General features: G+C 63.4%; 57 protein-coding genes and 3 tRNA genes (2 of these 60 cut by a window edge). 35 read left to right on the top strand and 25 right to left on the bottom strand.

Going from position 1 to position 56,493, the window contains the following annotated elements; genetic code table 11:
- Positions 1–438, top strand: the 3' portion of a protein-coding gene (locus FCF25_RS09270; protein ID WP_117592855.1) for a RimK family alpha-L-glutamate ligase. The gene continues 423 nt to the left of window position 1, outside the view; the window shows 438 of its 861 coding nt (coding positions 424–861); the start codon falls outside the window, past its left edge; its stop codon occupies positions 436–438.
- Positions 439–523: 85 nt separating this feature from the next.
- Here the strand turns inward: FCF25_RS09270 and FCF25_RS09265 are convergent, their stop codons facing one another.
- Positions 524–895 (bottom strand): Hsp20/alpha crystallin family protein, encoded by a 372-nt coding sequence (locus FCF25_RS09265; protein ID WP_117592858.1) that lies wholly within the window; start codon positions 893–895, stop codon positions 524–526.
- A gap of 144 nt (positions 896–1,039) precedes the next feature.
- Here FCF25_RS09265 and gap point away from each other — a divergent pair, with 144 nt between their 5' ends.
- Positions 1,040–2,089, top strand: coding sequence for a type I glyceraldehyde-3-phosphate dehydrogenase (gap, locus tag FCF25_RS09260; RefSeq protein ID WP_117592860.1), 1,050 nt, complete (start codon positions 1,040–1,042; stop codon positions 2,087–2,089).
- 110 nt (positions 2,090–2,199) lie between these two features.
- On the opposite strand, the gene FCF25_RS09255 is transcribed toward gap, so the two are convergent.
- Positions 2,200–2,421, bottom strand: a complete 222-nt coding sequence (locus FCF25_RS09255) for a hypothetical protein (protein WP_137048353.1) — start codon at positions 2,419–2,421, stop codon at positions 2,200–2,202.
- Positions 2,422–2,632: 211 nt separating this feature from the next.
- Here FCF25_RS09255 and FCF25_RS09250 point away from each other — a divergent pair, with 211 nt between their 5' ends.
- Entirely contained in the window at positions 2,633–3,853 is a 1,221-nt protein-coding gene (locus FCF25_RS09250) for a phosphoglycerate kinase (protein WP_137048351.1), read from the top strand.
- Between the two features lie 8 nt (positions 3,854–3,861).
- On the opposite strand, the gene FCF25_RS09245 is transcribed toward FCF25_RS09250, so the two are convergent.
- Positions 3,862–4,095: a hypothetical protein gene (locus FCF25_RS09245; RefSeq protein ID WP_117592866.1), complete on the bottom strand. Its 234-nt coding sequence runs from the start codon at positions 4,093–4,095 to the stop codon at positions 3,862–3,864.
- A 105-nt stretch (positions 4,096–4,200) separates the two neighbouring features.
- On the opposite strand from FCF25_RS09245, the gene FCF25_RS09240 reads away from it, so the two are divergent.
- Positions 4,201–4,692, top strand: a complete 492-nt coding sequence (locus FCF25_RS09240; protein WP_137048350.1) for a metallophosphoesterase — start codon at positions 4,201–4,203, stop codon at positions 4,690–4,692.
- A 38-nt stretch (positions 4,693–4,730) separates the two neighbouring features.
- Here FCF25_RS09240 and FCF25_RS09235 read toward each other — a convergent pair whose 3' ends face one another.
- On the bottom strand, positions 4,731–5,792 hold the full coding sequence (locus FCF25_RS09235; RefSeq protein ID WP_117592872.1) for a type II glyceraldehyde-3-phosphate dehydrogenase: 1,062 nt from the start codon (positions 5,790–5,792) through the stop codon (positions 4,731–4,733).
- A gap of 192 nt (positions 5,793–5,984) precedes the next feature.
- On the opposite strand from FCF25_RS09235, the gene FCF25_RS09230 reads away from it, so the two are divergent.
- Entirely contained in the window at positions 5,985–6,956 is a 972-nt protein-coding gene (locus FCF25_RS09230) for an aminopeptidase (RefSeq protein WP_137048347.1), read from the top strand.
- A 94-nt stretch (positions 6,957–7,050) separates the two neighbouring features.
- On the opposite strand, the gene FCF25_RS09225 is transcribed toward FCF25_RS09230, so the two are convergent.
- Positions 7,051–7,482 (bottom strand): hypothetical protein, encoded by a 432-nt coding sequence (locus FCF25_RS09225; RefSeq protein WP_117592878.1) that lies wholly within the window; start codon positions 7,480–7,482, stop codon positions 7,051–7,053.
- Between the two features lie 263 nt (positions 7,483–7,745).
- Here FCF25_RS09225 and FCF25_RS09220 point away from each other — a divergent pair, with 263 nt between their 5' ends.
- From FCF25_RS09220 to FCF25_RS09205, 4 genes are all read left to right on the top strand, one after another.
- Positions 7,746–8,393: an HVO_0476 family zinc finger protein gene (locus FCF25_RS09220; protein WP_117592880.1), complete on the top strand. Its 648-nt coding sequence runs from the start codon at positions 7,746–7,748 to the stop codon at positions 8,391–8,393.
- Between the two features lie 57 nt (positions 8,394–8,450).
- Positions 8,451–9,128: a protein-L-isoaspartate(D-aspartate) O-methyltransferase gene (locus tag FCF25_RS09215; RefSeq protein WP_137048346.1), complete on the top strand. Its 678-nt coding sequence runs from the start codon at positions 8,451–8,453 to the stop codon at positions 9,126–9,128.
- A gap of 75 nt (positions 9,129–9,203) precedes the next feature.
- Positions 9,204–10,145, top strand: a complete 942-nt coding sequence (locus FCF25_RS09210; RefSeq protein ID WP_137048344.1) for a methyltransferase domain-containing protein — start codon at positions 9,204–9,206, stop codon at positions 10,143–10,145.
- A gap of 21 nt (positions 10,146–10,166) precedes the next feature.
- Positions 10,167–10,919: a protein-L-isoaspartate O-methyltransferase gene (locus FCF25_RS09205; protein WP_137048342.1), complete on the top strand. Its 753-nt coding sequence runs from the start codon at positions 10,167–10,169 to the stop codon at positions 10,917–10,919.
- 50 nt (positions 10,920–10,969) lie between these two features.
- Here FCF25_RS09205 and FCF25_RS09200 read toward each other — a convergent pair whose 3' ends face one another.
- The gene (locus FCF25_RS09200) at positions 10,970–11,437 is read right to left on the bottom strand and encodes a carboxypeptidase regulatory-like domain-containing protein (RefSeq protein ID WP_137048341.1); all 468 of its coding nucleotides are present in this window, start codon (positions 11,435–11,437) and stop codon (positions 10,970–10,972) included.
- Positions 11,438–11,513: 76 nt separating this feature from the next.
- On the opposite strand from FCF25_RS09200, the gene FCF25_RS09195 reads away from it, so the two are divergent.
- Together FCF25_RS09195 and FCF25_RS15600 are read left to right on the top strand one after the other, a co-directional pair.
- On the top strand, positions 11,514–12,650 hold the full coding sequence (locus tag FCF25_RS09195) for an ATP-binding protein (RefSeq protein WP_137048339.1): 1,137 nt from the start codon (positions 11,514–11,516) through the stop codon (positions 12,648–12,650).
- A 123-nt stretch (positions 12,651–12,773) separates the two neighbouring features.
- A complete protein-coding gene (locus tag FCF25_RS15600; RefSeq protein WP_157972672.1) occupies positions 12,774–12,920 on the top strand; it encodes a hypothetical protein in 147 nt (48 codons plus the stop codon).
- A gap of 200 nt (positions 12,921–13,120) precedes the next feature.
- On the opposite strand, the gene FCF25_RS09190 is transcribed toward FCF25_RS15600, so the two are convergent.
- The 3 genes from FCF25_RS09190 to FCF25_RS09180 all read right to left on the bottom strand — a co-directional run bounded on the left by FCF25_RS09190 (position 13,121) and on the right by FCF25_RS09180 (position 13,989).
- A tRNA-Asp gene (locus tag FCF25_RS09190) sits at positions 13,121–13,193 on the bottom strand.
- A gap of 92 nt (positions 13,194–13,285) precedes the next feature.
- On the bottom strand, positions 13,286–13,705 hold the full coding sequence (locus FCF25_RS09185) for a group I intron-associated PD-(D/E)XK endonuclease (RefSeq protein ID WP_137048337.1): 420 nt from the start codon (positions 13,703–13,705) through the stop codon (positions 13,286–13,288).
- A 211-nt stretch (positions 13,706–13,916) separates the two neighbouring features.
- Positions 13,917–13,989, bottom strand: a tRNA-Asp gene (locus FCF25_RS09180).
- A 254-nt stretch (positions 13,990–14,243) separates the two neighbouring features.
- Between FCF25_RS09180 and FCF25_RS09175 the strand changes: the two genes are divergently transcribed.
- The 10 genes from FCF25_RS09175 to FCF25_RS09130 all read left to right on the top strand — a co-directional run bounded on the left by FCF25_RS09175 (position 14,244) and on the right by FCF25_RS09130 (position 25,188).
- Positions 14,244–14,471 (top strand): DNA-directed RNA polymerase subunit H, encoded by a 228-nt coding sequence (locus tag FCF25_RS09175; protein ID WP_117592896.1) that lies wholly within the window; start codon positions 14,244–14,246, stop codon positions 14,469–14,471.
- Positions 14,468–16,033 carry a DNA-directed RNA polymerase subunit B'' gene (locus tag FCF25_RS09170; RefSeq protein WP_117592898.1) on the top strand — a complete coding sequence of 522 codons (1,566 nt, stop codon included), beginning with the start codon at positions 14,468–14,470 and terminating at the stop codon, positions 16,031–16,033. Before FCF25_RS09175 ends, FCF25_RS09170 begins: the two co-directional genes overlap by 4 nt.
- Positions 16,034–16,036: 3 nt before the next feature.
- Positions 16,037–17,863, top strand: a complete 1,827-nt coding sequence (gene rpoB, locus FCF25_RS09165) for a DNA-directed RNA polymerase subunit B (protein ID WP_117592900.1) — start codon at positions 16,037–16,039, stop codon at positions 17,861–17,863.
- Between the two features lie 6 nt (positions 17,864–17,869).
- On the top strand, positions 17,870–20,794 hold the full coding sequence (locus FCF25_RS09160) for a DNA-directed RNA polymerase subunit A' (protein WP_117592902.1): 2,925 nt from the start codon (positions 17,870–17,872) through the stop codon (positions 20,792–20,794).
- Positions 20,787–21,995: a DNA-directed RNA polymerase subunit A'' gene (gene rpoA2, locus FCF25_RS09155; protein WP_137048335.1), complete on the top strand. Its 1,209-nt coding sequence runs from the start codon at positions 20,787–20,789 to the stop codon at positions 21,993–21,995. The genes FCF25_RS09160 and rpoA2 overlap by 8 nt, the downstream gene beginning before the upstream one ends.
- Before the next feature lie 5 nt (positions 21,996–22,000).
- Positions 22,001–22,420 (top strand): NusA-like transcription termination signal-binding factor, encoded by a 420-nt coding sequence (locus tag FCF25_RS09150; protein WP_117592907.1) that lies wholly within the window; start codon positions 22,001–22,003, stop codon positions 22,418–22,420.
- 121 nt (positions 22,421–22,541) lie between these two features.
- Positions 22,542–22,925, top strand: coding sequence for a hypothetical protein (locus FCF25_RS09145; RefSeq protein ID WP_137048333.1), 384 nt, complete (start codon positions 22,542–22,544; stop codon positions 22,923–22,925).
- An 87-nt stretch (positions 22,926–23,012) separates the two neighbouring features.
- A complete protein-coding gene (locus tag FCF25_RS09140) occupies positions 23,013–23,882 on the top strand; it encodes a mechanosensitive ion channel family protein (protein WP_137048331.1) in 870 nt (289 codons plus the stop codon).
- A 255-nt stretch (positions 23,883–24,137) separates the two neighbouring features.
- Positions 24,138–24,566, top strand: a complete 429-nt coding sequence (locus tag FCF25_RS09135; RefSeq protein WP_058580647.1) for a 30S ribosomal protein S12 — start codon at positions 24,138–24,140, stop codon at positions 24,564–24,566.
- Between the two features lies 1 nt (position 24,567).
- On the top strand, positions 24,568–25,188 hold the full coding sequence (locus FCF25_RS09130) for a 30S ribosomal protein S7 (protein ID WP_117592913.1): 621 nt from the start codon (positions 24,568–24,570) through the stop codon (positions 25,186–25,188).
- Between the two features lie 67 nt (positions 25,189–25,255).
- On the opposite strand, the gene FCF25_RS09125 is transcribed toward FCF25_RS09130, so the two are convergent.
- Complete coding sequence (locus FCF25_RS09125; protein ID WP_137048329.1) at positions 25,256–26,032, bottom strand: DUF5781 family protein; 777 nt, start codon at positions 26,030–26,032, stop codon at positions 25,256–25,258.
- Between the two features lie 238 nt (positions 26,033–26,270).
- Between FCF25_RS09125 and FCF25_RS09120 the strand changes: the two genes are divergently transcribed.
- From FCF25_RS09120 to FCF25_RS09065, 12 genes are all read left to right on the top strand, one after another.
- Positions 26,271–28,451 (top strand): elongation factor EF-2, encoded by a 2,181-nt coding sequence (locus FCF25_RS09120; protein WP_117592917.1) that lies wholly within the window; start codon positions 26,271–26,273, stop codon positions 28,449–28,451.
- Between the two features lie 257 nt (positions 28,452–28,708).
- Positions 28,709–29,236, top strand: coding sequence for an amino acid-binding protein (locus tag FCF25_RS09115; RefSeq protein WP_137048327.1), 528 nt, complete (start codon positions 28,709–28,711; stop codon positions 29,234–29,236).
- Positions 29,233–30,174, top strand: a complete 942-nt coding sequence (locus FCF25_RS09110; RefSeq protein ID WP_117592920.1) for a homoserine dehydrogenase — start codon at positions 29,233–29,235, stop codon at positions 30,172–30,174. Before FCF25_RS09115 ends, FCF25_RS09110 begins: the two co-directional genes overlap by 4 nt.
- 140 nt (positions 30,175–30,314) lie before the next feature.
- The gene (gene tuf, locus FCF25_RS09105; RefSeq protein WP_117592922.1) at positions 30,315–31,583 is read left to right on the top strand and encodes a translation elongation factor EF-1 subunit alpha; all 1,269 of its coding nucleotides are present in this window, start codon (positions 30,315–30,317) and stop codon (positions 31,581–31,583) included.
- Entirely contained in the window at positions 31,584–31,892 is a 309-nt protein-coding gene (gene rpsJ / locus FCF25_RS09100) for a 30S ribosomal protein S10 (protein ID WP_058580640.1), read from the top strand.
- Positions 31,893–32,002: 110 nt separating this feature from the next.
- On the top strand, positions 32,003–32,578 hold the full coding sequence (locus FCF25_RS09095; RefSeq protein ID WP_137048326.1) for a rhomboid family intramembrane serine protease: 576 nt from the start codon (positions 32,003–32,005) through the stop codon (positions 32,576–32,578).
- Between the two features lie 69 nt (positions 32,579–32,647).
- A tRNA-Ala gene (locus tag FCF25_RS09090) sits at positions 32,648–32,719 on the top strand.
- 176 nt (positions 32,720–32,895) lie between these two features.
- Positions 32,896–33,117, top strand: a complete 222-nt coding sequence (locus FCF25_RS16060; RefSeq protein WP_137048324.1) for a hypothetical protein — start codon at positions 32,896–32,898, stop codon at positions 33,115–33,117.
- A gap of 274 nt (positions 33,118–33,391) precedes the next feature.
- Positions 33,392–33,931: a hypothetical protein gene (locus FCF25_RS09080; RefSeq protein WP_137048322.1), complete on the top strand. Its 540-nt coding sequence runs from the start codon at positions 33,392–33,394 to the stop codon at positions 33,929–33,931.
- On the top strand, positions 33,928–34,416 hold the full coding sequence (locus tag FCF25_RS09075; protein ID WP_137048320.1) for a hypothetical protein: 489 nt from the start codon (positions 33,928–33,930) through the stop codon (positions 34,414–34,416). The genes FCF25_RS09080 and FCF25_RS09075 overlap by 4 nt, the downstream gene beginning before the upstream one ends.
- Positions 34,413–34,667, top strand: coding sequence for a hypothetical protein (locus FCF25_RS09070; RefSeq protein WP_137048318.1), 255 nt, complete (start codon positions 34,413–34,415; stop codon positions 34,665–34,667). The genes FCF25_RS09075 and FCF25_RS09070 overlap by 4 nt, the downstream gene beginning before the upstream one ends.
- Positions 34,667–36,286: a hypothetical protein gene (locus FCF25_RS09065; protein WP_137048317.1), complete on the top strand. Its 1,620-nt coding sequence runs from the start codon at positions 34,667–34,669 to the stop codon at positions 36,284–36,286. Before FCF25_RS09070 ends, FCF25_RS09065 begins: the two co-directional genes overlap by 1 nt.
- A gap of 331 nt (positions 36,287–36,617) precedes the next feature.
- Here the strand turns inward: FCF25_RS09065 and FCF25_RS09060 are convergent, their stop codons facing one another.
- The gene (locus FCF25_RS09060) at positions 36,618–37,100 is read right to left on the bottom strand and encodes a hypothetical protein (RefSeq protein ID WP_137048315.1); all 483 of its coding nucleotides are present in this window, start codon (positions 37,098–37,100) and stop codon (positions 36,618–36,620) included.
- Between the two features lie 1,527 nt (positions 37,101–38,627).
- Between FCF25_RS09060 and FCF25_RS09055 the strand changes: the two genes are divergently transcribed.
- Positions 38,628–40,271 (top strand): HNH endonuclease family protein, encoded by a 1,644-nt coding sequence (locus FCF25_RS09055; RefSeq protein WP_254425853.1) that lies wholly within the window; start codon positions 38,628–38,630, stop codon positions 40,269–40,271.
- Between the two features lie 520 nt (positions 40,272–40,791).
- On the opposite strand, the gene FCF25_RS09050 is transcribed toward FCF25_RS09055, so the two are convergent.
- The 13 genes from FCF25_RS09050 to FCF25_RS08990 form a co-directional block, all read right to left on the bottom strand.
- Positions 40,792–41,103 (bottom strand): hypothetical protein, encoded by a 312-nt coding sequence (locus FCF25_RS09050; RefSeq protein WP_137048312.1) that lies wholly within the window; start codon positions 41,101–41,103, stop codon positions 40,792–40,794.
- Positions 41,104–44,565 (bottom strand): hypothetical protein, encoded by a 3,462-nt coding sequence (locus FCF25_RS09045; protein ID WP_137048310.1) that lies wholly within the window; start codon positions 44,563–44,565, stop codon positions 41,104–41,106.
- Positions 44,566–44,706: 141 nt separating this feature from the next.
- A complete protein-coding gene (locus FCF25_RS09040; protein ID WP_137048309.1) occupies positions 44,707–46,047 on the bottom strand; it encodes a hypothetical protein in 1,341 nt (446 codons plus the stop codon).
- On the bottom strand, positions 46,044–46,961 hold the full coding sequence (locus FCF25_RS09035; RefSeq protein ID WP_217353067.1) for a hypothetical protein: 918 nt from the start codon (positions 46,959–46,961) through the stop codon (positions 46,044–46,046). The genes FCF25_RS09040 and FCF25_RS09035 overlap by 4 nt, the downstream gene beginning before the upstream one ends.
- Positions 46,954–48,708 carry a hypothetical protein gene (locus FCF25_RS09030; RefSeq protein ID WP_137048307.1) on the bottom strand — a complete coding sequence of 585 codons (1,755 nt, stop codon included), beginning with the start codon at positions 48,706–48,708 and terminating at the stop codon, positions 46,954–46,956. Before FCF25_RS09030 ends, FCF25_RS09035 begins: the two co-directional genes overlap by 8 nt.
- Complete coding sequence (locus tag FCF25_RS09025; RefSeq protein ID WP_137048305.1) at positions 48,709–48,969, bottom strand: hypothetical protein; 261 nt, start codon at positions 48,967–48,969, stop codon at positions 48,709–48,711.
- A complete protein-coding gene (locus tag FCF25_RS09020; RefSeq protein WP_137048303.1) occupies positions 48,948–49,130 on the bottom strand; it encodes a hypothetical protein in 183 nt (60 codons plus the stop codon). The genes FCF25_RS09025 and FCF25_RS09020 overlap by 22 nt, the downstream gene beginning before the upstream one ends.
- 72 nt (positions 49,131–49,202) lie before the next feature.
- Positions 49,203–49,460, bottom strand: a complete 258-nt coding sequence (locus FCF25_RS09015; protein WP_137048301.1) for a hypothetical protein — start codon at positions 49,458–49,460, stop codon at positions 49,203–49,205.
- Positions 49,460–49,936 (bottom strand): hypothetical protein, encoded by a 477-nt coding sequence (locus FCF25_RS09010; RefSeq protein ID WP_137048300.1) that lies wholly within the window; start codon positions 49,934–49,936, stop codon positions 49,460–49,462. The genes FCF25_RS09015 and FCF25_RS09010 overlap by 1 nt, the downstream gene beginning before the upstream one ends.
- A complete protein-coding gene (locus FCF25_RS09005; protein WP_137048298.1) occupies positions 49,933–50,307 on the bottom strand; it encodes a hypothetical protein in 375 nt (124 codons plus the stop codon). The genes FCF25_RS09010 and FCF25_RS09005 overlap by 4 nt, the downstream gene beginning before the upstream one ends.
- Before the next feature lie 64 nt (positions 50,308–50,371).
- Complete coding sequence (locus tag FCF25_RS09000; RefSeq protein ID WP_137048296.1) at positions 50,372–50,824, bottom strand: hypothetical protein; 453 nt, start codon at positions 50,822–50,824, stop codon at positions 50,372–50,374.
- A 2-nt stretch (positions 50,825–50,826) separates the two neighbouring features.
- On the bottom strand, positions 50,827–52,338 hold the full coding sequence (locus FCF25_RS08995) for a hypothetical protein (protein ID WP_137048295.1): 1,512 nt from the start codon (positions 52,336–52,338) through the stop codon (positions 50,827–50,829).
- Positions 52,339–52,471: 133 nt separating this feature from the next.
- Positions 52,472–52,735 carry a hypothetical protein gene (locus FCF25_RS08990; RefSeq protein WP_137048293.1) on the bottom strand — a complete coding sequence of 88 codons (264 nt, stop codon included), beginning with the start codon at positions 52,733–52,735 and terminating at the stop codon, positions 52,472–52,474.
- A 190-nt stretch (positions 52,736–52,925) separates the two neighbouring features.
- Between FCF25_RS08990 and FCF25_RS08985 the strand changes: the two genes are divergently transcribed.
- Complete coding sequence (locus FCF25_RS08985; protein ID WP_217353066.1) at positions 52,926–53,279, top strand: hypothetical protein; 354 nt, start codon at positions 52,926–52,928, stop codon at positions 53,277–53,279.
- Positions 53,280–53,460: 181 nt separating this feature from the next.
- Here FCF25_RS08985 and FCF25_RS08980 read toward each other — a convergent pair whose 3' ends face one another.
- Positions 53,461–56,493, bottom strand: the 3' portion of a protein-coding gene (locus FCF25_RS08980) for an Eco57I restriction-modification methylase domain-containing protein (protein ID WP_137048291.1). Its footprint extends 831 nt past the window's final position; 3,033 of the gene's 3,864 nt are visible here — the last part of the coding sequence; its start codon lies off the right edge, out of view — the gene reads right to left on this strand; the stop codon is at positions 53,461–53,463.

Raw genomic sequence — 56,493 nt, 5'->3', positions numbered from 1 at the left:
GACCCCGACTCGCTGTCGGGTGTAGCGGACTATCTCCGGCTCGTCCACGACTACAACGCGACGGGCGACAAGTCGTATCTCCTGCAGGAGTTTCTGCCCGGCGCGCGAGACTACCGGGCGATGGTCGTCGACGGTCAGTGCGTCGGCGGCGTCGAACGTCGGTTACCGACGGAGGCGCGGGAGGCGGGGCGGTGGAAGCACAACGTCCACCGCGGCGCGGAAGCGACGGGCGTCGAACTGGCCGAGAGACACCGACGCCTCGCCGAAGACGTCGCCGAGGCGCTGGAGGTTCCGTACCTCGGCGTCGACCTCCTCGAAACCGAAAATCGGCTCGTCGTCGGCGAGACGAACGCACGGCCGACCATCGACGACGACGCGAAGTACGACGCCGGCTTTTACGACCGGTTGGCGGCGCTGGTGAAGCGGCAGGTCGAGTAGCCAGAACCCCGAGTCGTCGCTCACTGTCGCTCTCGGTGTGCGGTACGAAACGTTGGAGGGAGTGACGACGGTGTCGGCGGCAGCGCTACTCGACGTCGATTTCGGCGGAGTCCTCGATGCGATCGAGCGTCACCTGGAGGACGCCGTTTTTGAACGTCGCGCTCGCGGAGTGTTCGTCGACGCGCGCGGGCAGTTGGATGCGCTCGTCGTACTCGCGGCGGTCGCTGGCGGCGCTGATAGTGAGCCGTTCGCCGTCGCACTTCAGGTCGATGTCGTCCTTGTCGACGCCGGGGAGGTCGGCGACGACGCGAATCTGGTCACCTTCGTCGACGACGTCGACGTGCGTCTCGCTCGCAAAGCCCGTGCGGTCGTCGAAGCCGCCGGTCATCTCGTTCATCATGCGTTCGATCTCGCCGAAAATGTCGCCGAAGGGGTCGTCACGGTCGTCTCGCTTCATGCGGCACGCTATGTCGTATGTGCTCAAAAGCCTTCTGTCGGTGTCGGGGACGGCGTATCCGTCGCGGATGATACGCCGAAAAGAGACGTTCCAAAACCCATATAGGAGGTGGGATTTAAATACTACACAGGCACTAACTCAGTTATGAGTGAAAAATCGTACCTTGGCGCCGGGGAAGAGGTCGACGAGTCGGAAGTCGTGCGCATCGCGCTTAACGGCTTCGGGCGCATCGGGCGGAACGTGTTCCGCGCGGTCATGGACGACCCGCGCATCGAACTGGTCGCCATCAACGACGTGATGGACGGCGAGGACATGCGGTATCTCGGCAAGTACGACACCGTCATGGGGCGCCTCGACGGCGTGACGCTGGAGGACGACCAGTTGAGCATCGGCGGCACGTCGGCGCAGGTACTCAACGTCCAGAGCCCCGCCGAACTGCCGTGGGACGACCTCGACGTCGACGTCGCCTTCGAGTGTACGGGTATCTTCCGCACGTACGACGACGCCCACGACCACGTCGAAGCGGGCGCGGACAAGGTCGTCATCTCCGCGCCGCCGAAAGGTGACAAACCCGTGAAACAACTCGTCTACGGCGTCAACCACGACGAGTACGACGGCGAGGACGTCGTCTCGAACGCCTCCTGTACCACCAACAGCATCACGCCGGTGGCGAAGGTGCTCAACGAGGAGTTCGGCATCAACTCCGGACTGATGACGACGGTCCACGCCTACACCGGGTCGCAGAGCCTCATCGACGCGCCGAAGGGCAAGACGCGCCGCGGGCGCGCCGCCGCAGAGAACATCATCCCGACGACGACGGGCGCCGCGAAGGCGACGACCGAGATTCTGCCCGAACTCGACGGCAAACTCGACGGGATGGCGATTCGCGTGCCGGTGCCGAACGGCTCCATCACCGAACTCGTCGTCGACCTGCAGGGCGACCCCAGCGCAGAGGAAATCAACGAAGCGTTCCGGAACGCCGCCGACAACGAACTCGCGGGCGTGCTCGGCTACACCGACGACGAGGTCGTCTCCTCGGACATCCTCCAGCTGCCGTTCTCCTCGACGGTCGACCTGAACTCGACGAACGTGCTCGAAAACGGCGGCCTCGCCAAGATTCTGACGTGGTACGACAACGAGTACGGCTTCTCCTGCCGGATGCTCGACGTCGCGCGCCACATCACCGAGGAGTAACGCGGCACTCACGGTTGAGTTATCGATTTTTCGTACGATTGCGCCCGAGAGTAGCGACTGAAGTGCGATGGCGTGCGTCGGTCGAGATTCAACCGCTTCGCAAGACAGTATCAGGTTAAATCAGAGATGATATGATGGAAAACTCCGACGGCTCCGCCGACGACCAGCGCCAACCCGAGCACATAGATAGGGAACGTAATGAGTGTCCGTAAAAGCCCTCTCGGGATGATGAATAACCCGTCTTGCGAAAACGCCATCACCCACCTTCCAGCGAAGATTGCAACGTAGAGAAGGATGAGTTCACGTCTAAATGCATAGCGGAACGAATCCATTGCTGTTGGGGACACGAAATGTCGTATATACAGTCCTGTAATACGTATTACGGGATGTGTCGAATTGCGTGTCGTTGAGCGATACGCTCTATTTGACGTGCCATTCTTATCAGGCGAGGGAGATCTCAATAGAGCCGTCTACACTCGTACCCGCGAGCGCCGACCGCATCCGCCCACGACTAAGTAGCAGTCCGACGATTTCCGACGTGAGATGGCTTCGTTCAACACGCTCGACGACCTCGACGCCGAACAGCGAGTGCTCGTGCGCCTCGACCTCAACTCACCGGTCGAAGACGGCGTCGTGCAGGACAACCGCCGCTTCGAGCGACACGCCGAGACGGTGTCGGAGCTCGCCGAGGGGAACCACCGCGTCGTCCTGATGGCCCACCAGGGTCGTCCCGGCGACGACGACTTCGTCTCGCTCGAACAGCACGCCGACATCCTCGGAGAGCACGTCGGCAGAGAGGTAAAGTTCGTCGCCGACACGTACGGCGACGAGGCGATGGACGCCATCGACGCGCTCGAACCCGGCGAGGTGCTGCTGCTCGAAAACGTCCGGATGGTCGACGACGAGTTACCCGAGGAAGAGCCCGAGACGAAAGCCGAAACCGAGTTCGTGCGGACGCTCGCGCCGAAGTTCGACGCCTACGTCGACGACGCCTACTCGGCGGCGCACCGAAAGCACGCCTCGCTGGTCGGCTTCCCGCTCGTCCTTCCGGCGTACGCCGGGCGCGTGATGCAGAGCGAGTACGAGGCGAACTCCAGCATCGCCACCCGCGAGTTCGACGGGCAGGTGACGATGGTCGTCGGCGGGACGAAGGCGACCGACGTCATCGGCGTGATGGACGCCATCGGCGAGAAGGTGGACACCTTCCTCCTCGGCGGCATCGCGGGCGAACTGTTCCTCCGCGCCGAGGGCTACCCGGTCGGCCGCGACGTCGGCGAGATGGACCTCTTCGACGAGCAGTGGGAGAACAACCAGGACGTTATCGAGGACGTGCTCCAGCGCCGCACCGGGCAGATTCGTCTCCCGGTCGACCTGGCGTACGAGGGCGACGACGGCGAACGCGCCGAGGTGTCGGTCGAGGACATCGACGAGAAGGACACCGGCTACCTCGACGTCGGCTCGGAGACGGTCGACGGCTACGCACCGACCATCCGCGAGTCCGAGGCGGTGTTCGTCAAGGGCGCGCTCGGAATGTTCGAGGACGAGCGCTTCGCCGACGGTACGGTCGGCGTACTCCGCGCCATCGCCGAGACGGACTGCTTCTCGGTCGTCGGCGGCGGCGACACCTCCCGCGCCATCGAGATGTACGGGCTGAGCGAGGACGACTTCTCGCACGTCTCCATCGCGGGCGGGGCGTACATCCGCGCGCTGACCGGCGAGTCGCTCCCGGCGGTCGAACTGCTGGAGGAGCAGGCCGAGAGGTAGGCGCAGGGTCAGTTCGCGTGGTGACGAGTCAGCCCTCGTAACCCGGTGCCGACGAGGTAGAGACCGAGCGGGACGAACAGAACGACCGCGGCGGTGTCGGCCGGTCCCCACCAGAGCGCGCTGTTCACGCCGTCGGTGAGGTCCGGCGACTGCGCGTAGCTGAGGTAGTTGAACACGCGGTAGAGCGGCCACGCGAGGACGACGAGGCCGACACCGATTTTGGGGAGGGCGTCGGTGTTCACGGGTTCTCCTCTGACAAGGTGACAACTAACTGCTTCGATGGCGAGTCGACGGAGTCGGGGTCGACCGACACTACGATTTTACCGGTCACGCCCCAAACCACCGCTATGCTCGTCGGAATCGTCTCAGATACCCACGACAACCTCGACTGCGTACGGGCAGCCGTCGACCACTTCGAATCCGAATCCGTCGACGCCGTGGTCCACTGCGGCGACGTCGTCGCCCCCTTCTCGGCGACGCCGTTCGATTCGTCCTTCGAGTTCTACGCCGCCCGCGGCAACAACGACGGCGAGTGGAGCCTCCAGTTGACGGTGGAGTCGTTCGGCACCTACCTCGGCGAAGCGGGCGAACTCACCTTCGACGACCTCGACGTGGCCGTCTACCACGGGACGAGCGGGACGCTCGTGGACGCGCTCGTCGACTGCGGCGACTACGACTACGTCCTCCACGGCCACACCCACCGGCGAGAGGTCGAGGAACGCGGCGAGACGGTGCGCGTCAATCCCGGTGGACTCCCGATTCCGGGTGCCGACGACGCGTTCCACGTCGCCGTCCTCGACACCGAAACCGGCGAGGTGTCGTCGCACGAAGTCGCGTAGAAGGAGCAACGTCGGTCGCCGCTCGGACGGTTAGATGGTTAGTCGTCGGCGGCGACGAACGACCGCGTCTGCCCGCCGAAGACGCTCTCGAGGCCGACGCCGAGCGTCTCGTTCGTCAGCGCGATGCTCTCGTCTTTCGTCGCGCTGCCGGTGATGGCGCGGACGGCGTCGATGTTCTCGGGGATCACGTCGCTCTCCTGGTGAATCGCCTGGAAGAGGTAGAGGTCGTCGTCCTCGACGGCGATGGACTCCTCCCAGATGCAGTTCTCCCAGAGGTCGCCGCGGGGGCGACCGGCGTCCATGGCGAACTCCTTGAGCTTGCCGGTGCCGTCGATGCCGGAGTGTTGAGGGACGAAGAACAGCCGCGACTCGCCCGCGAGCAGGTCGCGCACGTCCTCGGCCGTCGGTGTCGATTCGAGCGTGACGTTGACGCTGTGGGTGTGCATCAGCGTCGCCGGCACCTTCAGTCCGAGCGTGTCGATCTTGAGGTCCGGGAAGATGGTCTGGACGTCCGGACCGTGGTGCGAGGGGAGCTTCACGGGGTCCGGTAGGATGTCGTTGATCGGTCCGCGGCCCGTCTGTCCGGGGTCGCCGCCGCGACGGACGAGCGTCACGCGCGCTTTCTTCACGCCGTAGGTCTCGTCGAGCGGCGCGAGCAGTCGAGAGAGACCGGTCGTGTTGCAGGAGACGGTTCGGACGAACTGCGCGTCGGTGGCCTCGTCGTAGTTGGCGCGCGCGTTGAAGCTCACGTCCGCGACGTCGGCGTCTTCGCCGCCCTGGAAGATGGCCGGGGTGTCGTGGCGCTCGTACAGTTCGCGGTTCTGTGCGCCGATTCCGGAGGGAGTGGTGTCGACGACCACGTCGCTGTCGGCGACCAGATCGTCGACCACGCCAGCGAGGGGAACGCCCGCTTCGTCGAACTGGTCGACGCGCTCGGGAAGCGCGGCGTAGAGGGAGTACCCGTTTCGGACTGCCGTCTCGGCTTCGAAGTTCGGCCGCGTCTTCGCAACCCCGACGAGTTCCATGTCGGGCTGCGCGCAGACGGCGTCTGCGACGCGTTTGCCGATTGTTCCGTAGCCATTGACGCCCACCTTGAGCATATCCGGACCTGCTACCGGGAAGGACATAGTTATTTCGGAGCTTAACACTTAGAAATTAACTCCGAGGCGAGTAACCATGTCTCGGTTTCAGGTCACTCAGGTCCGGATATTTCAGCGTTTAGGTGAGAATATTACCGGCCCCGAGCGGGCGATGTGGCAAAGCCTAACCCGTCGCCGACAGCCATCTGTGGTATGGCCGACCACAGCACCGGCGACGCGCTCCGTGCCGCCGCGGAGACGGCGCTCGAACAGTGTCTGAACGTCCAGCCCGAGGAGTCCTGCGTCGTCGTCACCGACGACAAGCGAGCGCCCATCGGCGAGGCGCTGTACGAGGTAGCGAGCGACATCACCGACGACGCCGTCGTCGTTCGCTACCCGCCGGGACCGCAGCACGGTGCGGAGCCGCCGGCACCCGTCGCGGCGGCGATGCGCGACGCCGACGTGTTCGTCGCGCCGACGACGAAGAGCCTGAGCCACACCCGCGCGCGTAGCGAGGCGTGCGACGCCGGCGCGCGCGGCGCGACGATGCCCGGAATCACGGAGGAGGTGATGCTCGCCGGGCTCGACGCCGACTACGAAGCGATCGCGCGGCACAGCCTCGACGTGCTCGAACAGGTCGTCGACGCCGACGAGATTCGCGTGACGACCGAGAGCGGCACCGATATCACGTTCGTCCCCGGCGACCGCGAGTGGCTCTCGGACACCGGGATGGTCCACGAGGCGGGGCAGTTCTCGAACCTCCCGGCGGGCGAGGTGTTCGTCAGTCCCGAGACGGTCGACGGCACTTACGTCGTCGACGGGACGATGATGCCGTACGGCCTGCTCGGAGAGGGGCAGGAGCTCCGTTTCGAGGTCGAAGACGGCTACGTCACGGAGATATCGGACGACGAGGTTCGGGCGCAGGTCGAAGCGGGCGCCGAAGAGGTCGGACGCGACGCGTACAACCTCGCCGAACTCGGCATCGGGACGAACGTCGGCGTCGACGACCTGGTCGGCTCCGTCCTCCTCGACGAGAAGGCCGCCGGCACGGTTCACATCGCCATCGGCGACGACGCCGGCATCGGCGGCGACACCGTCGCGCCGCTTCATCTGGACGGAATCATCCGCGAACCGACCGTGTACGCGGACGGGGAGGTCGTAAACCTCCCGACAGTCGAGCGGTGAAACCGCGAGACGGCGAGAAGGTGGAGCTTCCGCAGTAACGAACGGCGAGCGCGGCAACGGTCGGTCTGTCGCGGTCCAGCCCGTGCGAACGAAACTACCGCTGATACTGCTCGTACTGGTGCGTGAACTCCAGGAACTCGTCGAGCGGTCGAGTGCACCCCGCCATCGTCACGACGTTCGCGTCGGCGTCGTAGTCGACGATGCCCGCGTCCGCCAACTTCGGGAGGTGCGAGTGGTGTAAGTCGGCGCGGACCTGCTCGGTGACCTCCTCCGGAATCCGCTCTGGGTCCTCTTCGTACTCCCAGGCGGCGACCTGTTCTGCGACCTCCGAGAGCGTCGCCGGATAGCGACACGTCTGCAGGTGGTACAACACGTATCGACGGCGCGGGTCGCAGAGTACCTGAAACACCGCGTCGAGCGGAAACGTGTCGGTGTCGTCGACGCGGACGGAGTCAGGAAACTCCCCGGAGCCGTCTGTTCTCCCGTTGTCACCCCTCGTCTGTCTGTCGAATGAGTCGTCGTCCATCTTGTGTTCCCCCCAGTCCACTGGACGGTTCCGGTCGAACGTGTCGACGTCGTCGCCGACCGCCCTACAGCGATTCGTGTGCCTTTGACACAGTTTACGTACCACGGCAATACGGTTAGTACTGTTGTTGGTCGTTCGTGTTGTTTGCACAGCCACGCGTACGAGCGGTGGCGGGTTCCTTTCGAGAGTGGGGGTTCCTTTCGAGAGCGGGGGGTCGTCGTGAGAAGCGCGGACTTTTACGGCCAGATGGATTACGCCGTCGTATGAGCCAAAGCGAACGCGTCGCGGTGGTCTGTCCCTCCTGTTCACCGCAGACGGAGACGGTCCACGAGGTACTCAAACCCGGGGGCCAGACGACCGTCCGGTGCACCGAGTGCGGACACACCCACAAGACGAAAATCGAGGAGGAACGCGAGGTCGAACTGAGCGTCATCGTCTCCCAAGACGGCGAGTCGTTCAGCACGACCGTCGACGCGCCCGCCGAGGAGACGCTGGCGGTCGGCGAGGAGTTCGTCGCCGACACTCCGGAGGCCATCATGCTCGTCCGCATCACGTCGCTCGACGTCGGCGACGACCAGCGAGTCGAGGAAGCCGTCGCCGAGGACGTGGCGACCGTCTGGACCCGGGTCGTCGACAACGTGAGCGTCCCCGTGACGCTCCACCCCGGCGACGGCCGCCGCGACGAGACGCGGAGCTTCAAACTCAGCGTCCCCGGCGACTACGAGTTCGTCGTCGGCGAGACCGAGGAACTGAACGACGAGGAGTTCGAGATAGAGGGCATCCACGTCCGACTGAACGCGACGAACTACCGCTTCGACAAGTTCGACCGCGACGGCGACATGGTGTTCGCGAAGGACGTCAAGCGAATCTACGGCCGCGACGAGACGAGCTCGGCGTGGTCGGCGTGGTGAGCTAACCCTCCGCCCTACCGACGCGACGCGGAAGTGCCGAACGACGGAGGAGAACCCATGGACTTCGAAACCGCCCGCAAACGGATGGTCGACCGACTCGTCGACCGCGGCCGAATCGAGCGGGAGACGACGGCCGACGCGCTCCGCGCCGTCCCCCGTCACGCGTTCGTCCCGCCGGAGCGACGCGAGAGCGCCTACCAGGACCGTCCGCTGCCCATCGGCGGCGGCCAGACTATCAGCGCACCGCACATGGTCGCCATCGTCACCGACCTCCTCGCGCTCGACCCCGGCGACCGCGTGCTCGAGATCGGAACCGGTCGCGGCTACCACGCCGCCGTCACCGCCGAAGCGCTCGCGCGAGTCGAGCGCGGTGCCGGTGCCGGAGCCGACGACGCCGACGACGGAGGCGTGTACAGCGTCGAGTACGAACCGAAACTGGCCGAACACGCCCGCGAAACCCTCTCCGAGCACGGATACGACGTCGACGTCCGCACCGGTGACGGCTACGAGGGGTGGGCCGACCGCGCGCCGTACGACCGCGCGTACCTCGCCTGCGCGCCGGAGTCGCTACCGGAGCGAGTGGTCGAACAGCTCCGACCGGGGGGATGCATCGTTGGACCGGTCGGTCGCAGGCGTCAGCGACTCGTCCGCGCGTGGCGACGGGAGGACGGGCGCGTCGACCGCGAGACCCACGGCGGCGTCCGGTTCGTTCCGATGCGACGCAGCGACGACTGAGACGCCGCCGTCCCTCCCGGTCCGTCGGGGCCACGCAACGACCCTTTTTTGCCGACCGCCCGCTCACCCGTCTCTATGCCGACCGCACCTCGTTCGGGCTTCGACATCGAGACGTTGTTTCTCCTCTGGGCGGCCCGCGAGACCGGAGTCCTCGACGCGCTGACGAGTCGGGCAGGAACCGCCGACGCCGTCGCCGCGGAGACCGAGGTGACGCCCGAGGCGGCGCGCGTCGTCGTCGAGTCGCTCGCAGACCTCGGTTTCCTCCGGCGCGTCGGCGACGAGTACGAGGTGACGAACCGCGCACTCGGCTTTCTCGCCAAACGCGACGTGCGCTCCATCGGTCGCCTTCCGCACGCGCTCGACGTGCTGGACCGTTACACGGCGCTCCCCGAGACGATGACGACGGGGACGCCGCCGGAACCGTCCGACGACTCGCTGGTCAACCGGCTCGGCGCACACGCCGCGACCGACGAGGCGGTCGTGAGGGCGTCCGTCACTGCCGCGATCCGTCTCGCACCGCGTGCGGAGCGCGTACTCAACGTCGCGGGCGGGTCGGGCGTCTACGCCCGCGAGTTCGCCGCCAGGGGCTTCGAGACGACGATGTGCGACGGCGACGACGTCGTCGAGTACGTCGCTCCGGCGCTCGAACGCGAGGACGTGACGCTCGAACGCCGGTCGCTGGCGACGGTGGCCGACGGGACGTACGACCTCGTCTTCGGCGAGAACCTCTGTCGTTCGCTCGATGTCGCGGAGGTTCGGACGCTCTTCTCGACAGTCGAAGACGCGCTGTCGGCGTGCGGGGCGGCCGTCTTCGTCGAACCCGTCCGGGGTCGCTCGTCGTCGACAGCGACGGTTCGAGCGTCGATGGAGGCGCTCGCGACCGGTAGCGGCGGCGCGCACACCGACGCGCAGTACCGCGAGTGGTTCGCCGAAGCGGGATTCGAAGCCGTCCGCGTCGACGACGTGCCGGGGACCGACCTCCGAGCGGTCGGGGGATACAAGCGCGGAGTTGATTAGTCGCCGTCCCGCAAGGGGGGTATGGACCCCGCGGTACTGCGCGAGGACATGGTCGATGGCCTCGAACAGTCGCTCGGTGAACGCCTCGACGAACGCGTCGACGTGGCGATGCGGACGGTTCCGCGCCACGAGTTCGTCGACGACCAGCCGTACGCGAACAGAGACGCGACCGAAAACGGGAGTCGCGTACTCGCACCCTCGACCGTCGCACGACTGCTCTCCGCACTCGACACGACGGGGGGCGAGAACGTTCTCGTCGTCGGTGCCGGCGTCGGTTACACCGCCGCCGTCGTCGCCGAACTGGTCGGCGAATCGAACGTCCAAGCGATAGACATCTCTCGACGGATGGTGCTCTACGCCCGCCAGCGCCTCGCTCAGACCGGGTACGAAGGCGTCCTCGTCGACTGCCGCGACGGCGCGAGCGGCTACCCCGAGTACGCCCCGTTCGACCGAGTTCTCCTCGAAGCCGCGGCGATTCGGCCCCCGCGTTCGCTCGTCGACCAACTCGCGCCCTCGGGGAGACTCGTCTTCCCGATGGGCGGCCCGAAACAGACGCTCGTCGCCGTCGAACCCGGTCCCGAGGCGGCCGGACCGGACGGCGTCGTCGAGCGCTACGGTCCCGTCCAGTTCGCGCCGATGCTGGTCGACGGCGAACAACCGGACGGGCTGGCGCGGAACCGGACGGTGCGCGAGGACCGCGAGTACGCCGAGAGCGGCTGGCACGCTCGCGCCGGCTGGGAACAGGAGTGGGTCGACTGGGACGAACACCTCTGAGGGACGAACACCTCTGAGTCGAGTCGAGGGAGTCGACGAACTCCGGACGCTCACCCGCCGCGAATCACCAGTATCTTCGTGTTCGCCCGTCGGTCGACGAACTCGCTTCCCGCAGGTGGTTTCACCTCGACGACGAGCGTCCCGTCCTCCTGGTTCGGTCCGAGCGACGGGTCGACAGTCACCATCGCTTCACCGTTCGCACCGGTCGTCGCCGTCTGGACCGCTTCGAGACTGGCGCTGCCGCTCTTGACGACGAGCGTCGCGTCGGCGACCGGGTCGCCGTCCGCATCGACGGCCGTCAGCGTCAGCGTCTGTTCCCCGGGGCCGACGACGTCCGGCGAGGGCCGAACGTCGACCTCGACGACGGCGAGCCCCTGAATCCCGCTTATCATGTTCATCATCACGCTGAGGCTGGCCACCCCGACGACCAGTGCGATGACGAGGCGGATGGGAAGCCCCTCGATAGCGCGTTCGTCCTGTCGGAATCTGCCGAACTGTCCTCGGAGTGCGTCGAGCATACACCGGTCTGGCTCCCTTCCCTGGTTTAAACTCTCGTGCGAGCGTTGAAGCGACAGAACGAGGCTCACGGCTCGTATGCACGTTCTCGGACGAACGGCGGGAGAGTTCGAATCTCGGAACCCACAGACCGGCGCGACGCGACCGACCGGGCGTCTCGGAACGTACCGCGCCCGCGACGGGAGCGACGCGGCACCCGTCGGAATCGACTTCGACGAACCGCACGCGGCGTTCGTCGTCGGGAAGCGAGGGAGCGGGAAGTCGTACACGCTCGGGGTACTCGCCGAAGCCGCCGCCCGAGCGGACGGCGTGGCGCCCGTCGTCGTCGACCCGATGGGCGTCTTCTCGGGGCTCGCGGCCGCTTCGTCGGCGACCGACGTCGCCGCCACCGTCGTCGAAACCCCGGCTGTCGCGGCGGACTCGTTGCCACCGGCGTCGTGGCCTGGGCTCGTCGGCCTCGATTCGGAGAGTCCCGCGGGGACGGTCGTCTGGCAGGCGGCGACCGAAGAGAACTCGCTGTCGGCGATGCGAACGTACGTCGCCGATGCAGACGCCGGAGAGACGGCCCGACGCGCAGCGAGAAACCACCTCCGACTCGCCGACTCGTGGGGCGTGTTCGACCCGGCGGGCCTCGCAGTCGACGAACTCCTCGGTGGCGAGGCGACCGTGTTGGACCTCTCAGAAACCCCGGACGCGCCGGCGAACGCGGTCTGCGCGGCGGTCGCAGGGGGGCTGTACGAGCGGTGTGCGTCCGCCGTCTCGTCCCCGCTGGGGGAACCGACACGCCTGCCGTGGCTGTTCGTCGACGAAGCGCACGCGTTCTTCGACGGGGTCGCCGCCGACGCGTTACGGACGGTCCTCACTCGCGGGCGCGCGCCGGGGATGAGTCTCGTCGCCGCGACACAGCGCCCGAGTGCGCTGCCCGACGTCGCCGTTTCGCAGGCGGACCTCCTCGTCGCCCACCGACTGACGATGCAGGCCGACGTAGACGCGCTGACGGCGGCACAGCCGACGTACCTCGCCGGGACGATACGCGAGCGGCTGCCGACGCGGACCGGCGACGCGCTCGTCGTCGACGACACCACCGAGTCGGCGCACGCGGTCCGGATACGGGAGCGAGACACCCCGCACGGTGGGGGCAACCCGCGGGCGAGTCGAGTCGCCGACGGTGCGGACGGACGCGGCGACCGACGCGAGAGCGGAGAGTCGACCTAACACTCTCTCTTCCAGAGTCGAGGACGCACCCGACCCGGTGTCGGGGAGTGCTCGTCTCCGCCGAGGTGAGGTGACTCGGCGCGTATCGACAGGTACAGGCGACCGGAGGCCGAACGCCGAAACATGGCTGACGACCCGGCGGGCCGGTCGGTTCTCTCGCGTCTCGTCGCCGGAGCGACGGGAAAACCCTTTCTCGCGGTGATGGTCGCGTTGCTGCTCGCACTGTCGCTGTTCTTCTTGGCCGGTGGACTGCTCTACGTGTTCGGCTGAGTCGTTGCCGACCGCGCGGCGACTTCGCTCGCGGGTCGAACTTCAGAGAAGCGCCCGAGGCGGGATTTGAACCACGGTCGTTTCGTTCGCCGTGCTCGCTTCACTCTCTGATTCAAATCCCTTCTATGGTCGTACTGCCGCTCACGGTGCGGCGGGCACACGATAGGCGGCGCTCGTCGGAGTTGCTCGCGGAAAAAGTACGCCCGAGGCGGGATTTGAACCCGCGTCACGACCGTGACAGGGTCGTATGATGGGCCACTACACCACCCGGGCCTGACGCATCAAGACGTACTGGTCGAAGTTATTAATGGGTGTCGATATGCGGCGCAGACACAACACCATCGTCAAGAGGTATAGACGACCGGTCAGTCGAACTGCTCGGTGACAAGATAGTCGCTGGCCCAGTTGATCCGTGACTTCGGCGCTTTCGGATGGGGGTCTTCGACTCGAAGTCGCATCTCGCCGGCACCAGTGTCCGAGATAGGAATCCAGTACACACGCTTCGTCTCCGGCGAATAGACGGCATACGCGTCGATTTCGTCGGGCGTATACTCTGCGTCGACCCGACTGCCTTCGACTACGGTGGAACTGTAGAGATTGAACCGGATAGCACCATTGACCCAGTTTCCGGTTTTGCATTGGACACGATGCAGTGCCTCCGAGTCGTCGACAATCAAGTCGTAGCGGTCGCTGTCTCCAAACGGTACTGATACCGAGCAACCGAGAGCCATCAGTGCCCCGAGTATAGTAGCCTCCGTTTCATCACCACGGCGAGATGTGTTCACATCTCGGTGTCTCTGCCCAATCGAATGTGAATCTCCGGAGATCGAGGGGACGTTGCATTTGGGTCGGAATCTGAAGCGTCCGAGGCGGGCTTTTATATCCGCCCGACTTCACTCACTGCGCTCGTTCAAAAATCCCTCCGTGAGTATGCACCCGGAGTCACTTCGCTCGGCGACTAGACGACTCGCTCACGACGTAACCGCGGTAGAAAGACGCCCGAGGCGGGATTTGAACCCGCGTCACGACCGTGACAGGGTCGTATGATAGGCCACTACACCACCCGGGCTTACTGCATTCATCCGTTTCGCCGTGTCGTAAATAACGCTTACCATCCTGACGCGCCGTGCGGCGGGATACCGCGACCCGCGTGGCCGGAAAGCATATAATCGGTTACGTTCAGTTGCAGTGTAATGCAGGTTCCCGCTGTGGGTTCGACCACGGCCGGTTAGCGGTGCGCCGCGCGCTTGACAAGTGTTATATGGGTGGGTCGTTAATGCCGCTGTAGTATCTCGTGAGAGCTTCTTCCCACAAGCCCCACCCATGGTAGACGTAAGCCAACACAAACTTGTCCCGGAGCACACGCTCGTCGACGAGGAGGACGTCGACGCCGTGCTTCAGGAGTACAACGTCGAACGGACGAATCTGCCGAAGATCAAACGAAAAGACCCGGCGTTGCCGGACGAGGCCGAACCCGGTGACGTCGTCAGAATCGTACGCGACTCGCGAACGACGGACCAAGCAGTCGTTTATCGGCTGGTGATCGAATGAATCGACAAGACCGACGCACCATCTCCCGACAGTACTTCTCGGACGAACGCCTCGCAGAGCACCACTTCCGCTCGTTCAACGCCTTCCTCGAACGCGGCATGCAGGAGGTCGTCGACGAGAAGGAGACCATCGACACCGACATCGGCGACAAGGAGGGCGAGGAACCCGTCTACGTCGAACTCGGCGACGTTCGGGTCGTCACCCCGCGCGTCCGCGAGGCCGACGGCAGCGAGGAACTGCTGTACCCGCAGGAAGCGCGCCTCCGCAACATCACTTACTCCGCGCCCGTGTTCATGGAGATGTCCATCGTGCGCGGCGGCGAGGAGGAAGAGGAGGTCGTCGTCGACTCGACGGAGACGAAAGTCGGCCGCATGCCCATCATGGTCGGCTCCGAGCGCTGCAACATCTCCGACTTCGACCACGACGAGCTCGTCGAAATCGGCGAGGACCCCGTCGACCCCGGCGGCTACTTCATCGTCAACGGCTCCGAGCGCGTGCTGATGACGAGCGAGGACCTCGCGCCGAACAAGATTCTCGCCGAGTACGACACGAAGTACGGCGACGAGATTCAGGTCGCCAAGACGTTCAGCCAGCGCCGCGGCTACCGCGCGCTCGTGCTCTGCGAGCGCGGCCGCGACGGCCTGCTCGAAGTGTCGTTCCCCTCGGTCTCCGGCTCCGTGAACTTCGTGACGCTCGTTCGCGCGCTGGGACTCGAATCCGACGAGGAGATCGTCCACCGTGTCTCCGACGACCCGGAGATCGTGAAGTTCATGCTGGAGAACCTGGAGGAGGCCGACGTCCAGACGACCGAGGAGGCCATCGAGACCCTCGGCAAACGCGTCGCCAGCGGTCAGGGCAAGAACTACCAGCTGAAGCGCGCCAACTATGTCATCGACCGGTACCTCCTGCCGCATCTCCACGAGGAGGGCGTCGAGGAGGAAGAGGTCCGCATCAACAAGGCGTTCTACCTCTGCCGGATGGCCGAGGCGTGTTTCGAGCTCGCGCTCCAGCGCCGCGAGGCCGACGACAAGGACCACTACGCCAACAAGCGCCTCAAGGTGAGCGGCGACCTGATGAGGGACCTGTTCCGGACGGCGCTCAACAAGCTCGCGCGCGACGTGAAGTACCAGCTCGAACGCGCGAACATGCGGAACCGGAATCTGACGGTCAACACGGTCGTCCGCTCCGACGTGCTGACCGAGCGGCTCGAACACCCCATCGCCACGGGGAACTGGGTCGGCGGCCGCTCCGGCGTCTCGCAGTTGGTCGACCGGACCGACTACATGGGTGTGCTGTCTCACCTGCGCCGCCTCCGCTCGCCGCTGTCGCGTTCGCAGCCGCACTTCGAGGCGCGCGACCTGCACGCGACCCAGTGGGGTCGCATCTGTCCCTCCGAGACCCCTGAGGGACCGAACTGCGGACTGGTGAAGAACTTCGCGCAGGCGATGGAGCTCTCGCAGAACGTCGAGGACGAACAGGCACTGAAACGAGAACTGGCGTCGATGGGTGTCGAGGGGATGCCCGGACTGGAAGGCGTCGAACCGACGACGGCGGACGACTAAACCATGGCTCAGGCACGAGAGGCGAAAGTATACGTCAACGGGAGCCTGGTCGGGACCCACCCGGACCCGAACCAGCTCGCGGAACAGATTCGGGAAGCACGACGACGCGGCGACGTCAGCGAGATGGTCAACGTCTCGGTGAAAGGTCGGACCCGCGAAGTCATCATCAACGCGGACGCGGGCCGTGCCCGCCGTCCGCTCATCGTCGTCGAGGACGGCGAACCGCTGCTCGGCGACGAGGAGATCGAGGCCGTCGAGAGCGGGGAACTGGAGTTCCAGGACCTCGTCGACCGCGGCTACATCGAGTTCATCGACGCCGAGGAGGAAGAGGACATCTTCGTCGGCGTCGACGAGGACGAACTCACCGAGGACCACACGCACCTCGAGATCGACCCACAGCTCATCTTCGGCATCGGTGCCGGGATGATTCCGTATCCGGAACACAACGCCTCGCCCCGCATCACGATGGGCGCGGGGATGATGAAGCAGTCGCTCGGCATCCCGTCGGCGAACTACCGCATCCGCCCGGACACGCGTCAGCACCTGATGCACTACCCGCAGCTGGCGATGGTGAAGACGCAGACGACCGAGCAGATCAACTTCGACGAGCGCCCCGCGGCGCAGAACTTCGTCGTCGCCGTGATGAGCTACGAGGGGTTCAACATCGAGGACGCGCTCGTCATGAACAAGGGGTCGGTCGACCGCGCGCTCGCGCGCTCGCACTTCTTCCGCACCTACGAGGGAGAGGAACGCCGCTACCCCGGCGGTCAGGAGGACCGCTTCGAGATTCCGTCGCAGGACGTGCGCGGTGCGCGCGGGGAAGACGCGTACACGCACCTCGACGAGGACGGCCTCGTCAATCCCGAGACGGTGGTCGACGAGAACTCCGTGCTGCTCGGCAAGACGTCGCCGCCGCGGTTCCTCGAAGAGCCCGACGACATGGGCGGGCTCAGCCCGCAGAAGCGACGCGAGACGAGCGTCACGATGCGCTCGGGCGAAGACGGCGTCGTCGACACGGTGACGCTGATGGAGGGCGAGGACGGCTCGAAGCTCTCGAAGGTCTCCGTCCGCGACGAGCGGATTCCGGAACTCGGCGACAAGTTCGCCTCCCGACACGGACAGAAAGGCGTCGTGGGTCACCTCGCGCCCCAGCAGGACATGCCGTTCACGGCCGACGGCCTCGTCCCCGACCTGGTTCTCAACCCGCACGCGCTCCCGTCGCGGATGACGGTCGGCCACGTGCTGGAGATGCTCGGCGGCAAAGTCGGCGCGCTCGAAGGCCGACGCGTCGACGGGACGGCGTTCCAGGGCGAGAGCGAAGACGAACTCCGCGGCGCGCTCGAAGACCACGGCTTCATGTCCTCCGGTAAGGAGGTCATGTACTCGGGCGTCACCGGCGAGAAGATCGAGGCCCAGATCTTCGTCGGGGTCATCTTCTACCACAAGCTGTACCACATGGTGAGCAACAAACTGCACGCCCGCTCGCGCGGGCCGGTGCAGGTGCTCACCCGCCAACCCACCGAGGGTCGCGCCCGCGAGGGTGGGCTGCGCGTGGGTGAGATGGAGCGCGAAGTGCTCATCGGCCACGGCGCGGCGATGGCGCTGAAGGAACGGCTGCTGGACTCCTCGGACCGCGAGGAGGTGTACATCTCGGCGGACACCGGGATGGTCGCGGTCGAGGACCGCGAACAGCGTCGCATCTACGACCCCGTCACCGGCGACGAGGACAACATCCACCGCGTCGAGGTGAGTTACGCGTTCAAACTCCTGCTCGACGAGATGAAGGCGCTCGGCATTCGACCGAAACTCGAACTGGAGGACGCAGTTTAAATGTCAATGCAAACACCGAAAGAGATCGGCGGCATCCGCTTCGGGCTGATGGACCCGGAGACGTACCGAGACATGTCCGCGACGAAGGTCATCACGGCGGACACTTACGACGACGACGGCTACCCCATCGACATGGGGCTGATGGACCCGCGACTGGGCGTCATCGACCCCGGACTGGAGTGTCGAACCTGCGGTCAGCACTCCGGGTCGTGTAACGGCCACTTCGGCCACATCGAACTGGCCGCGCCCGTCATCCACGTCGGTTTCACGAAGCTCATCCGCCGGCTGCTGCGCTCGACGTGTCGACAGTGCGGTCGTCTCGCGCTGACCGACGAGGAGCAGGCGGAGTTCCGCGCTCGCATGCAGCGCGCCGAGGAACTCAGCGAGGACTGGAGCGACGTGATGAAGGCCGCGGTCCGGCAGGCGCGGAAGGCCAAGCGCTGCCCGCACTGCAACGAACCGCAGCACGACATCAAACACGAGAAGCCGACGACGTACTACGAGGTCCAGGACGTGCTCTCGGGCGAGTACTCCGAACTCATCGCCGAGGCGATGCAGCCCGACGAGGAGGAAGACCGAGAGGGGATGGCTCCGCAGGAGCTCGCGGAGAAGACCGACATCGACCTCCAGCGGGTCAACCAGATTCTCTCCGGGGAGTTCCGCCCCCGCAAGGAGGACCGGAAAGCCATCGAGAAGGCGCTCTCCATCGACCTCACCGTCGAGGACATGAACAAGCTGATGCCCTCGGACATCCGCGACTGGTTCGAGGACATCCCGAACGACGACATGGAGACGCTCGGCATCGACTCCGAGCGCGCGCGCCCCGAGTGGATGATTCTCACCGTGCTGCCGGTGCCGCCGGTGACGGCGCGTCCGTCCATCACGCTCGACAACGGCCAGCGCTCCGAGGACGACCTGACCCACAAGCTGGTCGACATTATCCGCATCAACCAGCGGTTCATGGAGAACCGTGAGGCCGGTGCTCCGCAGCTCATCATCGAGGACCTCTGGGAACTGCTGCAGTACCACGTCACCACGTTCATCGACAACGAGATCTCGGGCACGCCGCCGGCGCGACACCGCTCCGGTCGCCCGCTGAAGACGCTCAGTCAGCGCCTGAAGGGCAAGGAAGGTCGCTTCCGCGGCTCGCTCTCCGGCAAGCGCGTCAACTTCTCGGCGCGTACCGTCATCTCGCCGGACCCGACGCTCTCGCTCAACGAGGTCGGCGTCCCCGACCGCGTCGCGTCGGAGATGACGCAGACGATGAACGTCACCGAGCGGAACATCGAGGAGGCCCGGCAGTACGTCCGCAACGGCCCCGAGAACCATCCGGGCGCGAACTACGTCAAGCGCCCCGACGGTCGCCGTCTGAAGGTGACCGAGAAGAACTGCGAGGAACTCGCAGAGAAAGTCGAACTCGGCTGGGAAGTGAACCGGCACCTCATCGACGGCGACATCGTCATCTTCAACCGCCAGCCGTCGCTGCACCGGATGTCCATCATGGCCCACGAGGTGGTCGTGATGCCGTACAAGACGTTCCGGCTCAACACCGTCGTCTGTCCGCCGTACAACGCCGACTTCGACGGCGACGAGATGAACATGCACGCGCTGCAGAACGAGGAGGCCCGCGCGGAGGCGCGCGTCCTCATGCGCGTGCAGGAACAGATTCTCAGCCCGCGCTTCGGCGAGAACATCATCGGCGCGATTCAGGACCACATCTCCGGCACCTACCTGCTGACCCACGAGAATCCGAAGTTCACGGAGACGCAGGCGCTCGACCTGCTGCGCGCGACCCGCGTGGACGAGCTGCCCGAGCCGGACGGCGAGGAGAACGGCGAGTCCTACTGGACGGGCCACTCCATCTTCTCGGAGCTGCTGCCCGACGACCTCTCTCTGGAGTTCAGCAGTTCGACCGGCGACGACGTCGTCATCGAGGACGGTCAGCTCGTCGGCGGCACCATCGACGAGGACGCCGTCGGCGCGTTCGGCGGCGAGATCGTCGACACCATCACCAAAGTGTACTCGGAGACGCGCGCTCGCGTGTTCGTCAACGAGATCTCCGCGCTGGCGATGCGCGCCATCATGCACTTCGGGTTCTCCATCGGTATCGACGACGAGTCGATTCCGGAGGAGGCCGGCGAGCAGGTCGACGAGGCCATCGAGAACGCCTACGAGCGCATCGACGAACTCATCGCCACGTACGACGCGGGCGAACTCGAGTCGCTGCCGGGTCGCACCGTCGACGAGACGCTGGAGATGAAGATCATGCAGACGCTCGGCAAAGCGCGTGACTCCGCCGGTGAGATCGCCGACGACCACTTCGGCGACGACAACCCCGCGGTCATCATGGCGCGTTCGGGCGCGCGTGGGTCGATGCTGAACCTCACGCAGATGGCCGGCTGTGTCGGACAGCAGGCGGTTCGCGGCGAGCGCATCAACCGCGGTTACGAGGACCGCACGCTCAGCCACTACAAGCCGAACGACCTCTCCGCGGAGGCGCACGGCTTCGTGGAGAACTCCTACCGCGGCGGTCTCACGCCGCGCGAGTTCTTCTTCCACGCGATGGGTGGCCGCGAGGGCCTCGTCGACACGGCGGTCCGGACCTCCAAGTCCGGATATCTGCAGCGTCGGCTCATCAACGCGCTCTCCGAACTGGAGACGCAGTACGACGGCACGGTGCGCGACACCTCGGACACCATCGTCCAGTTCGAGTTCGGCGAGGACGGCACCTCGCCGGTGAAGGTGTCCTCCTCGAAGGACAACGACATCGACGTCGAGAGCATCGCCGACCGCGTGATGGACGCGGAGTTCGACGACGAGGCGACCCGTCAGCAGTTCCTCGGCCGCGAGGAACCGCCGACGAACCTCTCGGAGCACGCCGAGCCGCGTCTCGGCGAGGCGCGCACCCAGGAGGTAGAATCAGATGACTGAGATCACAGACGACATCGAGGCCGTCGTCGAGGACACCGAGCTCCCGCGACGACTCAAAGACCGCGTGTACCGCACCATCGAGGAACGAGACGACGTGAGCGTCGAGAAAGCCGACGATATCGCCCGCGCCGTCGAGGTCCGGTATCTCGACACCCGCGTCGACCCGCTCGACCCCGTCGGCACCGTCTCCGCGCAGTCCATCGGGGAGCCGGGGACGCAGATGACGATGAACACGTTCCACTACGCGGGCGTCGCCGAGATCGACGTGACGCAGGGGCTGCCGCGGCTCATCGAGCTCGTGGACGCGCGGAAGACGCCGGACACGCCGATGATGACGGTCCACCTCGAAGACGAGTACGCCGAGGACCGCGAGAAGGCCCACGAGGTCGTCTGGAGCATCGAGGCGTCGAAGATCTTGGCGCTCGGCGACGTGTCGACGAACGTCGCCGACATGCTCGTGCAGGTCGACCTCAACGACGAGACGCTGATGGAGCGGTGGCCCCGCGCCTCGAACGTCGACGAGGTCGCCGACGAGATCGCCGACACCATCGAGGACGCCCTCGGCGTGACGACTCGACTGTCGGGGACGGTCATCGAGTTCGGCCCCGACCAGCCGAGTTACCGGAAGCTGCTGCAGTTGGTCGAAGAGCTCCGCGACGTCGTGTTCAAAGGCATCGAGGAGGTCACCCGCGTCGTCATCCGCAAGGAGAAGACCGACGACGGCGAGGAGTTCGTCCTCTACACCGAGGGGTCGGCGTTCGGCGACGTGCTCGCCATCGAGGGCGTCGACGCGTCGCGGACGACGTGTAACAACATCCACGAGATCCACCGCAACCTCGGCGTCGAGGCCGCGCGCGAGGCCATCATCAACGAGACGATGGAGACGCTCGAAGAGCAGGGTCTCGACGACGTGAACGTCCGACACCTGATGCTCGTCGCGGACATCATGACGAACCGCGGGACCATCGAGTCCATCGGCCGTCACGGTATCTCCGGGTCGAAGGAGTCGGTACTCGCCCGCGCGGCGTTCGAGGTGACGGTGAACCACCTGCTCGACGCCGCCATCCACGGCGAAGAGGACGACCTCAACGGCGTCATCGAGAACGTCATCGTCGGCAAGCCGGTCGCCATCGGCACCGGCGACGTCGACCTCCGGATGGGCTCGTTCAGCGCGAACACCGAACAGCCCTCGGACGACTAGCCACCATGCGCGTCACGCTGTCGGACGACGCCCGCCGCTACCTCGGCGCGTTCGACGAGGAGACCGGCGCGAGCGCCACCGACTGCCTCGTCTACGACGACCGAATCGTCGTCCTCGTCGGGGCGGGCGAGATGGGCAAGGCCATCGGTCCCGGCGGGAAGACGGTGAAGCGACTCGAGCGCAAACTCGGTCGAAACGTCGAACTCGTCGAGGACGCCGATACCCCCGAAGCGTTCGTCGCGAGCGCGCTCGCGCCGGCGACGGTCCGGCACGTGACCATCAGCGACCAGAACGACCGCGTCGCCTACGTCGAAGTGGCCGACGGCGACCGCGGCGTCGCTATCGGTAAGCGCGGTCAAAACATCGAGACGGCGCGGACGTTGGCGCGTCGACACTACGACATCGACGACATCCAACTGACGTAATCCGACGGGGCCGTAGTCCAATCCTACCGCTCGGCACCGTCGCCGGTGCCCGATTTAGGGATGTGACATGCAGTTATTACAAGCCCTATAACTATCTCACCGAGCGTCGTCTTGCTATCGTATGTCACAGTCCGAGCAACCGGCGTCCGTCTCAGACGGACCACAGTCCGCCGCCGAGCGGCGCACTGCCGACTCCGAGTCCAGCGTCGACTCGGAGTGCCGGCCCTCCGTCTCGATACGATGTCCCTCCTGCGGCGAACGCATCAGTGCGACGTTGGCACTGTCCGGCGGCGAGTCCTCCGACGCGCGAGCGACCGACGACCCCGGTGAGTACGGGAAGCGAAAGCGAGCAGGAGAGGCGACCATCGCCGCCGACGGCGGAGTCGACACCGAGCACCAGCGCACAGCACCCGTCTCCGACCCGGCGCTCGAGGACGAACTCTGCGGAAAATCGGTGCAGTGCACGGACTGCGACGGGGAGTTCGAACTGCTGTTCTACTACTGAGCCTCGCCGAGCATCGGCTCCGAAGGTAGAACTGCCGGGCGACGTGGGCCTCCAGAGAGCTATTGGTCGGGACGCCGTACCGTCGGTATGGGAGACCTCGCAGCGCTGCAGGTCGCGGCTCCGTTCGTAGAACTGCTGGTCGGTGACGGACTGTTCGCCCGGGCGGTGAAACTCGTCGCCGCGTTCGTGCTCGTCTACGGCGCAGGTCGGGGAGTCGTCGAACCGCTGGTGGTGCGGGCGGTCAGGGCGCGAAACGAGAACAACCCGACGGTCGTCGGCGCGGTCGAACTCTACCTCCGCGTCGGTGTCGTCGCCGTCGCGTTCGGCGCGGCGCTGGCGGCGGCCGGGTACACGCGGGTGTTGACGCGTTCGACTATCGCCGTCGCCATCGTCTCGCTGACGGTGGGCGTCGCCGGCCGGGAGGTGCTCGGGACGCTCGTCGGCGGGCTGTTTCTCGTGACCGACCCGAACTTCAACGTCGGCGACTACGTCGCGTGGGGTGACACCGAAGGCATCGTCGAGTCCATCGGCTTTCGAGTGACGCGGGTTCGGACCGTCGACAACGAGATAATCAGCGTCCCGAACACGGAGCTGACGACGAACGTCATCACGAAGCCGTACGGACAGAACCAGTTTCGCATCAACGAGGAGGTGGGCGTCTACTACGAGGAGGGCCTGGAGGAGGCCATCGAGATTCTGCGCGACGAGGCGGTGACCGACCCGGCCATCCTGAACGACCCTCAGCCGAAGATTCGCGTGCGCAGTTTCGAGGGCGACCACATCAGGGTACAGGTGCTGTTCTGGGTTTCGGAACCGACGCGGCGGACGGTGCTCGACACGTTCTCGGACTACGCCCGTCGGGTGCAGGCTCGCTGCGAGGCCACCGACATCACGCTCGGCGCGACCTCCGCGGTGGATATGGGCGGCGGCCTCGCGGTCGAGCGCGCCGACGAGTGAGTACAGGACCGCGGACGACTGCGGTCGACGACGGTCGAGAAACGACAGAACGTTCGTCGGCGGAGACTCGTGATAGCGAAGCGAAATCACCGAGTCTCCGCGCCGCGTTCGACCTGCGGCGCGCTGAGAGCGGTTCGTTCGAATCGGCGAAACGGGCGCAGATTCGAGTAGCGGGGTGAAAGAAGGAATCTGAGACCGTTTCGACGAGTGGAAAAGAGGACGCTTAAGTAGCTCGACTAAGTAGGCACTTCCACTATGGCGAACGGCAAATACGCCGCCCGCAAACTCAAGAAGGACCGTCAGAAGCGGCGATGGTCCGACTCGGAGTACGCGCGGCGCGAACGCGGTCTTCGGAAGAAATCGGACCCGCTCGAGGGTGCGCCGCAGGCGCGGGGCATCGTCCTCGAGAAGGTCGGCATCGAAGCGAAGCAGCCGAACTCGGCGATTCGTAAATGCGTCCGTGTTCAGCTCATCAAGAACGGGAAGCAGGTCACGGCGTTCTGCCCCGGCGACGGTGCCATCTCGTTCATCGACGAACACGACGAGGTGACCATCGCGGGTATCGGTGGCGCGAAGGGTCGCGCCATGGGTGACCTCTCCGGTGTCAACTACAAGGTAGAGAAAGTCAACGGCGTCGCGATGCTCGAACTCGTGCGCGGCAACGCGGAGAAACCGGTGCGCTAAGATGTCGGACGCAGAGAACGAATCCCCCGAGCCCGAGGCACCGGCCGACAGCGAGGAAGCGCAGACGAGCGCGCTCCTGTTCGGCGTCTGGGACGTCTCCGAGATCGAGTACACCGACCCCAGCACCCAGCGCTACCTCAACGTGACGCCCATCGCGCACACGATGGGTCGCCACGCTTCCAAGCAGTTCCGCAAGTCCGAGATTTCGGTCGTCGAGCGACTCATCAACCGCTTGATGCAGACCGAGGACAACACGGGCAAGAAGCAGAAGGCGCTCGGCATCGTCCGCGACGCCTTCGAAATCGTCAACGAGCGCAGCGAGGAGAACCCGGTTCAGATTCTCGTCCGCGCCGTCGAGAACGCCGCACCCCGTGAGGAGACCGTCCGCCTGAAGTACGGTGGTATCTCGGTCCCGAAAGCCGTCGACGTCGCGCCCCAGCGCCGCGTCGACCAGGCGCTGAAGTTCATCGCCGACGGCGTCGCATCGACGAGCTACAAGTCGACGACCTCGGCCTCCGAGGCGCTCGCACAGCAGCTCCTCGGCGCTGCGGAGTACGACGTCCAGTCGTATCCCATCAGCCAGAAGGAAGAGCGCGAGCGCGTCGCCGCCGCGGCCCGCTAATCTGCGACATTCTCTTTCGTTTTTTCGGCGGTGAGCGGTGCGCTTGCTATTCGTTCACGTGGCGACCTCAGTCGGCCGCCTGCGGGCCGCCGCCGCTGCCGACGGCGTACGCGCGGGTCACGTCGACCAGCGCCTTGCGGTAGTCGCTGGCGGTCGTCTCGACGGCGAGCGACCGGAACTGGCGTCTGAACTCGTCGACGCGGACGTTCGGTGCGTCGTCGTCGGCCGCGTGCGCGAGGTCGTACAGTCGGTGGTCGTCGTCGACGAGGTCGTGTCGCTCGACGAGCGCGAGCGCGAACGCCGCGTTGACCGCCGTTATCTCGGGGTCGGAGGCGGCGGTGGTTCGGGTCCAGTCGGCGCGCGGCACGGCAGACGGCTGGTCGGCGAGCGCCGCCGCCAACTGCGATTCGAGGAAGTACACCAGTTTCTCCGCTGGGGCGACCGATATCGTGATGTCGTCGGCGTAGATGTCCTTCATGTGATTCGCTATCTGGTAGCAGTGGACGAGTTTGCGCCGCTCGACGCTCCGCCCCGTCAACGCGAGGTAGAGCGCCTCCTCGGTCGACTGGACGTGGGAGGGGTGTGACTGCTCGTAACGGGCCATGTGGGAGAACTCGTGGAGCGCGAGTTCGCGCGCCATCGCGCTCGTCACCGCCTGCTGAGAGATGTTCAACACGTGGTAGTCGCCGGCGGCGTTGCTGTAGTGGCCCGCCCACGTTCGCTCGTCGGGGTCGTCTCTGACGCGTACGTGAACCGGCCACGACAACTCGTACTCCGTCTCTAGTAGGTCTGCCGCGCTGAGAAAGGCGTCCGGGGCGGCAGGTCCCTGCACGCGAATGTCCATGCGTGATTGTGACACGGTCCGTGAGAGTATGACTCTTGTGTCGAGCGTCGTAGCGAGCGACCGCCACTCGTTAGCGGGTCGCCGAAGCAACGTTCGGGAACCCCATTCGGGGTGACGTTCGGTTCGTTTGATAAGTGGTACGTACCCACACGGAGCCGCGTCAGACGGCCGTTATCGACGGATTCGGCGTCGGCAAAACACTACCCTTTTGACCCTCCTACCGGTAGGGGCACTCATAATGGGCCGACGAAAGAAAATCGTACAGGAATGTGAGAAACTGATGGACAAGCCGGAGCAGATCCGGAACATCGCCATCGCCGCTCACGTCGACCACGGGAAGACGACACTTTCGGACAACCTGCTGGCCGGAGCGGGCATGATCTCCGACGCGACTGCCGGACAGCAGCTCGCGATGGACACCAAAGAGGACGAACAGGAGCGCGGCATCACCATCGACGCCGCGAACGTCTCGATGACCCACGAGTGGGAGGGCGAGAACCACCTCGTCAACCTCATCGACACGCCGGGCCACGTCGACTTCGGCGGCGACGTGACGCGAGCGATGCGCGCCGTCGACGGCGCGCTCGTGGTCGTCGACGCCGTCGAGGGCGCGATGCCCCAGACGGAGACGGTGCTGCGCCAGGCGCTCCGCGAGGGCGTCAAGCCGGCGCTGTTCATCAACAAGGTCGACCGCCTCATCAACGAGCTCCAGGAGGGGCCCGAGGAGATGCAGGAGCGGCTCCTCGACGTCATCACCGACGTCAACGAGCTCATCCGCGGCATGACCGAGGAGAAAGAGTACGACTGGACCGTCTCCGTCGAAGAGGGGACCGTCGCCTTCGGCTCCGCGCTGTACAAGTGGGGCGTCTCCATCCCGTCGATGCAGGAGACCGGTATCTCCTTCGGCGACATCATCGACATGGAGGAGTCGGGCAACCGCGAGGAGCTCCACGAGCGCACGCCGCTCTCGGACGTCGTTCTCGACATGGTCGCCGAGCACTTCCCGGACCCGCTCGACGCCCAGCCCCGCCGTATCCCGACCATCTGGCGCGGCGACGCCGAGTCGGAACTCGCAGAGCAGATGCGTCTCGTCGACGACGAGGGCGAAGTCGTCTTCATGTCGACGGACATCTCGATGGACCCCCACGCGGGCGAAATCGCCACCGGACGCCTGTTCTCCGGCACGCTGGAGAAGGGTCAAGAACTCTACGTCTCCGGCACCGCGGGCAAGAACCGCGTCCAGTCCGTCGGTATCTTCATGGGTGACTCCCGCGAGGAAGTGAGCCGCGTTCCGGCCGGCAACATCGCCGCCGTCACCGGCCTCCGCGACGCCATCGCCGGTTCCACGGTGTCCAGCGTCGAGATGACGCCGTTCGAGTCCATCGAACACATCTCCGAGCCGGTCATCACCAAGTCCGTCGAGGCGATGAACATGGACGACCTGCCGAAGCTCATCCAGACGCTCCAGCAGGTCGCGAAGGAGGACCCGACCATCCGCGTCGAAATCAACGAGGACACCGGCGAGCACCTCATCAGCGGACAGGGTGAACTCCACCTCGAAGTCATCACCCAGCGCATCCGCGACAACCAGGGCATCCCGGTCCACACCGGTGAGCCCATCGTCGTCTACCGCGAGGCCCCGCAGCAGCAGTCGCGCGAGGTCGAGGGTGTCTCCCCGAACCGCCACAACAAGTTCTACATCACCGCGGAGCCGATGTCGCAGGACATCGTCGACGCCATCAAGCTCGGCGAGGTGGCGATGGACATGCCCGAACTGGAGCGCCGCGAAGCGCTGCAGGAAGCCGGCATGGACAAGGACACCTCGCAGAACGTCGAACACATCTTCGGCACGAACATCCTCATCGACGACACGAAGGGTATCCAGCACCTCAACGAGACGATGGAGCTCGTCATCGAGGGTCTCGAAGAGGCGCTCGACGACGGTCCGCTCGCCGCAGAGCCGGTGCAGGGGACGCTGCTCCGACTGCACGACGCCCGTCTCCACGAGGACACCATCCACCGCGGTCCCGCACAGGTCATCCCCGCGGTCCGCGAGGCGGTCCACCGCTCGCTCATCGACGCGCAGATCAAACTGCTCGAACCCATCCAGAACGTCCGCATCGACGTCGCCTCCGACTACATGGGCTCGGCCTCCGGCGAGATTCAGGGTCGCCGCGGCCGCGTCGACGACATGTACCAGGAAGGCGACCTCATGGTCATCGAGGGTATCGCACCCGTCGAAGAGATGATCGGGTTCTCCTCGGACATCCGCTCTGCGACCGAGGGCCGCGCCTCCTGGAACACGGAGAACGCCGGCTTCCGCGTGCTCTCCGACAGCCTCCAGCGCGAGAAGATCATGGAGATCCGCGAGCGCAAGGGCATGAAGCTCGAACTCTCGCCGGCTATCGACTACATCTAACTACGGGCCTCCGCGCTCGTTTTCCCTTCTTTCGCGGCTCCGAGCGTCTGCCACTCGGAGTGTCAGTCGCTCGTTCGTGCTTTTTCAGTGTGACGACCCTCGGACAGAATTGCGAGTGACGAAGAGTTATAACCCACGTAGCGTCAGAGGCGTAGTATGCGGATTGGCGCACACCAGCCGCGGCGTACCGACACGGAGCCAGAAAGCGACCGCTCCCTGTCGACAACAGGCGGGTGGCGCGTTTCGGAGGTGAGTCGATGAGCGACGGCCAGACGCCGCAACCGCACACGGTTCGGCTCGAACTCGTCGACGAGCCCGGACAGCTGCTGGCGGCGCTTCGGCCCATCGCCGACAACGGCGGCAACCTCCTCTCGATCTACCACGAGCGCGGCAACCTCACGCCGCGCGGTCACATCCCCGTCGAGGTCGACCTGGAGTGTCCGCCCGACCGCTTCGACACCATCGTCGACGCGCTCCGAGAGAACGGCGTCAACGTGATACAGGCGGGTGCGGAGCGCTACGGCGAGCAGTTGACCGTCCTCCTGATCGGCCACCTCGTCGACACCGACCTCTCGGACACGCTGCGAAGCATCGAGGAGTGTGCGAACGCGGCCCTGGCGGACCTCTCGGTGTCGGCACCCGAAGGTCGAAACGAGGAGTCGAGCGCCCGCCTCAGGCTGGCGACGCAGGCGGGCAAACGCACGGACGTCCTCGCCGTCGTCCGCGAGATAGCCGACCGGAAGAACCTTCGAGTCGTCGAACCGCTCGCGGAGGGGTCGGCGTGAGAGTCGCCGTCGTCGGTGCCGGAGCGGTGGGTCGTTCCGTCGCCGAGTTGGCCGCCGACTACGGCCAGGAGGTGACGGTGCTCGCGGACTCGCGGGGCGCGGTCGTCGACGCCGACGGCATCGACGTCGACGCGGCGCTCGACCGGAAAGAAGAGACCGGAAGCGTCGGCGACACCGCCGTCGGCGACGCGCTCGCGGCGGAGTACGACGTGCTCGTCGAGGCGACACCGACGACGCTCGGCGACGCCGAACCCGGCTTCTCGCACGTGCGAGCGGCCCTCGAATCGAACCGGCACGTCGTTCTCGCCAACAAGGGACCGGTCGCCGAACGCTACGAGGCGCTCCGGGCGCTCGAACGCGACAGCGACGGCGACGTGCTGTTCGAGGCCACGGTCGGCGGGGCGATTCCCGTCCTCTCGACCATCGCGGACTTCGGCCCCGACCAGATAACCGCCGCCCGCGGCGTGCTGAACGGGACGGCGAACTTCATCCTCTCGCGGATGACCGCCGAGGGACTCGACTACGACCACGTGCTCGCGGAGGCCCAGGACCTCGGCGTCGCGGAGGCCGACCCCTCCTTCGACGTGGAGGGGACGGACGCGGCGCTGAAATGCGTCATCCTCGGCAACGTGCTCTACGACGGCGGCTACTCGTTGGCCGACGCCGACGTCGAGGGTATCCGCGACATCCCCGGAAGCGCGCTCGAACTCGCCGCCGAGGACGGCCAGACGATTCGACTCATCGGCGAGGCGACCGCAGACGGGGTTCGCGTCGGTCCGCGACTCGTCCCCGAGAACGGGACGCTCGCGGTGACCGGCACCCAGAACATCGTCCAACTGGGGACGGTTCACGCCGGTCGACTGAACATCAGCGGCCGCGGAGCGGGCGGCCCCGAGACGGCGAGTGCGGTCCTGTCGGACGTCCGTCGCTTGGAGTAACCGTTGTCACCGACTACCGCACGGTAGCCAGTGTCAAACCGCAAGACGGCGTCGGGGTGGGGTGTGCGACGTATCGAAATCGTTTTAGGGTCCTCAACCAAAGGAAACGCCACATAGCGCCTTAGCGCGTGAGCTAAACAATGAGCGAAGACAAACCGCACCAGAACTTGGCCATCATCGGCCACGTCGACCACGGAAAAAGCACGCTCGTGGGCCGACTCCTCTTCGAGACGGGGTCGGTTCCGGAGCACGTTATCGAGCAGCACCGAGAAGAAGCAGAAGAGAAGGGCAAGGGTGGCTTCGAGTTCGCCTACGTGATGGACAACCTCGCAGAGGAGCGAGAGCGTGGTGTCACCATCGACATCGCCCACCAGGAGTTCGACACGGACAAGTACTACTTCACCATCGTCGACTGCCCGGGCCACCGTGACTTCGTCAAGAACATGATCACGGGCGCCTCGCAGGCCGACAACGCGGTTCTCGTCGTCGCCGCCGACGACGGTGTCGCGCCGCAGACCCGCGAGCACGTGTTCCTCGCTCGTACGCTCGGCATCAACGAACTCATCATCGGCGTCAACAAGATGGACGTCGTCGACTACTCGGAGGACTCCTACGAGGAGGTCCGCGAGGAAGTCCAGAACCTGCTCAACCAGGTTCGCTTCAACGCCGACGACGCGACGTTCGTCCCGATCTCGGCGTTCGAGGGCGACAACATCGCAGACCGCAGCGACAACACGTCGTGGTACGACGGTCCGACCCTGCTGGAAGCGCTCAACGACCTTCCGGAAGTCGAGCCGCCGACGGACGCGCCGCTGCGTCTCCCTATCCAGGACGTCTACACCATCTCCGGCATCGGTACGGTCCCGGTCGGCCGCGTCGAGACCGGTATCCTCGAGACGGGCTCGAACGTCTCCTTCCAGCCGTCGGACGTCTCCGGCGAAGTGAAGACGGTCGAGATGCACCACGAGGAAGTCCCGCGCGCAGAACCCGGCGACAACGTCGGCTTCAACGTGCGCGGCGTCGGCAAGGACGACATCCGCCGCGGCGACGTCTGTGGCCCGGCCGACGACCCGCCGAAGGTCGCCGAGACGTTCCAGGCGCAGGTCGTCGTCATGCAGCACCCCTCGGTCATCACGGCGGGCTACACGCCGGTCTTCCACGCCCACACGGCGCAGGTCGCGTGTACCGTCGAGTCCATCGACCAGAAACTCGACCCCGCCTCGGGTGAGGTCGCAGAGGAGAACCCGGACTTCATCAAGTCCGGCGACGCCGCCATCGTGACGATCCGACCACAGAAGCCGCTCAGCATCGAGCCGTCCGGCGAGATTCCGGAGCTCGGTTCCTTCGCCATCCGCGACATGGGTCAGACCATCGCGGCCGGCAAGGTGCTCGAGGTCAACGAGCGATAAATGCAGCAAGCACGCGTTCGCCTCGCCGGCACGAGCCCCGAGGACCTCGACGACATCTGTGACGACGTCCGCGAAATCGCGAGCAAGACGGGCGTCAGCCTCAGCGGTCCGATTCCGCTGCCGACGAAGACGCTCGAGATTCCGTGTCGGAAGTCGCCTGACGGAGAAGGCACCGCGACGTGGGAGCACTGGGAGATGCGAGTTCACAAGCGTCTCATCGACATCGACGCGGACGAACGCGCGCTTCGCCAGCTCATGCGCATTCAAGTGCCAAACGACGTCAGTATCGAGATCGTTCTCGAAGACTGACTGACGCTAAGGCCCGTCGGAGTCCGACGGTGTCTCAACCACCCCTTTCTACGATTTTTCGGTCCCGTAGCCGCAGGTACGCTTTTGCGGCCGCAGGCCGTTGCTCCGGTATGGTCTCCCGGTCGAACAGTCCCACGCTGGACACGCTCGCCGTCTTCGGCGTCGTCTTCCTCGTCCAGAGCGTCCTCGGCCTGTTCGGGAGCGCTGTCGGGCTGTTCGCGCTCGCCCCGCCGGTCGACGTCCGCCCGTGGACGCTCGTCACGAGCGTGTACGCCCACGCGGGTCTCGGTCACCTGCTCAGCAACGCCGTCGCCCTCGTCGTCGTCGGGTTCTTCGTCGAACAGGGGACGACGCGGTGGCGCTACCACGCGTTCTTCCTCTCGACCGGCGTGCTCGCCGGACTCGCCGAGATCAGCTTCGACTCCGTGTTCGGTCGCGCCGTCGGCGTCGTCGGCGCGAGCGGCGCGATCTTCGCGCTCGCCGGGTACCTGCTGGCGGCGAACCCGGTGACCGACACCGTCCTCGGCCGCTTGAACCTCGACGGACGGACGCAGGTCGCGGTGCTCGTCGTCGCCGCGGTGCTCGTCGCGGCGCTCGGTGCGGGACCGAACGTCGCCATCGTCGCCCACGGGACGGGGTTCGTCCTCGGGCTCGTCGCCGGGCGGATGCGGCTGCTCAGCGTGTGACTGGCTCGCGGTGGCGGCCGAAAACAGAAGCTACAAGTACGGCCCACGGGTTAGTTGGAGTGCAGACGAGGGCTCGTAGATCAGTGGCAGATCGCTTCCTTCGCAAGGAAGAGGCCCGGGGTTCAAATCCCCGCGAGTCCATCTGAAAAGAACCCGATTGCGAAGGGTTCGTTTTCTGGACACTCACCGCGTAGCGGTGCTATTCTCACGGGCGAGACAGCGAAAACAACCAGCGATCAGTCCCGAGTTCGCACCGTCACAACTCGGAGGCCACGCCGTCGGGCTAATTCTGACCACGAAATCTGGGGGTGCGTCTGATGGCGAGCCACCTTGGCTCGGCCGTCAGACAGCGCTGCGGCCACTGCGGAAGTCACGTCACCGAGCAGTTCGCTCGTGTCTTCGGCGACCACCACAACCGAGCGCGCCGCTGTCCAAACTGCGATACGCACGCTCGACTCAGCCGCGGCAGCGCTGCAGGTCGCGAAGTACGTATCCCTGACCCAGAGACGTCGGCAGGTCGTCACGGAGGGCAGAACTGATGGCCGCCACCGACGAAAGCGAGCCGAGAGACCTCTCGACGCTCGCCTACAGTGGCCCGCTTGGGACCGACGGATCAGGCGAGTTCCGCTGCGGCGAGTGTAACGCTCGCTGTACTGAAGACCCCCGAAACGGAACCGAGTACGGGCATAGAGTCGGCTGTCCGAACCGGCCCGAATCGCTTCGTCGCAGCGCCTCGAGCGGCGGTAACTACCACCGCCCGGGGAAAACGTGGGGTTCGGGGAGAGGTCCCGAGCCCGTTGGAGGGGGTCGGTGATGTCGTCGGAACGCTTCCGGCGCTCGGTTGCGACGCAACTCACTCCCTACGTCGGAGTCGTTGAGGACGACGACACCGACTGCCACATCGGGGTCTGTGACGAGGCTGCTGTCTACTCGGTGCCGCATCCGAGCTCGTTCGGCGGTGACCTCGCGAAGTGTCCGTTCCATCTCGCACTGTTCAAAGACCAGAACCCCAAGCTGTGGCGGAAGATTCGCAGCGTCGACATCCCGGACCCACAGTTCTACAACGACAGAGGCGACCGCTTCACTAACTTCGAAGATGTCCCCGAACAGGTCCGCGAGGATCAGTACCGCGTCGGCCTCGATGTCCTCGGTTTCGCTATCTACCACGGCGACCCCGACGATGAGGGCCTCGTCATGTTCGAGGCCGTCGACCGGCGCTTGGAAACACGCTCGACGAAGCAGATTCCCGTCGGCCGTGTCGGCGAGTTCATCGACCACCTTCGGCTGAATCGCGGGTTCGTCCGGATGGACCCCGAGGTTCGTGAGAAGATGTACCCGGGGGAGCCGCGATGAGTTCTCGAGTACGCGCTGCATCGAAGCGCGCAGGTGAGAACGCAGAGGCGGCCGTCATCCAGACCGTTCCGGAACTCGAGTCCGTCCCAGACGCCGACGATGTCCACGTCGACGCCCGTGTCGCTGAGCTACTCTCTCCGAGTACGGAGCTTCCCTTCGTTGGGATGTGCGTCCTTGAGGTCGGCATCCTTGTCGAAATCAAGTCCGTGATGGCGGTCTACGGTGAGGCTCAGACGCGCGGTCGGTTCTACCTCCGCCGCGGACAGCACGAGCACTTGCTCGCTGAGGGAGGCGTCTACCTCTTCGCCGTCTGCAAACCGCGGCCGAAGCGTCCGCTCATCGCGATGAAGGTCGTTCCCGCAACTGCCGTCGACGAGCTCGTCTGTTCGTGGATCGATGGCGGAGACGGTCGGCCCAACTACGCGCAGATCCGGTGGTCGCGTGTGTTCGATGTCGCGACGGTCGAGGGAGCTGACCGGCGGTGAGTTCCGACGTCGATCGCGACCTCGAGGCAGAACTCGAACGACCCGAAGCGGGAGAGCACGGCGTGCCCGTCGACGCTGTCTGCACCGGCTGTCGACGAGTCACGGTCAAGCGTGCGCCCGCTGACGAGCCGAATCCCGAGTTCGTTGCTTCGTTCCGGCACGTCTGCAGGAAATGTCGAAAAGTCACCTGGTGGAACGTCGTCGCGATTTTTCGTGGACTGGTCGACGACGAAGAGGAGGGTGATGAGTAGTGAGCCAGAACGAGCATGTCGCGACCGCGTTCCACGAGGTGGATATGTTCCTCTGGTTCACCGAGCATGGACTCTCACCGTACTGGGCCATCGGAAACCTCTGCATCAACGCCTACGACGGCTACGGAGAGGTTTTCGCCGACATGGGAGACGGTGACTGGCGAATCCGTCTCAACTACAATGCTGAGACCGGTATCGCTCCTCGCGAGTCAGACCCGATCGGCAGCGAACGCGCCTACGAATTCAAGGTTCACGCCGACGGCCCTGGAGAGCAAAAAGCCGACTTCGTCTTCTCGCCCCGATGGGACGACCAGAAGAAACCCGACGGCGAACAGATGCGCCGTCCGTGGTGCGGTGGGGAGGGCGTCCAAATCCACGTGCAGGGGTCGAACCTCACCTACGACGAGTACCTCTACGTCCTCCAGCGCTCGCTTCAAGAGCTTTCGACGCACGCTGGGACCGACTTCAATCGACGATACTTCAACTCGCCTCGACCCGAGTCGAACATCGTCACGACCGAACTGTACGTCCGCCTCGTCCGCGAGATGTCGATGAAGCTCGTTCGCTCCTCCGGCATCTTCATGAAAATCATGCACCTGCTCGCCGATCAGGAGGGAACCGAGTGGGTCTACAAGGGTGACAACACCGATATCGTCGGGAAGCGCCACGCGTTCGACCTTTCGCCGAAAGCGTCGCGAGAACTCGTCTCCGATCATCGTCTCGGGAAACGGGCGAAGTGCTACCACCTGAAGTATGTACGCGAGGAAGAGACGAGCGACGACCCGCTTTCCTCGCCGAAGTTCGGCGTCGCATTCCACAAGAGTCTGAACGGCATCGGCTCCAAGACGCGCTCGGTCAAGTGGTCCGACCGAAACGACCTGCTTCGCGAACTCGAGGAGACGCTCATCAACATGCTCCGGTGGGCTGGCGTTCCCGTCACGCCCGACTTGACGACCTTCGTCGAGGACGACCACTTCTCGGTCGAATACTCCAAGCGCTGTATCGGTCTCTTCTCCGACCCGACGCCGGAGATCGAGGCCGACCAAGAGGTGCAGATGTTGCGTGTCCTCTCGAGACTCTCACCGTCTGCTGATGCACTGCTCCGAACCGTCGCGACCGACGGTGGACAGCGGTACGACGAACTCGCAGAGGACACTGGCTACAGCATCTCGCAAATCTACCGCGCTATCGACGAGGTTTCAGAACTTGTCGTCAACGAGAACGGTCTCGTGAAGATGTTCAGCGAGAAGGTTCGTCAGGAGATTCAGGTGATCGCCGAGTCCGTCGAGGACCGCGTTATGTCGGCTGCCGACCGCGTCGCCCAGCTGTGCAACGTCGAGACACGCTCTGCCGCTGACGGAGCGCTCCAGCAGTGGATGAACAAGTACGCGGTCGAGTTCGAGGGCCTCGACGACGGTCGAGGTCGACTCCGCTTCGACACAATCCTCTCGGAACTCAAGTCGTTGTCCGACCCGCACCTCGCGACTGTTCTTCGCGAGGGCTTCGACGCCTGGACGTCGGCAGGTCGCGATGCACTCGACTTCGAGAAATTTGAGTACAAAGCGAAAGCGGTTCGCTGCGGGAGTGACGCCGGAATGGTGCGTCAGCACCTGAGATAGAGCACGACTGCTGAGTGGCAACACTCCCGAATTCACCTCTTTTCGAGCGTTCTTTTATATACTCGCCGCCGAACCCCCTGTTTCGAGTGGACGGCCGTCTCGTCGCTCGTCCTTTCTTTCAATATTAGAGAATATAATTTTTTCGAGGCTGTTTGCGCCCGATGCGAACATCCCCTTAGCGAGTGTCCCTAAGAGGGACAGACTCCGAAAATACCACCGTCCCGCGCACAAAAAATTCGACCCCACCCGAAACGAACCCTGACTTGCTAGTGTATTCTATTGCAATCCTCGAACCGCGACAGAGATTGCGTATTGAATACAGAGGTTACAGTCAGCAGGTGTTCTTCAGTTCGATCTCGTTACAGAGAGTAGTGACCGTCTTGTCTGTTGCTTCTTTCCATGTATCGGGCCACTTCTCCCCCCGCTTCGGTGGATTCATATAGAAATCAACGGCGCAGTACGATAGTTTCCCAAATGTTTGAGCCGCAATTTCTCCAACAAATTCAGCATTTTTTCGTTTCGAAGACACACCGCCATGACTTAGTTTATAGTAATCGGTGAATATCTGGAAAAAAGTAACTTGTTCCGCTTCGACGCGATCTGCTTGGAGATGGCGAAAGATCTTGGCCGCGTTGTCTGCCGGATCAGCACGTCTCCATTCCAACTCAACTAGATAGAGGTGATCAACTTTCTTTCCGCCTATATCGACAGGTGTTCCACTAATACTGAACTCGGGTTCCCAGCTTCCCGTCGGATAATGTTCGGTAAGTGACTCACATATGTAATTTTGAACCGACTTGGCAAACTTGCCCATGAGCAAGTCGTAGATAAAGAATCAAATTAATATTTGTCATTATCTCGGTTGCTGAATTTGCGCCCTGTATTCAGCACCATCGGACGATACATCCAACTCGACAGCAATAAGGCGGCTTCAGGTTTCACATCATAACCACCTGCTACAGAGTAGGCAGACCAACATCGAAGGGCACTAACTACCCGACACACCCACGAGGACATCCTCACAGACTGGCAGTTCGACTCTTACTGGAGGCCTACTCAGCACTCCCGGAGCCGTACGACTTTGAGGTCCGATTCAATTTTGTCTCACCGCAGGCCGACTCGGGTTGCGGGCGGGCGAGATCGCACATTTTCAGACCGCGCGGGTAAACTGGAACCGCCGAACGATCCGAATTCCCCAGCACGAACCTTTGAGGCCCGTACGGCCTCCGTTGGACCTGGGGGATGCTAATCGTCGAAGCTTAGGTCGAGTCGGGGTTGTGATAGAATAGGGTAGCTGGGTAGACGTTTAGAGAACCTATCTCAGAACATACCCGCTCGGTGCAAAGGAGAAAGTGGAATGGATAGGTAGATCTCGCTAGAGCCCTCTGAGAGCGGGAGATTATGACTAATAATGATTATGAAATAATGCTGCCTATTTTTGCATACCACTCACCGATTCAAAATTGTCTTCTGGCTTAAATTAATTCTGTCACAAATTTGGGTAGGCAGAGCAGTAAACGGCGTAGACTGCAGACAATATCTCCGAGACTTACATTACTAGTAATCATATAGTGTTACTTCTGACATGTAGGCGTTTTAAGGGTTAAAATCGTGTTCGTAATAGGGAAATTAACCTTTGGAGCCCTACCCTTAACATACACATGAAACCATCTAATCCGTGTTATTTCCCAGAGAGAGCTAGTAAGAGAGTGGAATCAGTCAAAATCTATTCGTGACGACTCCACATACCATTAGGAACAAAGCCTCCGATTATACTCGTCTACGGAAGTGAGTGAAATAAGATAATTTAGCCATAATACCAAATAGTAGTCATTACCACCCCCAAGAGGTGTCTGGATATTTATCATTCGATAGTCTGTCTCTTGATGCTTCAAACACCCGTATTTAGAACTTTCAGCCCACTTCGGTTGTCAACATCTCAGTAAATCCGAGAATTTATTTACCAATGGACCATCGTATTAGCTGACAGTCGCCCTGGCCAACATGGAAGTCAGGGATTCTGTCTCGGGGCGGAGAAGTTCCGCCCCTTGCTCGCAACCCCCCGTGCCAACGAAACCGTGCAAAAGTTCTCTTGGCTCGGCGGGAGACCCCAGAACCGTTTCACCGGATGGAGCCCATAGGTGGCTCTTTCGCAACGCGTGAACATCAAGTTTGCGTCGTTGATGGTTCTGGGCGAATCGAACCCAGCAAACCATATCACATGGCACAAGCAACACCGGGACGACTCACGAACATCGTTCCGGAAACGACGACTCTCGCAGAACAGTTCCAGCGAAGCGAACAGTTGGAGGTCCCGGACCTCCAGCGACGCGTCGCCTGGATGGCAGACAACTTCGACCAGCTGATGGACGACATCGACGCGTACGCGAACGACCCTAACTCGCCCGACGTGCGTTACATCGGGTCGTTCCTGGTCCAACCTGACAACAGCGGGCCTGTCTCTCGGCAGATCCTCGTGGACGGTCAGCAGCGTACTCTGGTTACTCAGCTCATGGTCGCCAACATGGCTGACATGTACGAGAAAAAGTTCTCGGACCCGGCAGCGGCCAAATTCCTCCGAGAGGAATACCTGACCATCGCGACGCGCGGGGGGCGCAAGCCCAAGGTCGTCCTGACGGAGCTCGACGACCCCGCGTTCCAGAAACTGATACAGAATCCGACGGCCACTACGAACCACGAGGCGATGAACAAGCTCGCAAACGAGATCCGCGAGTCCTTCGACGAGCGCGTCCAGACCGTCAATGACCTTCGGTCCCTCGAGGAACTTATCCTCGAGCGCCAGGCTGTGGTCGTCATCAACATCGGTAACCAGTTCAGTCCCTACCGTATCTTCGAGGAGCGTAACGGCCGCGGGGCTCAGCTGACTCCGGTCGACCGAGTGAAAAATCGCATCCTCGAAGTTGCCGACGCTGACCTGTCGGTCAACTTCGAACTCGTCAAGGACGAGTGGTTCGAGTTCCGTCGAGCCCTCGAAGGACACAACGAGACGCGCGCGCTCCGCTACATCACCATGGCCGGTAACCTGGTCCCGGTCAACAAGAAGATCTCGGGTGGTGACCTCTATCCGACGATCAAGCACATCGTTGACGAGCGGCTCGACAACCTCGGAATCGACCTCCTCGAGTACGTCGAGTGGCTCACCATGGCCGCCGAGACGTACAGCGACATCGCCTCGGTGAACTACCAGCACCCCAAGGCGTCGAAAACCCAGGCTGACGAAATTAACCGTCACCTCGAGGCGCTCGACACGATCGGTGCAAAGCCCGGACGCATCCTCCTGATGGGTGGAGAGTTCCGCGGCGTCTCACCAAGTGAATTCAAGGACATCGCCATCCTGGTCGAGAAGTTCTCGTTCGTCCGCCGGACGGTCGAGCGCCGCGTTCCCCAGGAGATTCAGGCCTACCTGCGCCTCATCCACGGCTCGTCGAGCAAGGGCATCTCGCCCGCGTTCAGCCAATCGAGTCCGGTGAAGGCGGTGAAGAAGGGTCTCGAACCCGAGATGCCCTCGAAAGAAGAGTTCCGTCGCGAGTTCGCTCGCAAGGACTGGAACAAGGGCGCGAAGACGGCCTACGCCCTGACGGTGCTCGAGCACGAGCACTACCTGCCGAAGGCAAAGCGCCACAGCGGCTTTGGTGGCCCGATGGGCCGGGCGGACGTCGAGCACATCATCCCCCAGCGCTACGACGCGAAGAAGTACGCAAAGTGGCACAACTACCTCACAGCCACCAAGGAGGAACTCGAGCTCGACGTGCGTCGGATCGGGAACCTCACGCTACTGGAGAACCGCAAAAACCTCAAGGCGTCTGACAACCCGTTCGAGCAGAAGCGCGACCCGCACTACCTCACCTCGAACTACGCGATGGCGACGGATCTCGCCAGCCGCTACTCGAGCTGGGACCTGAAGAAGGTCGACAAGCGTTCGAAGGAGATGGCGAAGATCGCTGCCGATATCTGGGTCCTGTAACCTGGTTACGACGCTTCGGCCCTCCACACACCCTCAAGGCCGTATTCTTTATTTGGGGTAATTCGATGACATTCTTCTGAGACGCTTCTGGTTACGTCGCCAAATGTAGAACCGCGCAGAGAGGGTCATCACGATTAGTAATAGTGCAGAAGAGGATTCGCCGAGAAGGAAAAGTGCAGCAGATGCAACGATCCCCAGAAAAAACAACACTTCTGTTATGACTCCCTTCAATAATCCCTTAATAACTCCCAAAATGATAGCGAGTATACCAAGTACGATCTTAGTTGCGAGGTTGACAACAAACATGGTGTATACTTAGTGATAGTGTCACTTTAAACTACTCTGCGTTGTCAAGTAGTGCAAACATGTTTCTTGTCTCTGCTGAACCCTTTATCAATGGCAGAAATCACGTGCTGAGTATGCGCATTGTATTACAGCACGCCCGCAGAAGCCTATAGAGTACCTATCAGAAGTAGAATTAGACCTTTGCGACCGGATAGCAGCGATAGTTGGCCTATCGTCACCCCAGAATTCCGAGAAACTGAGCGAGCAGTTCCGCGCCCTCCGTCCTCGCCCATTCCATCGCCGTCGACGCAAGCTCGCCGGCTCGACCGATGTTCACACTAAAAACGCCGAGTCCGACGAGCGCCGCCAGCAGCAGCGCCGTCGTCTGTGCCGTCCGCGCACCCGTCGATGCCGCACCCACGGCCGTCCCCGCGACGCTACTCGCCCGGTGAACGTACAGCGCCACGCCGAACAGCACGATCGCCGCAGTCGAGACGCCCTCAAGGCCGACCGCGTCGATGAGCGCCGCCAGCCATTCGAACGGCACTCAGAACCACCCACCGCCGCCGCCGTCTTTCGTGTCCTTCGTCTCGACCTCCGTCCCGCCGACGCGGAACACCTGGTCGGGCGTCGACGCTTCGGCCTGTCGCTCCTGCCGCCAGGAGTACAGGAGGTACGCCCCACCGAGCACGCCGGCGACGCCAGCGAGCGGCAGCGCCGCGCTGAGCGCCGTCTCTATCGGCCGCGTGATAGTCGTCGGAGCGATGAGGAACACCGCCAGCGCGAACGCCAGCACGACGCTACCGATGACCTCCTCGCGTTCGTGTACCGGCGAGCGGTCGTTCTCTCGCTCGGTGTACGCGAACGCACCGCCGATGAGCAGCAGCACCAGCAGCGCGATGAGTTCCGGCTCGATGACCGGCGCGATCGCGAGCGCCGAGTCGCGCGCCCGGTCGAGCGTTCCCGACGCCGAGTCGTAGAACCCGCCGCCGGTCGCGTTCCCGTCGTTGCTCGACTCGGTCGCCTCCGACATGATGATGAGCGTCTCCTCGCTGTCGTCGTTCTCGAGCGTGACCGGCGAGTTCGCCGTCGCCGAGTCGTACACGATGCCGTTCGTCTCCGAGTACAGGTCGTACTCGTCGCCGCTGACGGCGTTCGTGAACGTGAACGAGACTTTGTCGCCCGTCACTCCGCCGGGTCGGACGTCGAACTTCGGTCGCGCGTTCGTCGCGTCGTCTCGCCAGACGACCTCGACGTCACCGTTACTCGGTTCGGCCTCGAGCGGCGCCGTCTCGACGGTCGCCGTCGAGCCGATGTCGGCGCCCGGGAGGTGCAGTTCGGTCTTCTGCCCCGGCTCGAACCGCGTGTACGCGGTTCCGTCCGACCATGACTGATTCGAGAGATAGTGAGTCCGCGACCCGTCGAGCGTCCCACCGACCTCGATGTGCATCGTCTCGTCGTCGCGGTCGACTACCTCGAACTTCGTCTGCAGGTCCGAGCCAACGAGTGTCGGTTCAAGCACCCTAATGTCGCCGTTCACTGTGCGCACCTTCGCGCCGCTCGCTCGAACGCGTGTCTCATCGCCTTCGGCGACGTCACCCAACTGCACCGTCAGCGTCGTTCCCTCGAGGTCGTACTCGGTGCTGTCGAGCGTCGACCACTCGCCGCCGTTACGCTGCACCTCGAGTTGGTCAATCTGGATGACTCGACTCGACGAGAACGGTACCGTGAGCGTCGCATCCTCGCGGTCTGTCCCCCACGTTTTCGAGACATTGTACTTCTCCGCCCAGTGTTCGGCCTCGTAGTCGACCGATTGGTTCGACGCTGCAGAGTGACTGTACTCAAGGTTAGTGCGCGAACTGGGGCCGCTGCTCGCCGTCGACTCGTTGCCGACCGAAACCTCGACTACGTTCTCACCCTCCGTGAGCCAGCTGCTCTCTCCGGCGAGTGGGACCGACTCTCCGTCAGCGAGTGTCCCGCCATGCGATAACGTCTCGTTGTTGATAGTCACCACCGGGTCGACTGTCGGGTTGCGCTCCTCGAGCAGCACCGCGACATTCGTCTCGGTCTGCGAGGTTGTCGAGACGTCGAGGGTCGATGCACCCGTCGAGAGGCCGGCAAGTTCGTAGCGCGCCGTCTCTCCCGGTTCAAGCGTCCCCAAGTGCTCGGCGTCTGCGTTGCCGTCACCATCGAGGTCGACGCTCGGATTCTCCGTGTGTTCGACGCGGTCATAATCTATTCTCCAGTCGGTCGAACCCGCTTCGAGTTCCCATCCGACGGTGTTTGTGCCCGTCGAGAGACCGGAGAACGTCTCTGTCCCCGTCTCGCCGTCGCGAAGAACTCCGTTGTACGTTGCCTCCGTCGACCCGTCGTCGTCGACGTCGATGCTTGGGTTCTCCGTTGCCGTCACGTCGTCTTTGTCGAGCGCGAAATCCAGTTCTCCGCCCGTCGCCGAAAACGTCAGTCCCGTCGAGTCGTGCGAAAGACCGAGCGCCTTCGCCGACTGCTCGCCGTCGCCGAGGTCGCCGAACGACGCCGAGTTACCCTGCCCGTCTGAGACCGAGATGTCCATCGGCGTCGAGATTCCCGTCACGTTGTGCGCGCGGTCGCGCAAACTACCGCCGCTCGATCCGTAGTCGTCGGCTTTGTCGTATGTCGCCTGCGTCGTCATTCGCGCATCGCCCTGCACGACGAACTCGAACGTCACCCACTCGGAACCGGAAACGTCGACCGGCTCGTCGAACTCGAACGTCTTGACACCCGGCGACGAATCGTAATTCCATGTGCCGACGTGCGTCCCCTCACCATACGCGCCGTCTGGCGCTTCCGTGACGACATAGACGTCAACAGTTCCGGACGAATCTGAGGTTTGGTCGACGCGCAGCGCCGAAACCGAGTCGTCGTGGTTTTTGTAACTCGTTTCGGCGTTCTCCGCGTTAAAGAGGTAGTTCGCGTCTGAGTCCTCCGTCGTGTACTCCGTGAACTCGGTCGCGCGTCCCGTCATGGTCAGCTCCGGCGAGCCGCTCGCCGGTCCCGTCGGATCGGCGTTACCGCCGACGTCGATCGTCGCCGTGTCGCCACCCGCGATTCCCGAGCCGCTTTGGTCGTTCGGCGTCGATGACTCGCGGCCGGTAAACGTGACCTCGGCGTTTTGCGGGTCGCCGTCTCCTGCAACCGACACCGAAGATGTCGAGCCGTCTGAGGCGCCGGTTCCGCTCTCAGACTCCGCAAAGAGCGTCTCCATCCCCTCGAACTCAACGACCGGCTCTCCGTCAACTGATGGCCCCGACGGCTTGAGGTGGCCCCCGACATCGACATCGACGCTCTCACCGTCGCCGACGGCCGAGAAACTCTCGTTATCCCACTGCTCGGACGTGACACCTGTCAGCGTCACGTTCGGGTCGCTCGTCGAGTCGATGTCGTCGAGGTCATATCGGTACGTCGAGCCGTCTTCGGCCGGATTCCCCGACAACGTCACCGAGCCGTCGAACGTCACCGTGTTGCTACTGAACTTCTCGACGTCGAACAGCGCCCACCCATCTTCGTACCGGATTTCCGACGTCCAACGGTCGCCCGACTCGTGCACGCCGATCGCCGTCGACGGCCGGTGGCCGACCGCCGCCTCGAGCGCGCTCGCCGACACCGCGACCTCGCGGCCGTCGTGGTTCACGTCGTCGCGCAGCACCACCTCGACCTTCCCGCCGCGCTCGCCGATGTCGACCTCGAGGTTATCCGCGTGCATCGACGCGTGTACGTCCCAGACGCCCGCGTCGCTCGGGATATTCTTCGCCGCGTGTGCCGGCGGTCCGCGTACGTTATCGCCCGGTACGCCCGCGTGACCTGGCGGTCCGTTCGACGGTGGTCCCTGTCCGTTTCCGGGTCCGTTCGCCTGTGCGACTCTGCTGTCGTCGACGCTGGTGACCGAGTCAGCAGCAGCGCCGACCGCCGCTGCTGGCAGCATCGACGTCACGATGAGCAGCGCGACGAGAATCGTCTTCAAGTGTGTCATATGTTGGATACCTCTCTCAGTTGGGTGGGGTGCCGGGGGCTGTCTTCAGTCTACTAAACATACGCGCGCGTGTATCGGTCCGGCGCGCCGCCGGCGCGGACCGACCGGGAAATCGGGTCGAAAAAACCGAATCCGGGCGATTCAGCATAATTTCATCATCTCCTCGTGTTCTGGGAACCGAATATGGAGTTGTCCCGGTACTTTGAACCTCGAGGGGATGTCGGCCCACCCGAACGGTGCGAACACCTGTTTGTTCCAGATGAGCGCCTCTCCGAGCTTCATATGCCGGGTGTACTGCCGTTTCATCGGCGCCTTCCCCATCCCGACGACCTTCTCGTTCGTCGGGTTGTCGACGCCGTTCATCGTCACCCGCCAGCGCTGCTTTTTCCGCATCAGGTTGTGCAGATCGTCGCCGGCGTGACCGGCGCCGTACATCGAGAAGTTGACGCGGCGAGCGTCGACGTACTTGTTCCTGAACGCCTCGATGCGCTTGTACAGGTCGTGATAGCTGTTCGACGCGTGTTCGGGCATGATGTTCCCCAGCTCGTCACAGAGCCACGACACCGGCATCGGAGCGGATAGATCTATCTTCGCGATGGCCCACGCGAACCACCACATCGACGTCGGCGTTATCGAGTCCGCATCGAGGCCGTCGTTCGCGGCGTCCCACGCCGAGACGTGGTCGAGTACCGGCACTTCGTCGGCCTCGCGGGTGACCTCGGTGCAACCGCGGAACATCGGGTCGGGATAGACGACGTTGAACGTGCCTTCGTCGAGCTGCTGGTTCAGGTCAATCGGGTCGTTGTAGTACCGCACCTCGCGAACGACGTCCTCGAGGTCGACCTCTATCGGGTCGACGTGGTCGACCGGCGGAGACAGTCGTGCCTCCGCCTCGAGCGTCGACGGTAACCAGAGCGTCGTCCACGGCCGCATCGGCAGCCACTCAGACCGCGCGGGCGACCCGCGCCACACGAGCGCGTCCGTGTTCAGTTCGAGCGTCCGCGCCGACCACGTATCGAGGAACGTCGTTTTCCCCGTTCCCTTCGGTCCGTACGCGAAGTAGTCCGTCCCGCCGATGCGGAGGTCACTGACGACGTCGGGTCGCTCAGCGAGCCACTCGAACACCTGGCGTCGCGTCCTCGACAGCCCCGAGAAGTCCTCGCACTCGATGCGAATCTTGTCGACTTCGTCGAGATGAATCAGCGGGTCGAGGAACGCCCGCGGGTGTTCGACGATCGGGTGCGCCCCGCCGTCGGTCATCGGATGGCGCTGGTTCTCGAGTTCCTCGAGGACGTTCGGGAACCGCCGCATCCCGAGGTTCCGCACCATGTTCTCGCCGAGTGTGTGCGCGTTCGTCCCCCCGTTCACCTGTTTCGTCTTCTCGACGTTCGATACCTCGAGGCTCGTCAGTCGCTCAACGAGGCGGTCCGGGTCCGCCACGTCGGCGAGCATACTGTCTGTGGGTCTGTCTGCCTGGCTCATGAAATCGAACCGCTCCCTCCCTCGTGTCCTGGGTCGCCCGTCGAGGCGACCTCCGTCGCTCGCTGTGCGAGCGCTGCCGCCGCGCGGTTGAACGACGGCAGCAGATACTTCGCCGCCCACGATTCGCGCATGAATCGTGCGCGGGCGTCGTCTCTCGGTCCGCACAGATGTTCTCGAATCGGTCGCTCGAAGTACGCTCGAGTCACCGTCGACGAGTCAATCTCCGCGTACGATGCCGCCGTCACCTGGTGTCCCCACACCAGCAGCGCCTCCGCGTCGTCGAATCCGTCGAGCAGCTCGCCGAGCGCCCACTCCTGGCGGTCGTTCAACTCGCCGAGTTCCGGTCGCATCGCCGGGAACTGCTGGCGGTCCGGCGACTCGACGGGCTTCGCGTCCTCGTTCTCGTCGTCGAGGTGCTCGACGCGGGCGACCGCCGCCCACCGGAACACCTTCAGTGCCTCGTGAAACGCCGGGAGAACGAACTCCGCGACGTACGCGCGCCTAAACTCGAGCGCGACCTCAGCGGAGTATCCGTCCGACGTCCCCCACGGCCGGTCGAGCAGCGCCGACACGGTCGGGGAGTGACACGCCGAGCGGGTGAACCACTCGTCGTCGAGTTGACCGAGCGCGTGAACCGCGAGGTCTTGCTGCCACTCGAGCAGCTCGCGGCGCGTCTCGAACCCCTCGAGGACGTCGACGAGTAATCGCGCTTGGTCGGCCGATAGCTTCCCGACGGCCGCGCGAATCGGGCTGTCGGTGCCCGCCGCTTGAACCGCGTCCTCGATGCGTTCCTTCGTCGACGGTGACCGCGACGATCGCTCGGCTCGACGAGTCGACGGCGACGTCACCATGACATCGACGTCATCGCCGAACATCGAACCGAGCGCCGTCGCGACGTCGTCGACCTCAGTCATCGACCGGCGCCTCCTGGTCGACGTCGTCGGCCTCGCCGACGAACTCGTTCATAATCTCGTCAGCCTGCGACGTCGTACGTCGGTCGCTGAGGCGCTGTTTCTCCGCCTTGTTCTGCGTCTTCTCGCGGGTGACCTCGTCGTACAGGTCTTCCCACGTTTTCGAGTCGCCGAGCGCCTTCGCGTGTCCGAATAGCGTCTGTAGCGCCGAACCGTAGTGAACCGGTGCGAGGTTCGCTCGCAGGTATCCCGGTTCCGGCTGTGCGATTTTCGTCACGAACAGCAGGAACGCGCCCACCAGCAACCCGAGCGTCGACGACGCCAGGAGGACGTCGCCGGCAACGTGGCTCGTACCGAGCACGAACAGCCCGCCGAACAGCGCGCGGAAGTTGACGTTCACCCGCCCCTCCTCGTCGCGAGAGATGAGTTCGGGGAACTCGAATCGATGTCTCTCGCCCTTGTACTCGACCGGTTTCTCGTCTTCTGGGTCGAGGACGTACAGCTCCGAGTACGGCCCCTCCTCGACGTCGATTTTCGTCGAGATGTTCCCGTCGACCTCGAGGTCGGCGCGGGCGCCTCGAACGCGAGCAATGAACTTCCAGAATCCGCGGCCGATGCGCGACCGACTGCCGCTGGCGCTGCGCGCCATACGGAGCGGTATCGCGTCCGCGACGAGCGTTCCCGGTACGTCGTTGAGGTTCGCGTTGCGGTACTCCTCGCCGCCGTCAGCGAGCGCCTCTCGCCCGCTGTCAGCCTGCGACGACTCGCCGGGAACCGACGTCGGCGTGTACGCCGTCTCGTCAACGGCGTCTTTCAGACGGAGTCGCAGGAACAGCGCGAGGTAACTCTCGTCGCCGAACCACTCCGACGCCAGGATGCCGAGCAGTACGCCCGACACGATTGACAGCACCCACGGCGCCGACACGATCGTCGCGACGACGCTGTCCCAGAACGCCGCGATTGCGATGAACATCGCGATGATGACGCCGAACCACACCAGCATCGAGATACGCGGACCGGAGCGCGCGGCGCGAATGAACTTCCGCGCCGTCCACAGCGTTCCCGCCGTGAACAGCGCGAACGGCAGCACGAGCAGACCGAGCGCCCACCCGATTTGTCCGCCGGCGGTGTTGTACGATACCGCCTGAGCCGCCGCGCTCGTCGAGTGAGTGAACCGCCAGCGCGTCTCGCCGGGGTTCGTGAGACAGTTCGGCTCGCCGGCCTCCTCGACGCACATCGTCGCCTGCACCGATTTGTCGAAGTGGCTTCGCAGCGGCACCTCGACGTAGTCGTATCCGCCCGAGAGAGTCGCGCTCATCGAGTGCGTCGTGACGTTCGTCGCGACCGTCTCCATGCGCGTCTCGTTGCCTCTCTCGACCTGCTGACGCTCCGTCTCGTAGTACGCGACTCGAATCGTCACGTCTTTCGACGATTCGCCGTAGCCGCGCTTACTCCACAGCTGTACCTTGTCCCGTTTCACGGTCGTTCCGCTTTCGAGGTAGTTCCACGACGACGACTCGTCTGATTCGTCGACGAACAGCCCCGTCGGCAGGTACTTCACCGCGTACTCGCTGTACGTCCCGCCCGCTCGAACGGACGGCGGCGCGTTCGCCGGGCGTTCACCGTCGGGTCGCAGCTCCTCGAGGCCGAGGTCCGCCGCCGAGTCAGTGTCAGCACTGTTCGCGACCGCGGGAGCGGCAAAGCCGGCGACCACCAGCGCGAGCACCGCCACGACGACGGTTCGGCGCATCTACGCGCCGGCCCCCTTTCGGGAGGCGATTATCCAACCCGCGCCGAGCACCACGAACGTCAGCCCGACGTACGTGTGCGTCCCGATGTCGACGACGCCCGAGATGCCGAGCGCCCCGAAGATGCCCGTCACGACGCCTGCGACGAGTTCCGGTGACGACGCCACGATGTCGCCGAGCAGCTCGCCGAGGTCGCCGAGTTGCATCCCGGCCTCGTAGATGCCGGCGATGAGCCCGACCGTCACGGCCGACAGGAAGCCCACAGCGCCCCCGACAGAGCGCCGCGCCTTCTCGCCGACCATCGGGCCTCCGCCGCCGAGTCCGCCTTCTCGCGTGCCTGGTACGCCCAGAACGCTAAGACGAGTCCGACGGCGAGCACGCCGATACCGAACCCGCCGCCGAGCATTGACACGACGTCAGGCATGGCTCACCTCCCGACGTAGTCGGGAGTCAGTCGGTTCCCTCTCGATACCTCTCTTTGCCGAATTTCCGTATTTCATGCGTTCTCTCCGCGTTTCTTCTGTAGTCGATACAACGAGACGGCGATGAACAGCGCCGCGGCGGCGATGCCGACCGTCTCCCACGGAACACCCGGCACCAACTCCGGTCCCAGGTGTCCCGAGAAGACGCTCACAATCGGCCACCACAGGTCGACCGAGAGGATGAACGTCGGGTCGGGAATCGACGTTACGAACGTCCACGCCCCGCCGACGATGCCGCCGAGTCCGAGCGTGATGTCTCTCTTGTTCGTCATCAGAACAACCCACCTCCGCCGGGAATCGCGTCGACGATGATGCGAAGCGTCAGCACGCCCACCGTCCACGCCGCCACGGCGAGCACAATCGTCGCGACCGTCGTCGCGACCGGCGCGCCGAGTCCAAGCTCGACGAGCCCCGACTCGAGCGGTTCGAGGAACAACCCCGGGATGCCGAGCAGCGCCTCAGACACCGGTCCGAACCCGCCGAAAACGCCGTCGACGGCCGTCTCGTACGCTGTCTCTAACGACGTGATGCCGCTGTCGAACATCGACAACAGCCACAGGAACGGCTCGACGACGACGTTGCGAACGAGCCACGTCGCGACCGTCACGAGAATGAACCCCTGCGGGTTGTTCAGCAGCGAGCGCGCGTCGCTTCCGAGGTTCCGAAGCCACGACGGTATCGACGAGTCGGAGTCGACCTCCGAACTCAGCCCGTCGCCGGTAATCGGCCCTATCGGTCCGCTGCTCATGCGTACGGCCTCCGTTCCCAGACGGCCGTCGCGAACGCCACCAACACGATGACCTCGACGGCGAGGATGAACGGTGCGATAGCGCCGGTTTCCGCCGACGCGAGGAACGCCGTTCGCCACGCCTCGACCTGCAGCGCCGCCGAGTCGCCGAGCGCGACCGTCACGAACTCCGTTAGGAAGCCCGTCAGCGCGTCGATAGCGCGGACGTTCGCCTCGAGGACGGCATTGAACAGACGGATGCCGCCCGACGCCAGCGCGACGACGAGCCCGCCGCCGAGCAGCGACGCGAGTCGTCTCCCGTCGATGCTGGTGTCGGCGCCGTCTTCGGTCACCAGGTCGTCAGCGACCTCCTGCGAGTCGTCGAAGCTCATCGCTGGTTACCCCCGCTAAAGCGGAAAGCGATGTCTTCAGACCCGGAGACGCCGCTGAACACCGTTATTCCTCCTCGCCGTCGCTGTCGTTGTCGACGAATGGGATGTTGATGCCGAGCCCTGGAACGTCGGAGTTCCGACGGTCGAGGTACTCGGTCACGATGAACACCACGCCGGTCGCGACGACCGCTGCGACCCACGGCAGGAACGGACCGAGTTCCGCGAACGCCGACGTCGCGAACGAGTTCCCGCCCACGACGAACGACTGCGAGATGTAGTTCGCCGGGTCCGTCGTGAACGCCGAGATGAACGCCGTCCCGCCCTCGGTGAACGCGTCGAACAACGACGCAACGAGGTTGAACGCCGCCTCTGAGACGGCGATGATGCCGCCGAAGACAGCGAGCACGAGCCCGCCGGCCGACCCGACGACAGAGTCGTCGAACCCGCCGAGACGGTCCGACTCGCGGATGTACGTCAGCGAGCTGCTGAGTCGCGGCTCGTCTCCCGACGATGACATCGTTACTCTCCTCCCACCGCGCTCGAGGCGCGCCGTCGCAGCACCGCGACGATGCCGACGAGCGCCGCGACCGCCGAGCCGATCCAGCTGCCGATCGTGCCGAAGATGCCGCCGCCGTCACCGCCGCCCCAGAAGCCACCGGAGCTTTCGCTCGGCTCCTGCTGCAGCGTGTTGAACTCGTTCTGGTTCAGTCGAAGCTCGTACTTCAACACCGAGTTGTCGCCCGACTGCACCGTCGAGTCGACCGAGAGCGTCTCGCCCTGTTCACTGTACGAGTCGGTGATGTCCGCGAAGTTCGACGAGTCGATGTCCTCGAACCCCTCGTTTCCGACGTCCTCAGCGTACTGAACCGCCATGTAGCGATCCGAGCCGAGCGTTTGGTTGTCTCTGTACTCGACGTTCGAGAACGAGAGGTCGTAAGCGTCCGGCAGGCCGTTGCGGACGTACAGCGTCGCCGTGCCGTAGTAGCCGGGGTAGTTGTTGTTCTCGTCGACCTCGAACTCAGCGGAGACGTCGTCGCTGCTGACGTCCTCCGCGCGCTGCTCGACCGGTATCGTGAGGCCGTGAATAATCGCGCTCGAGAACGATTCGTCGAGCGAGCTGAGCGACTCGACCGAAATCGGACCGGACTCGGTGACCTCGTAAATCGTCTCCGTCTCCCACTCGTCGTCGCTGGTTTCGACCTGCTTCTCACCGAGCGTGTAGCGCGACATCTTGTCGATGTTCAGCGCCGAAATCGAGACGTCCGAGTCGGCATCGTGCGCGACGATGCGGACCTCGTGGATGTCGTTGAACTCGCCGTCACCGCTGCCCTCGGTAGGCATGTCGCCGAGGCGCTCCTGGAAGAACCAGCCTTCGCCAATGCCGTCGGCGACGATGCCGTCGTTGCTCGCGTTCGCCGAGCCGTTCAGCGTCGCGACCTTCTTGTCGCCGTTCGCGTCGACGACCTCGATGTCAACCGTCCCGTCGAGCTGCGCGACGTCGAGGCCGACCTGCAGGAAGCGCTTGTTCTCGTCGGAGGTGATCTCCGCGTTGTGCACCGTCAGGTCAAACGTCGCGTCCTCGCTGCTGCCGTCGGCGAGACCCGACGTCGAGAAACTCAGGGCGTCGACGCTGTCGGCCGTCTCGGTGTCAGCCACCGTCGCGCCGGCGGACGTCGACCAGTTCGCGCTGTCGAGCGCCGAGACGTTGTCACCGTTCCGCGGGAAATCGGTGAACTCGTCGGACTCGATGTCCGTCACGGTGAACGAATACGGGTTCCGGTTCGCGTCACCGGAGGTGTTCACCGTTCCGTCGATCGTCGTTACTTTGCCGTCGTCGTCTGCGTACGTGAGAGCGTCGCCGTGCGATGTCCCCCACTCCATCCGATGTTCGTCTTTCGTCAGGTCGTACGTGTAGTACGGGTTCGGCCCTTCGTCGGCCGTGTAGTTCCATGCTCCCAGCGCCGGCGTCGCCACCAGCGAGAGCACGAGTAGTGCCACTGTCAACTTCTTCAGTATGCGTCGTGAAATCATGCCAGAACACCGTTTTCAGGCCGGTGAACGCCTTTTTCGTTCGTCAATTCGTCCCGAGGCTGCCACGTGTCGCGTAGTTCGCGGACGTACGCCGCGAATGCGTCCGACATCTCGAGGCCGAGTGGTCGGTCAGTCATTGCTTGATCTCCCGGCCGCCGTCAGTCGTGACGCTCTCCGTCGCCAACGCGGTCTCTTCACGGTCGACCTCGCGGCGTGCCAGCTCGATGAGCTTCTGGGCACCGAGATAACCGCCGTACGCGAGCGTCCCGAGAAGCAAGGGAGCGACGAAGATGACCGCGACCAACGACGCCCAGTCTGCCGTCGCGAGGACGACCGCTATCGACGAGTAGCCCGATAAGTGTACGAGCGTCTCGCGAGCAGTCGTCTCGCTGCCCATCACCGATCCTCCCGAACGTTCCGCCAGTCTCGTTCGAAGTACTGTACCTCGTCGTCGTCTCCCTGTTTCTCTCGGGATGGCGTGTCTTCAGCCATAGTTCGTCTCTTTCCCGCCCGGGTGCGGGTCGGGTGTCAGCCGACCGAAAGGCCAGCTGAAAACCGCCATCATGCGCTCTTCCTAAGAAATACCGGTGACTGAGTCTTTAGCGAAGATATCCAGAAGGTTACCTGAAGAGTGCAGTGTGTTTAACCGAAGGCGGGTCACCGAATCAATAGTCATGCCATTCAGAATGTTGCGGAATCACGGCGACTCGGCTGTCGCCTGTATCGAGAAAGACTGGCTGCGACGCGACGGGCTGCTCGTCAACGGCGAAGTACCCGAAGGGAGAGAGGTTTACACCGACCGACTCGGGAAAGGCGTCTACCTCGTGCGAGCAGTCGACGGCGACGTTCCCGAACTTGAGGAGTGCGAGGTTATTCGTCGACTCGTCGCCGAGGCTGTTGTCGCCCGCGACGATCGGGGCGCAGCACCATTGGCGGACTGAGAACGTGGAGACCCGCAAATGTCCTGATACAACTGTTCTATCCTGCACTGCAACTTCGGGACGGATAGCCCACTCGGAATGACGGCGCACGCGAAGAGACACCGCAACTGAGCGACTGACTTAGCTACCAAGTCAGAGGTGTATTTAGGTAATAAACCTCCTAGGCTCCCCCAATAGGTTACTACGCTGGACTCGTCGGCGATTCTTCAATCAGTTCATCGTACTTCTGAAGAACCATTTCGAAGTACTCGTCGGTCATCATTCGTGGATTCTGGACCTGATGGAAGTCGTCAAGGACGAACTCGGTCTGCTCTCGATCGAGTCCGTAGGCGTGGAACACAGCAGCATCGAGTTCAGTACGGAGTTTCCTCCGTTGATATATTTCAATCGCTGCCTCGATTCCACCAAGACGCTCACGTATTTCTTCAAACTCGTCACCGTAGCAGTTTAGCTGTGCAGCACGGTGTGAAATGTACTCGAACCAGTCATCGCCCTCGGTGAGACGAGGCAGTTGCGACTCTCGGAATTCGTACTGGACGATATTGGTGTCTGTTTTCCTGCGCATCAAGTAATCGAACGGGATACTGTTGATCAATCCAAGGGCAACAAACAGCTCCTTATCAGTGAATTCACGGGTGTATATTCCGTGACACGGGTGTTCACTCAAATTGTCCTCCGATGGATTAATTCGATACGGGCGGGTGGTGTGAACCTTCTCGTAGCAGACGGTTCCCGGTGGAATAACAGTCGCAATGAGCGTCCGCTCATCAGTTGAACGGGCGATGTCTCGGAATACAAGCCTGTACTCAGTACAATCCAGCAAGACATCGGCTTCGGTCAGCCCCTGATCACGATGTTCTTTGAAAAGTTCATTGACGAAGCTCTTCTGTGTCCCAGTCCCGTCGAAATGGTCATAGAGTGCGCGTTTGACTCTTCCGAGGTTTTTCTCCCGAATGCGTTTCTTGGCGCTGATATTAGGGTCTGTCTCCTCCTCGACGCTCCACCGTTGAGGAGACACGATTCCGTCTCTATCTCCCAATGGCTGGTAGAGGAACTGGTTGATGTTGCGTCCCCCATACACAGGATACTCGCCTTGATCAGGGTCTTCTATGAAGCACTGCCGATCAGTCGTCTTGAGTTCATCGTAGGGGCGGAGCTTCCATGCGTCAAGATCGTCATCGATTGTGGGATGGCTGATGATCGTGTCGAGGACGCCGACCTCTTCCTTCGATTTGATTTGTGGAAAGAGACGTTCCTTTGGAGAGAATCGCTCGAAGAGAGTTCGAGGAACACGGATCGTTTCTTCATCTACATTTCGGAGGATGTCGATATCGTGTTGTTGGAAGATAGTATTGATGGATTCGGAGGTGCCTCCTGTCTCCAGGATTACTATAGCAAAACGATACCGATTATCGATATCATCAAAGATACCCTTATTCTCGAACCCAACTACATACCGGAGATTTGATTCCGTAAGGAGGTGTTCACGCAGGTCCTTGCCGGTAGTCCCGCTGAAGATTCGTCCGGGGAGTACCTGCCCCATCTGACACTCCTTGTTTCCTAGAGCGAAGATGCGCTCTAAGAAGAGCGCGGAGAGTTCCCGTTTCGTCGGGACGGTTCGGCCATCGATCTTCGGTGACTGAAGATGGTACGAGGGACTGCTCTTGAAATAGTCTGCCTGCCAGGACATCTGCTGTTGGTATTCTTCCCATCCAGCAGCAATCTCCGCGCCCTGAAGCAACTCTTCTTGTTTGGCATCGCGTTCTTGGCTCGATCGAATACGGAATTCTGGATCGTACCTCGTGAAATAATCGTGGCGGCTGGGTTGGAGTTGTTCCCACGGTGGATTTCCAACAATCGCATCGAACCCACCGTCTGCATACACTTCGGCGAATTCTAACACCCAGTGGAACGGTTCGTAGTCGCGGATCTGTTCAAGTTCAATGTCCTCAACACCCCCTTCGTGAAAATCCTGGAGGACTTTCTCGTCCAAGTCCTTCCGGTACTCCTCAAGGAGTTTTTCAGCTCGTTCTAAGTATTCCTGTGCCTCCTGCGTGTCGCTCGTCTGCTTGTGTCTCGTTATCTGGGTGATAATGTTCCCATACTTGGTCCGGACACTATCGGCACCCCATGAGGTCAGCTGTGCCTGCTCTCCACTGGAGTCCGTCTCCATAAGCTCCGTGTAGCCGATCAGACTGTTGCCCTGCCGGACGTTGAAGACGACATTTGGGAGTGCAAGTTCTGCCTCATCGTACTCGTCGACCGTAGTCGGATCTACCTCTGCAATTATCGACAACCACAACCGGAGCTTCGCTATCTCAACGGCAGGCTCAACGATGTCGACCCCGTAGACATTCTCGATGACTGTTTGCTTGTACAGCACCCAGTTCGCCGGTTCGTCAGGGTGTTTCTCGTAGAGCGCCTTCCGAATGGCAACGATCTCTTCTTGGACAGATGTAAGGAAGTGCCCACTCCCACACGCAGGATCTAATGCGCGGAAGTGATCTATGACATCCAGAAGATCCTCAATGACGTCGGCATTCGTTTCTGTGAGCGCGTCAATAAGGGCATAGACATCGTCGTAATCGGCCATCTCCTCAGTCCATCCCCACTCTTCGACCATTCGGTCGGCGAACCGATATTGAAGCGCTGGTCGGACGGTTTGTTCTGCACAGAAACTCGTAATCTCGTCAGGTGTGTAGTATGCACCCAGCTCTTTCTGTTGATTGCCTGAGTCCGTTGTAATATGGTTAATCGTCTTCTCGAAGACGTTGCCGAGCACACTCGGATCCAGGTCAGTTGGGCCACCGTCAGCTGAGAAGCTATACCGCTCTAGAAGTTCGATAATCGAGGTGAGAACGGAATCTCGAACGTCAAAATCTCGTTCATTGAATTCGCTCCCGTTCTCCTCGGTGGGTCGGAACAGCCCACCGTTCAGGTAGGGTACGTTATTGTAAAGTGAAATGTTCTTGACGCGCTCAGAGCGGTCGTTGGGACGTTCATCGAGTACCCCGAAGAACAGTGGCTCCAAGTACGTCTTATAGAAGGAGTCCGGGGTGAAGCTCTCCTCATGATCCTCTTTCAGATCCAGTAACAGCGTCTCGTCGACGAGTCGCTTGTCCTCGAGGAACTTGATGAAAATGAGCCGGTTCATTAGCCCTACCGAGAATAACCGAATATCGTCACCCGTCGCATCTTCCGGGGCGTCAATCCC

Origin of the sequence: Haloprofundus sp. MHR1, from assembly GCF_005155585.1 — an archaeon.
Lineage (GTDB): Archaea > Halobacteriota > Halobacteria > Halobacteriales > Haloferacaceae > Haloprofundus > Haloprofundus halophilus.
Note: the sequence above shows the minus strand (reverse complement) of the source record. Positions and strands in the feature narration are given on the sequence as shown.

Bases quoted from the DNA above. Each gene is read 5' to 3' on its own strand.
- FCF25_RS09230 (WP_137048347.1), top strand. From the start codon at position 5,985: ATGGCCGACCACAGCACCGGCGACGCGCTCCGTGCCGCCGCGGAGACG.
- FCF25_RS09195 (WP_137048339.1), top strand. From the start codon at position 11,514: ATGCACGTTCTCGGACGAACGGCGGGAGAGTTCGAATCTCGGAACCCA.
- FCF25_RS09095 (WP_137048326.1), top strand. From the start codon at position 32,003: ATGGTCTCCCGGTCGAACAGTCCCACGCTGGACACGCTCGCCGTCTTC.
- FCF25_RS08990 (WP_137048293.1), bottom strand. From the start codon at position 52,735: ATGGGCAGCGAGACGACTGCTCGCGAGACGCTCGTACACTTATCGGGC.
- FCF25_RS09215 (WP_137048346.1), top strand. From the start codon at position 8,451: ATGGACTTCGAAACCGCCCGCAAACGGATGGTCGACCGACTCGTCGAC.
- FCF25_RS09255 (WP_137048353.1), bottom strand. From the start codon at position 2,421: ATGGATTCGTTCCGCTATGCATTTAGACGTGAACTCATCCTTCTCTAC.
- FCF25_RS09080 (WP_137048322.1), top strand. From the start codon at position 33,392: ATGTCGTCGGAACGCTTCCGGCGCTCGGTTGCGACGCAACTCACTCCC.
- FCF25_RS09150 (WP_117592907.1), top strand. From the start codon at position 22,001: ATGCGCGTCACGCTGTCGGACGACGCCCGCCGCTACCTCGGCGCGTTC.
- FCF25_RS09030 (WP_137048307.1), bottom strand. From the start codon at position 48,708: ATGCGCCGAACCGTCGTCGTGGCGGTGCTCGCGCTGGTGGTCGCCGGC.
- FCF25_RS09240 (WP_137048350.1), top strand. From the start codon at position 4,201: ATGCTCGTCGGAATCGTCTCAGATACCCACGACAACCTCGACTGCGTA.
- FCF25_RS09235 (WP_117592872.1), bottom strand. From the start codon at position 5,792: ATGCTCAAGGTGGGCGTCAATGGCTACGGAACAATCGGCAAACGCGTC.
- FCF25_RS09160 (WP_117592902.1), top strand. From the start codon at position 17,870: ATGCAAACACCGAAAGAGATCGGCGGCATCCGCTTCGGGCTGATGGAC.
- FCF25_RS09205 (WP_137048342.1), top strand. From the start codon at position 10,167: ATGGACCCCGCGGTACTGCGCGAGGACATGGTCGATGGCCTCGAACAG.
- FCF25_RS15600 (WP_157972672.1), top strand. From the start codon at position 12,774: ATGGCTGACGACCCGGCGGGCCGGTCGGTTCTCTCGCGTCTCGTCGCC.
- FCF25_RS09225 (WP_117592878.1), bottom strand. From the start codon at position 7,482: ATGGACGACGACTCATTCGACAGACAGACGAGGGGTGACAACGGGAGA.
- FCF25_RS09265 (WP_117592858.1), bottom strand. From the start codon at position 895: ATGAAGCGAGACGACCGTGACGACCCCTTCGGCGACATTTTCGGCGAG.
- FCF25_RS09035 (WP_217353067.1), bottom strand. From the start codon at position 46,961: ATGACTGAGGTCGACGACGTCGCGACGGCGCTCGGTTCGATGTTCGGC.
- FCF25_RS09130 (WP_117592913.1), top strand. From the start codon at position 24,568: ATGTCGGACGCAGAGAACGAATCCCCCGAGCCCGAGGCACCGGCCGAC.
- FCF25_RS09135 (WP_058580647.1), top strand. From the start codon at position 24,138: ATGGCGAACGGCAAATACGCCGCCCGCAAACTCAAGAAGGACCGTCAG.
- rpoA2 (WP_137048335.1), top strand. From the start codon at position 20,787: ATGACTGAGATCACAGACGACATCGAGGCCGTCGTCGAGGACACCGAG.
- FCF25_RS08995 (WP_137048295.1), bottom strand. From the start codon at position 52,338: ATGATTTCACGACGCATACTGAAGAAGTTGACAGTGGCACTACTCGTG.
- FCF25_RS09220 (WP_117592880.1), top strand. From the start codon at position 7,746: ATGAGCCAAAGCGAACGCGTCGCGGTGGTCTGTCCCTCCTGTTCACCG.
- FCF25_RS09250 (WP_137048351.1), top strand. From the start codon at position 2,633: ATGGCTTCGTTCAACACGCTCGACGACCTCGACGCCGAACAGCGAGTG.
- rpoB (WP_117592900.1), top strand. From the start codon at position 16,037: ATGGCTCAGGCACGAGAGGCGAAAGTATACGTCAACGGGAGCCTGGTC.
- FCF25_RS09125 (WP_137048329.1), bottom strand. From the start codon at position 26,032: ATGGACATTCGCGTGCAGGGACCTGCCGCCCCGGACGCCTTTCTCAGC.
- FCF25_RS09145 (WP_137048333.1), top strand. From the start codon at position 22,542: ATGTCACAGTCCGAGCAACCGGCGTCCGTCTCAGACGGACCACAGTCC.
- FCF25_RS09045 (WP_137048310.1), bottom strand. From the start codon at position 44,565: ATGACACACTTGAAGACGATTCTCGTCGCGCTGCTCATCGTGACGTCG.
- FCF25_RS09140 (WP_137048331.1), top strand. From the start codon at position 23,013: ATGGGAGACCTCGCAGCGCTGCAGGTCGCGGCTCCGTTCGTAGAACTG.
- FCF25_RS09075 (WP_137048320.1), top strand. From the start codon at position 33,928: ATGAGTTCTCGAGTACGCGCTGCATCGAAGCGCGCAGGTGAGAACGCA.
- FCF25_RS09000 (WP_137048296.1), bottom strand. From the start codon at position 50,824: ATGTCATCGTCGGGAGACGAGCCGCGACTCAGCAGCTCGCTGACGTAC.
- FCF25_RS09210 (WP_137048344.1), top strand. From the start codon at position 9,204: ATGCCGACCGCACCTCGTTCGGGCTTCGACATCGAGACGTTGTTTCTC.
- FCF25_RS09040 (WP_137048309.1), bottom strand. From the start codon at position 46,047: ATGAGCCAGGCAGACAGACCCACAGACAGTATGCTCGCCGACGTGGCG.
- FCF25_RS09175 (WP_117592896.1), top strand. From the start codon at position 14,244: ATGGTAGACGTAAGCCAACACAAACTTGTCCCGGAGCACACGCTCGTC.
- rpsJ (WP_058580640.1), top strand. From the start codon at position 31,584: ATGCAGCAAGCACGCGTTCGCCTCGCCGGCACGAGCCCCGAGGACCTC.
- FCF25_RS09005 (WP_137048298.1), bottom strand. From the start codon at position 50,307: ATGAGCTTCGACGACTCGCAGGAGGTCGCTGACGACCTGGTGACCGAA.
- FCF25_RS09115 (WP_137048327.1), top strand. From the start codon at position 28,709: ATGAGCGACGGCCAGACGCCGCAACCGCACACGGTTCGGCTCGAACTC.
- FCF25_RS09060 (WP_137048315.1), bottom strand. From the start codon at position 37,100: ATGGGCAAGTTTGCCAAGTCGGTTCAAAATTACATATGTGAGTCACTT.
- FCF25_RS16060 (WP_137048324.1), top strand. From the start codon at position 32,896: ATGGCGAGCCACCTTGGCTCGGCCGTCAGACAGCGCTGCGGCCACTGC.
- FCF25_RS09010 (WP_137048300.1), bottom strand. From the start codon at position 49,936: ATGAGCAGCGGACCGATAGGGCCGATTACCGGCGACGGGCTGAGTTCG.
- gap (WP_117592860.1), top strand. From the start codon at position 1,040: ATGAGTGAAAAATCGTACCTTGGCGCCGGGGAAGAGGTCGACGAGTCG.
- FCF25_RS09170 (WP_117592898.1), top strand. From the start codon at position 14,468: ATGAATCGACAAGACCGACGCACCATCTCCCGACAGTACTTCTCGGAC.
- FCF25_RS09020 (WP_137048303.1), bottom strand. From the start codon at position 49,130: ATGCCTGACGTCGTGTCAATGCTCGGCGGCGGGTTCGGTATCGGCGTG.
- FCF25_RS09055 (WP_254425853.1), top strand. From the start codon at position 38,628: ATGGCAGACAACTTCGACCAGCTGATGGACGACATCGACGCGTACGCG.
- FCF25_RS09200 (WP_137048341.1), bottom strand. From the start codon at position 11,437: ATGCTCGACGCACTCCGAGGACAGTTCGGCAGATTCCGACAGGACGAA.
- FCF25_RS09015 (WP_137048301.1), bottom strand. From the start codon at position 49,460: ATGACGAACAAGAGAGACATCACGCTCGGACTCGGCGGCATCGTCGGC.
- FCF25_RS09120 (WP_117592917.1), top strand. From the start codon at position 26,271: ATGGGCCGACGAAAGAAAATCGTACAGGAATGTGAGAAACTGATGGAC.
- tuf (WP_117592922.1), top strand. From the start codon at position 30,315: ATGAGCGAAGACAAACCGCACCAGAACTTGGCCATCATCGGCCACGTC.